57 protein-coding genes (2 of these 57 running past the window's edge) are annotated in these 55,964 nt (G+C 68.7%); 28 read left to right on the top strand and 29 right to left on the bottom strand.

Annotated elements, in window-relative coordinates; genetic code table 11:
- The 4 genes from AB0E69_RS14080 to AB0E69_RS14065 all read right to left on the bottom strand — a co-directional run.
- Positions 1 to 1,644 carry the 5' portion of a hypothetical protein gene (locus AB0E69_RS14080; protein ID WP_360144146.1) on the bottom strand. Its footprint begins 54 nt before the window's first position, so only the first 1,644 of its 1,698 coding nucleotides appear in the window; it begins with the start codon at positions 1,642 to 1,644; its stop codon lies off the left edge, out of view.
- A complete protein-coding gene (locus AB0E69_RS14075) occupies positions 1,637 to 2,458 on the bottom strand; it encodes a hypothetical protein (protein ID WP_360144143.1) in 822 nt (273 codons plus the stop codon). Before AB0E69_RS14075 ends, AB0E69_RS14080 begins: the two co-directional genes overlap by 8 nt.
- Positions 2,458 to 4,713 (bottom strand): glycosyltransferase, encoded by a 2,256-nt coding sequence (locus AB0E69_RS14070; protein WP_360145922.1) that lies wholly within the window; start codon positions 4,711 to 4,713, stop codon positions 2,458 to 2,460. The genes AB0E69_RS14075 and AB0E69_RS14070 overlap by 1 nt, the downstream gene beginning before the upstream one ends.
- A gap of 68 nt (positions 4,714 to 4,781) precedes the next feature.
- Positions 4,782 to 5,534, bottom strand: a complete 753-nt coding sequence (locus tag AB0E69_RS14065; RefSeq protein WP_360144140.1) for an N-acetyltransferase — start codon at positions 5,532 to 5,534, stop codon at positions 4,782 to 4,784.
- A gap of 119 nt (positions 5,535 to 5,653) precedes the next feature.
- On the opposite strand from AB0E69_RS14065, the gene AB0E69_RS14060 reads away from it, so the two are divergent.
- Positions 5,654 to 7,879 carry a hypothetical protein gene (locus AB0E69_RS14060; protein WP_360144137.1) on the top strand — a complete coding sequence of 742 codons (2,226 nt, stop codon included), beginning with the start codon at positions 5,654 to 5,656 and terminating at the stop codon, positions 7,877 to 7,879.
- Here the strand turns inward: AB0E69_RS14060 and AB0E69_RS14055 are convergent.
- Entirely contained in the window at positions 7,872 to 8,894 is a 1,023-nt protein-coding gene (locus AB0E69_RS14055) for a spore coat protein (protein WP_360144134.1), read from the bottom strand. The genes AB0E69_RS14060 and AB0E69_RS14055 overlap by 8 nt on opposite strands.
- Positions 8,895 to 9,069: 175 nt before the next feature.
- Between AB0E69_RS14055 and pseB the strand changes: the two genes are divergently transcribed.
- The 10 genes from pseB to AB0E69_RS14005 all read left to right on the top strand — a co-directional run bounded on the left by pseB (position 9,070) and on the right by AB0E69_RS14005 (position 21,865).
- Positions 9,070 to 10,053, top strand: coding sequence for a UDP-N-acetylglucosamine 4,6-dehydratase (inverting) (gene pseB, locus AB0E69_RS14050; protein ID WP_360144131.1), 984 nt, complete (start codon positions 9,070 to 9,072; stop codon positions 10,051 to 10,053).
- Between the two features lie 2 nt (positions 10,054 to 10,055).
- Positions 10,056 to 11,183, top strand: coding sequence for a UDP-4-amino-4,6-dideoxy-N-acetyl-beta-L-altrosamine transaminase (pseC, locus tag AB0E69_RS14045; protein WP_360144128.1), 1,128 nt, complete (start codon positions 10,056 to 10,058; stop codon positions 11,181 to 11,183).
- A gap of 172 nt (positions 11,184 to 11,355) precedes the next feature.
- On the top strand, positions 11,356 to 12,729 hold the full coding sequence (locus tag AB0E69_RS14040) for a hypothetical protein (RefSeq protein WP_360144125.1): 1,374 nt from the start codon (positions 11,356 to 11,358) through the stop codon (positions 12,727 to 12,729).
- A complete protein-coding gene (locus tag AB0E69_RS14035) occupies positions 12,729 to 13,544 on the top strand; it encodes a hypothetical protein (RefSeq protein ID WP_360144122.1) in 816 nt (271 codons plus the stop codon). Before AB0E69_RS14040 ends, AB0E69_RS14035 begins: the two co-directional genes overlap by 1 nt.
- Positions 13,532 to 14,269: a glycosyltransferase family protein gene (locus AB0E69_RS14030; protein WP_360144119.1), complete on the top strand. Its 738-nt coding sequence runs from the start codon at positions 13,532 to 13,534 to the stop codon at positions 14,267 to 14,269. The genes AB0E69_RS14035 and AB0E69_RS14030 overlap by 13 nt, the downstream gene beginning before the upstream one ends.
- Before the next feature lie 37 nt (positions 14,270 to 14,306).
- On the top strand, positions 14,307 to 15,125 hold the full coding sequence (locus AB0E69_RS14025) for a methyltransferase domain-containing protein (protein ID WP_360144116.1): 819 nt from the start codon (positions 14,307 to 14,309) through the stop codon (positions 15,123 to 15,125).
- A 95-nt stretch (positions 15,126 to 15,220) separates the two neighbouring features.
- Positions 15,221 to 15,562 (top strand): DUF485 domain-containing protein, encoded by a 342-nt coding sequence (locus tag AB0E69_RS14020; RefSeq protein ID WP_360144113.1) that lies wholly within the window; start codon positions 15,221 to 15,223, stop codon positions 15,560 to 15,562.
- A complete protein-coding gene (locus tag AB0E69_RS14015; RefSeq protein WP_360144110.1) occupies positions 15,562 to 17,199 on the top strand; it encodes a cation acetate symporter in 1,638 nt (545 codons plus the stop codon). Before AB0E69_RS14020 ends, AB0E69_RS14015 begins: the two co-directional genes overlap by 1 nt.
- Before the next feature lie 185 nt (positions 17,200 to 17,384).
- Positions 17,385 to 20,966, top strand: coding sequence for a discoidin domain-containing protein (locus AB0E69_RS14010; protein ID WP_360144107.1), 3,582 nt, complete (start codon positions 17,385 to 17,387; stop codon positions 20,964 to 20,966).
- Between the two features lie 383 nt (positions 20,967 to 21,349).
- Entirely contained in the window at positions 21,350 to 21,865 is a 516-nt protein-coding gene (locus tag AB0E69_RS14005) for a hypothetical protein (RefSeq protein ID WP_360144104.1), read from the top strand.
- A 147-nt stretch (positions 21,866 to 22,012) separates the two neighbouring features.
- On the opposite strand, the gene AB0E69_RS14000 is transcribed toward AB0E69_RS14005, so the two are convergent.
- The 5 genes from AB0E69_RS14000 to AB0E69_RS13980 all read right to left on the bottom strand — a co-directional run bounded on the left by AB0E69_RS14000 (position 22,013) and on the right by AB0E69_RS13980 (position 27,207).
- Positions 22,013 to 22,438: a MarR family transcriptional regulator gene (locus AB0E69_RS14000; RefSeq protein WP_360145919.1), complete on the bottom strand. Its 426-nt coding sequence runs from the start codon at positions 22,436 to 22,438 to the stop codon at positions 22,013 to 22,015.
- A gap of 115 nt (positions 22,439 to 22,553) precedes the next feature.
- Complete coding sequence (locus AB0E69_RS13995) at positions 22,554 to 22,994, bottom strand: hypothetical protein (protein WP_360144101.1); 441 nt, start codon at positions 22,992 to 22,994, stop codon at positions 22,554 to 22,556.
- Entirely contained in the window at positions 22,991 to 23,626 is a 636-nt protein-coding gene (locus AB0E69_RS13990) for a hypothetical protein (protein WP_360144098.1), read from the bottom strand. The genes AB0E69_RS13995 and AB0E69_RS13990 overlap by 4 nt, the downstream gene beginning before the upstream one ends.
- Before the next feature lie 829 nt (positions 23,627 to 24,455).
- The gene (acs, locus tag AB0E69_RS13985; RefSeq protein ID WP_360145916.1) at positions 24,456 to 26,390 is read right to left on the bottom strand and encodes an acetate--CoA ligase; all 1,935 of its coding nucleotides are present in this window, start codon (positions 26,388 to 26,390) and stop codon (positions 24,456 to 24,458) included.
- A 202-nt stretch (positions 26,391 to 26,592) separates the two neighbouring features.
- The gene (locus AB0E69_RS13980; RefSeq protein WP_360144095.1) at positions 26,593 to 27,207 is read right to left on the bottom strand and encodes a hypothetical protein; all 615 of its coding nucleotides are present in this window, start codon (positions 27,205 to 27,207) and stop codon (positions 26,593 to 26,595) included.
- Positions 27,208 to 27,286: 79 nt separating this feature from the next.
- Here AB0E69_RS13980 and AB0E69_RS13975 point away from each other — a divergent pair, with 79 nt between their 5' ends.
- Positions 27,287 to 27,445, top strand: coding sequence for a hypothetical protein (locus tag AB0E69_RS13975; RefSeq protein ID WP_360144092.1), 159 nt, complete (start codon positions 27,287 to 27,289; stop codon positions 27,443 to 27,445).
- Between the two features lie 4 nt (positions 27,446 to 27,449).
- Here AB0E69_RS13975 and AB0E69_RS13970 read toward each other — a convergent pair whose 3' ends face one another.
- Together AB0E69_RS13970 and AB0E69_RS13965 are read right to left on the bottom strand one after the other, a co-directional pair.
- Entirely contained in the window at positions 27,450 to 27,893 is a 444-nt protein-coding gene (locus AB0E69_RS13970) for a MarR family transcriptional regulator (protein WP_360144089.1), read from the bottom strand.
- A 99-nt stretch (positions 27,894 to 27,992) separates the two neighbouring features.
- Positions 27,993 to 28,346, bottom strand: a complete 354-nt coding sequence (locus AB0E69_RS13965) for a helix-turn-helix domain-containing protein (RefSeq protein WP_360144086.1) — start codon at positions 28,344 to 28,346, stop codon at positions 27,993 to 27,995.
- Between the two features lie 70 nt (positions 28,347 to 28,416).
- Here AB0E69_RS13965 and AB0E69_RS13960 point away from each other — a divergent pair, with 70 nt between their 5' ends.
- Complete coding sequence (locus tag AB0E69_RS13960; protein WP_360144083.1) at positions 28,417 to 29,076, top strand: NAD(P)H-binding protein; 660 nt, start codon at positions 28,417 to 28,419, stop codon at positions 29,074 to 29,076.
- A 45-nt stretch (positions 29,077 to 29,121) separates the two neighbouring features.
- Positions 29,122 to 29,796 carry an SIS domain-containing protein gene (locus AB0E69_RS13955; RefSeq protein ID WP_360144080.1) on the top strand — a complete coding sequence of 225 codons (675 nt, stop codon included), beginning with the start codon at positions 29,122 to 29,124 and terminating at the stop codon, positions 29,794 to 29,796.
- Here AB0E69_RS13955 and AB0E69_RS13950 read toward each other — a convergent pair.
- Positions 29,793 to 31,016 carry an MFS transporter gene (locus AB0E69_RS13950; RefSeq protein ID WP_360144077.1) on the bottom strand — a complete coding sequence of 408 codons (1,224 nt, stop codon included), beginning with the start codon at positions 31,014 to 31,016 and terminating at the stop codon, positions 29,793 to 29,795. The genes AB0E69_RS13955 and AB0E69_RS13950 overlap by 4 nt on opposite strands.
- Positions 31,016 to 32,443 carry an FAD-dependent oxidoreductase gene (locus tag AB0E69_RS13945; RefSeq protein ID WP_360144074.1) on the bottom strand — a complete coding sequence of 476 codons (1,428 nt, stop codon included), beginning with the start codon at positions 32,441 to 32,443 and terminating at the stop codon, positions 31,016 to 31,018. Before AB0E69_RS13945 ends, AB0E69_RS13950 begins: the two co-directional genes overlap by 1 nt.
- A 76-nt stretch (positions 32,444 to 32,519) precedes the next feature.
- Between AB0E69_RS13945 and AB0E69_RS13940 the strand changes: the two genes are divergently transcribed.
- The 4 genes from AB0E69_RS13940 to AB0E69_RS13925 are packed head-to-tail and all read left to right on the top strand — an operon-like array spanning position 32,520 to position 34,735.
- Complete coding sequence (locus tag AB0E69_RS13940; protein WP_360144071.1) at positions 32,520 to 32,882, top strand: metalloregulator ArsR/SmtB family transcription factor; 363 nt, start codon at positions 32,520 to 32,522, stop codon at positions 32,880 to 32,882.
- Positions 32,883 to 32,928: 46 nt separating this feature from the next.
- Positions 32,929 to 33,603 (top strand): helix-turn-helix domain-containing protein, encoded by a 675-nt coding sequence (locus AB0E69_RS13935; RefSeq protein ID WP_360144068.1) that lies wholly within the window; start codon positions 32,929 to 32,931, stop codon positions 33,601 to 33,603.
- On the top strand, positions 33,600 to 34,337 hold the full coding sequence (locus AB0E69_RS13930; RefSeq protein WP_360144064.1) for an MIP/aquaporin family protein: 738 nt from the start codon (positions 33,600 to 33,602) through the stop codon (positions 34,335 to 34,337). The genes AB0E69_RS13935 and AB0E69_RS13930 overlap by 4 nt, the downstream gene beginning before the upstream one ends.
- Complete coding sequence (locus tag AB0E69_RS13925) at positions 34,334 to 34,735, top strand: arsenate reductase ArsC (RefSeq protein ID WP_360144061.1); 402 nt, start codon at positions 34,334 to 34,336, stop codon at positions 34,733 to 34,735. Before AB0E69_RS13930 ends, AB0E69_RS13925 begins: the two co-directional genes overlap by 4 nt.
- A 20-nt stretch (positions 34,736 to 34,755) precedes the next feature.
- On the opposite strand, the gene AB0E69_RS13920 is transcribed toward AB0E69_RS13925, so the two are convergent.
- From AB0E69_RS13920 to AB0E69_RS13905, 4 genes are all read right to left on the bottom strand, one after another.
- Positions 34,756 to 35,100 carry a cupin domain-containing protein gene (locus AB0E69_RS13920; protein ID WP_360144058.1) on the bottom strand — a complete coding sequence of 115 codons (345 nt, stop codon included), beginning with the start codon at positions 35,098 to 35,100 and terminating at the stop codon, positions 34,756 to 34,758.
- Positions 35,101 to 35,209: 109 nt separating this feature from the next.
- Positions 35,210 to 35,851, bottom strand: coding sequence for a mobile mystery protein B (locus AB0E69_RS13915; RefSeq protein ID WP_360144055.1), 642 nt, complete (start codon positions 35,849 to 35,851; stop codon positions 35,210 to 35,212).
- A gap of 61 nt (positions 35,852 to 35,912) precedes the next feature.
- Positions 35,913 to 36,374: a hypothetical protein gene (locus tag AB0E69_RS13910; RefSeq protein WP_360144052.1), complete on the bottom strand. Its 462-nt coding sequence runs from the start codon at positions 36,372 to 36,374 to the stop codon at positions 35,913 to 35,915.
- A 232-nt stretch (positions 36,375 to 36,606) separates the two neighbouring features.
- The gene (locus AB0E69_RS13905) at positions 36,607 to 37,365 is read right to left on the bottom strand and encodes a GntR family transcriptional regulator (RefSeq protein ID WP_360144049.1); all 759 of its coding nucleotides are present in this window, start codon (positions 37,363 to 37,365) and stop codon (positions 36,607 to 36,609) included.
- 199 nt (positions 37,366 to 37,564) lie between these two features.
- On the opposite strand from AB0E69_RS13905, the gene AB0E69_RS13900 reads away from it, so the two are divergent.
- Positions 37,565 to 38,515 (top strand): glutathione S-transferase C-terminal domain-containing protein, encoded by a 951-nt coding sequence (locus AB0E69_RS13900; protein ID WP_360144046.1) that lies wholly within the window; start codon positions 37,565 to 37,567, stop codon positions 38,513 to 38,515.
- On the opposite strand, the gene AB0E69_RS13895 is transcribed toward AB0E69_RS13900, so the two are convergent.
- Positions 38,505 to 39,086, bottom strand: coding sequence for a TetR/AcrR family transcriptional regulator (locus tag AB0E69_RS13895; RefSeq protein WP_360144043.1), 582 nt, complete (start codon positions 39,084 to 39,086; stop codon positions 38,505 to 38,507). The genes AB0E69_RS13900 and AB0E69_RS13895 overlap by 11 nt on opposite strands.
- A gap of 47 nt (positions 39,087 to 39,133) precedes the next feature.
- On the opposite strand from AB0E69_RS13895, the gene AB0E69_RS13890 reads away from it, so the two are divergent.
- From AB0E69_RS13890 to AB0E69_RS13875, 4 genes are all read left to right on the top strand, one after another.
- Positions 39,134 to 39,796 (top strand): haloacid dehalogenase type II, encoded by a 663-nt coding sequence (locus AB0E69_RS13890; protein ID WP_360144040.1) that lies wholly within the window; start codon positions 39,134 to 39,136, stop codon positions 39,794 to 39,796.
- Positions 39,797 to 39,880: 84 nt separating this feature from the next.
- Positions 39,881 to 41,095: a Na+/H+ antiporter NhaA gene (gene nhaA / locus AB0E69_RS13885; RefSeq protein ID WP_360144037.1), complete on the top strand. Its 1,215-nt coding sequence runs from the start codon at positions 39,881 to 39,883 to the stop codon at positions 41,093 to 41,095.
- Positions 41,096 to 41,153: 58 nt separating this feature from the next.
- Entirely contained in the window at positions 41,154 to 41,594 is a 441-nt protein-coding gene (locus AB0E69_RS13880) for a phage holin family protein (RefSeq protein ID WP_360144034.1), read from the top strand.
- Positions 41,595 to 41,647: 53 nt separating this feature from the next.
- Positions 41,648 to 42,487, top strand: a complete 840-nt coding sequence (locus tag AB0E69_RS13875; RefSeq protein ID WP_360144031.1) for an alpha/beta hydrolase — start codon at positions 41,648 to 41,650, stop codon at positions 42,485 to 42,487.
- Here the strand turns inward: AB0E69_RS13875 and AB0E69_RS13870 are convergent.
- Genes AB0E69_RS13870 through nth form a run of 6 tightly spaced genes read right to left on the bottom strand, consistent with a single transcriptional unit; the run spans position 42,456 to position 46,980 of the window.
- Positions 42,456 to 43,166: a hypothetical protein gene (locus tag AB0E69_RS13870; protein WP_360144028.1), complete on the bottom strand. Its 711-nt coding sequence runs from the start codon at positions 43,164 to 43,166 to the stop codon at positions 42,456 to 42,458. The two genes, AB0E69_RS13875 and AB0E69_RS13870, sit on opposite strands and share 32 nt — an antisense overlap.
- 1 nt (position 43,167) lies before the next feature.
- Positions 43,168 to 43,662, bottom strand: coding sequence for a SigE family RNA polymerase sigma factor (locus AB0E69_RS13865; protein ID WP_360144024.1), 495 nt, complete (start codon positions 43,660 to 43,662; stop codon positions 43,168 to 43,170).
- A 42-nt stretch (positions 43,663 to 43,704) separates the two neighbouring features.
- On the bottom strand, positions 43,705 to 44,877 hold the full coding sequence (locus tag AB0E69_RS13860; protein ID WP_360144021.1) for a MarP family serine protease: 1,173 nt from the start codon (positions 44,875 to 44,877) through the stop codon (positions 43,705 to 43,707).
- Complete coding sequence (locus AB0E69_RS13855) at positions 44,874 to 45,623, bottom strand: CoA pyrophosphatase (RefSeq protein WP_360144018.1); 750 nt, start codon at positions 45,621 to 45,623, stop codon at positions 44,874 to 44,876. The genes AB0E69_RS13860 and AB0E69_RS13855 overlap by 4 nt, the downstream gene beginning before the upstream one ends.
- Entirely contained in the window at positions 45,623 to 46,204 is a 582-nt protein-coding gene (locus tag AB0E69_RS13850) for a TlpA disulfide reductase family protein (protein WP_360144015.1), read from the bottom strand. The genes AB0E69_RS13855 and AB0E69_RS13850 overlap by 1 nt, the downstream gene beginning before the upstream one ends.
- Entirely contained in the window at positions 46,201 to 46,980 is a 780-nt protein-coding gene (nth, locus tag AB0E69_RS13845; RefSeq protein WP_360144012.1) for an endonuclease III, read from the bottom strand. Before nth ends, AB0E69_RS13850 begins: the two co-directional genes overlap by 4 nt.
- A 134-nt stretch (positions 46,981 to 47,114) precedes the next feature.
- Between nth and AB0E69_RS13840 the strand changes: the two genes are divergently transcribed.
- Positions 47,115 to 47,792, top strand: coding sequence for a Crp/Fnr family transcriptional regulator (locus AB0E69_RS13840; RefSeq protein ID WP_360144009.1), 678 nt, complete (start codon positions 47,115 to 47,117; stop codon positions 47,790 to 47,792).
- Here AB0E69_RS13840 and AB0E69_RS13835 read toward each other — a convergent pair.
- The 4 genes from AB0E69_RS13835 to AB0E69_RS13820 are packed head-to-tail and all read right to left on the bottom strand — an operon-like array spanning position 47,789 to position 50,000.
- On the bottom strand, positions 47,789 to 48,550 hold the full coding sequence (locus AB0E69_RS13835) for an MBL fold metallo-hydrolase (protein ID WP_360144006.1): 762 nt from the start codon (positions 48,548 to 48,550) through the stop codon (positions 47,789 to 47,791). The genes AB0E69_RS13840 and AB0E69_RS13835 overlap by 4 nt on opposite strands.
- Complete coding sequence (locus AB0E69_RS13830; RefSeq protein ID WP_360144003.1) at positions 48,547 to 49,350, bottom strand: NUDIX hydrolase; 804 nt, start codon at positions 49,348 to 49,350, stop codon at positions 48,547 to 48,549. Before AB0E69_RS13830 ends, AB0E69_RS13835 begins: the two co-directional genes overlap by 4 nt.
- Before the next feature lie 30 nt (positions 49,351 to 49,380).
- Positions 49,381 to 49,842, bottom strand: a complete 462-nt coding sequence (locus AB0E69_RS13825) for a RidA family protein (protein WP_360144000.1) — start codon at positions 49,840 to 49,842, stop codon at positions 49,381 to 49,383.
- Entirely contained in the window at positions 49,839 to 50,000 is a 162-nt protein-coding gene (locus tag AB0E69_RS13820) for a hypothetical protein (protein ID WP_165553378.1), read from the bottom strand. The genes AB0E69_RS13825 and AB0E69_RS13820 overlap by 4 nt, the downstream gene beginning before the upstream one ends.
- Before the next feature lie 61 nt (positions 50,001 to 50,061).
- On the opposite strand from AB0E69_RS13820, the gene AB0E69_RS13815 reads away from it, so the two are divergent.
- The 4 genes from AB0E69_RS13815 to AB0E69_RS13800 form a co-directional block, all read left to right on the top strand.
- Positions 50,062 to 51,012 (top strand): ArsA-related P-loop ATPase, encoded by a 951-nt coding sequence (locus AB0E69_RS13815; protein WP_360143997.1) that lies wholly within the window; start codon positions 50,062 to 50,064, stop codon positions 51,010 to 51,012.
- Positions 51,009 to 52,136: an ArsA family ATPase gene (locus tag AB0E69_RS13810; RefSeq protein WP_360143994.1), complete on the top strand. Its 1,128-nt coding sequence runs from the start codon at positions 51,009 to 51,011 to the stop codon at positions 52,134 to 52,136. The genes AB0E69_RS13815 and AB0E69_RS13810 overlap by 4 nt, the downstream gene beginning before the upstream one ends.
- Positions 52,137 to 52,222: 86 nt before the next feature.
- Positions 52,223 to 54,574, top strand: coding sequence for an endopeptidase La (gene lon, locus AB0E69_RS13805; RefSeq protein WP_360143991.1), 2,352 nt, complete (start codon positions 52,223 to 52,225; stop codon positions 54,572 to 54,574).
- A 131-nt stretch (positions 54,575 to 54,705) separates the two neighbouring features.
- Positions 54,706 to 55,964 carry the 5' portion of a transglycosylase domain-containing protein gene (locus AB0E69_RS13800; RefSeq protein ID WP_360143988.1) on the top strand. 1,126 nt of this gene lie beyond the right edge of the window, so the window shows 1,259 of its 2,385 coding nt (coding positions 1-1,259); the start codon lies at positions 54,706 to 54,708; its stop codon lies beyond the right edge, outside the window.

Below are 55,964 nucleotides of genomic sequence, written 5' to 3'. Positions count from 1 at the left end.
GACCTGCGCGGCGTGGAAGATCACCCGGGAGACGGCGTACGTACGCGATCCGCGGATCCGGTCGTGGTCGACGGTCAGCCGTTGCAGCTGGGTGCGGAGCTCGCGAATGCGGTTCTCGCGGGTCTTCATGGCCTTGTTCCGGAATCCGAGAGTGCGTTCCAGGCCGTAGACGTGGCCCTTCAGCTCGAAGAGTTCGCGCTTGGCTTCCTCGGCGGCGGCGAGGGTGCTGCGGACGTCGACGCTCGCGTCGTGCGTTTCCAGTACGGCGGCCAGCGCGCCGGCCAGCTGCTTGCCGTAGGCAACTTGCTCGCCGGCGGCGGACTCGGCGCCGGGACCGGTCGCCTGGATCTGCTCAGGCGGCTCGACACCGGACATGCCGAGCCAGGCGGAGATCAGGTCGTCGCCCACCAGCCATGGCGGCCAGGGGTGGCGACGATGCTGACCGATCAGCCGGTCGTGGAAGCGTGACCAGGCAGCCGTCAGCAGGTCTTCTTTCGCGACTGGTACGTCGGTCACCCACGCCGAGACGCCACGCGCGAACGAGGTCCCGTCGAGGATGAGGTCGTCCCAGCTCAACACCACGTTCGATGCAGTCACCCACTCACCGAGGTCCGCCGCCAGCTTGCGGAAGGCGGGAACGTCCTCCGCGGCAGCAAGCCGGAAGAGCACCGTCTCGACCGAGACTCCCCCGGGAACCTCCGCCGGAACGACCGTCGGGTCGAACCGCAGCAAACCTCCTGCCGATGCCGACCGCTCGGCGGAGTCAGCCGAGCCCCCGGCGTCCGATCGGTTGGTGGTGGACCAGCCGGTGGGGGTTTGGTTGGCGGTGAGGACTGCTGGGCCGGTTTGCGCGTAGATGGCGTGCTGAACCTGGGTGCCGCAGACGGCCAGCCAGCCGGTGGGGATGGAGCCGAGGAGAGCGGCGCGGGACGCTGTCTCGACACCTTCGGCCGCTGGGGAGAGGAGTGGAGTGTCGACAGCCTCCAGGGCGCTCACCGCCAGGCGGGTCGGTAGCTCACCGGGCCGGGCGCGTTCCGCTACGTCAGCATGGATGAAGGTGCGGGAGCCGAAGTCGGCGTACACCTCCGCGGGCCACGGGAGGGCCGCCTTGAGTTGGTCGATGGACACCGGGCGGGTGGGGTCGTCGTGCAGCGGACGCCACTCGTCGTCACCGTGACGCTCGTCGGCCGGACGGCTGTCGAGCAGGTTAAGCAGCGAGAACTCATTCTCGAGACCCAGTACGACGACCGCGTCCGGAGCTGCCAGCGACGTCAACGCGGCAAGACGATCGCTCCACGAGAGGTCCGCGCTGTCATAGCCGAGGACCCGATCGAGCCCGTCCGCCGCAACGATCACTTCGTAGGGGTTCGACTGCAGGCCATCGAGGGCGCCGGTGACGACGTGGAGGTTGGGACCGAAGTCGTTGGCGAACTGCTCGGCATCGGTGACCGATCTCAGCAGGATGGTGACGTCGGCGGAGTGGGCCAGGACCGACTCGACCAGCTGGGGTGAGTGCGGGCCCAGGATGAGGGTTCGGCGGTTGGCGGGGAGGGTGTCGGCGAGGATGGCCGCCAGGGCCGGGTGTGGGGTGGTTGCGTCTGTCCACGGTTGCATCTCGCCGCGGACCACCTGGACCTCAGACACGCTCTCTCCAATCGAACAAACTGCGTAGTTCCGCGGGCGGCACCATCCACGGCTTGCCGAGCTCGAGGTCCGCGGTCGCGCGGGCCGCCTCGAGGTCGATGGACTTGCCGAGGAGCTCCGGCCACAGCCGCTCGATCCGGCCTTGGCCGCCGAAGAGGGGGTTTTCGCCGTCCATCTCCATCGGGTCGCCGTAGACGGCAGGCTCACAGCCGGCGGCGATGCCGTAGAAGATTGCCGTCGACAACCGGTTCGCGGCCACCCGCTTGTGCTTGCGCAGCTCGGCCAGCTGCTTGAACAGGAACCGCCGGTCGGTCCCCTCGTAGGAGAACCCGCGCTTCCCGAACGACACCACCCGGAACCCGGCCTCTTCGTAGAACCCGCGCACCTCAGGCCGCTCGTACTCCGTGTAGTACAGGCTGAACGTCACCGGCCCCGGCTCGGTCTCCCGGATCTCGTCGATCAACCGCCGGTGGTCACCGTGGATCTTGCCGCCCTCCCACCCGTGGAAGAGGAACCACAGCGTGCCCTCACGCTCCTCCTCCTCAACCAAGGGCTCCAGGTCCAGCAGGTAGAGGAAGGGCGCACCGATGCTGTGGTAGTTCCGTCGGCCCAGCGCGTGCCCGCGCCGCCGCGGCGCGTCGCTCCAGGTGAAGCGCCACGCACCGTCGTAGAACTCGTGCACCGGGTTCCAGCCGCAGCCGATGTTCCAGCCGTGCTGGAGGTACCCCCGCAACCGCGGCGGGTGGTCGAAGTCGAACCCGGCGTACCGCGACAGGATGTGCGCTTGGCCGTAGTAGTGGTTGTGATGATGCATCAGCGCACCTCCACGTGCAGAGTGCCGGCGTGCGGGCGGACAGCGAGCGCATGCGCCTCGCGGGAGATCGTCAACGGCAGTCGGCTGCACAGGAACGGTTCGCACTGGACGGCGTGCGCCGTACCGTCCGGGCGGGTGGCGAACAGGATCCAGTCGGCCAGCGCCGCCAGCGGATCCACCGAGGCCTTCACGACGGTCGCCGGGATCAGCAGGTCGACGTCGGCGGCCGCGGACCAGCCGTCAGCTGTCTCGGTACGGCGGCACGGTACGTCGAGGTGGTCGTCGGACTCGGCCAGGTACCGCCGCCAGCCGAAGGTGACGTCACCACCTTGCGACCCGCGCACGACCAACATGTTGCCCTCAGCAACGACAGACACCGCCGTCGTCCGAACCGGCGCCTCGTGCAGGTTCACGTACCCACCGGTCGACCGCGTCAGCGTCACCACCCGGCCGTCCTCGACCCGCGACACTGCTGCGTCACCGGCAGTCCACAACAGCACCCGCTGCTGCCCCTCGGCGTCGCGCACGCGGAACACCCGCGTTGTCCGCTGGCCGAACGGATCATCCGGCTGCGTCTGCCCGAGCACGTCCCGGACCATGATCCGCGCAGTGAAGTCGCGACCGGACACCTCCAGTGGGATCTCTTCCTCGCCGCCGACCACCGGCCGGGTCACGAACAGCGCAGGCTCGTCGAAGGAGGCGGTGCCATGGAGCACCAACGCGTCGTCGGTCTGTTCGACCGAGGTCAGCCGGCACGGGTCGGTCAGCCGCCGCAACGAGAACCACCCACGCGTCCCCGGACCCGGCTGGATCCAGTTGGTCGCGTCGATCCACGCACCAGGCGGCCACCCCGGGCTCCCCGGACCCTGCCCGCCGAGCATCGCACGGCGCACCCGCCGCCCCGACTTCATCTGCACCTCGAAGTGCGCCGGCGCACCGGTACACAGCATCAGCAACGAGGGATCGAGCCGGACCTCGAACCCGACCAGCGTCTGGTCTCCGTGCAGGTCGAGCGCGGGGTAGCGCCGTACCTCCAGCGGGTACGACGCCTCGCCCACGCACAGCGCGATCTGCACCGACGACGACCGATCGGTCGCCAGGTGCCGGATCTCAGCGGTCCCCTTGATCGACAACGAGCCGTCGACCCAGGCCACCTCGCGCACCGAGGTCGAGAGCGCCAGGTCCTTGTCCACCACGCGGTACAGCTCCCGCGGTACGACGGTCTCGCCCAGGCCGGGGTAGTTGTACTCCAGCTGCCGCCGCCGTGACACGACACGCGCGCCACCCCGCAGACCACCGGAGTTCCGGAAGATCGCCAGCCGCCGCAGCAACTCGACGTCGCCGGCCCGCAGCGCCGCGTGCTGAATCCGGTCGTACCGATGAGTCGCAGCCAGTACATCGTCGTCGAGCCGGTCGAGCAGCTCGCGCGACAGGTCGACCAGGTGCTGCTCCTCCTCGGGCGGCACCGTCCCGAACGCGGACATCAGCGTCAGCAGGTCGATCTGCGCGAGATGCGCGTGCGTCCGCCGGCGGACGACCGGTACGGCGTCCTCGACCAGGTCCATCACCATCCCGGCCGAGACCACCCGGTCGCGGATGTTGCCGAGCTGGAACTTCTGCTGGGTGATCGACTCTCCGGACTCGCGCTCGCGCCAGTAGTAGACCGCCTGGGTGATCGTGTCGACGGTCACCGCGTCCAGGTGCGCGTTGAGCGCGACCGGGTAGTCCTCGTAGCGGATCGCCGGGAAGGTGTAGCCGTACTCGGTCCAGAACGACCGCCGGTAGACCTTGTTCCAGAGCATCCGGTCGAGGACCAGGTCGGGGAACTCGGTCACGTGCGTCGCGTGCCGGACCCGGGCGAACGGCTGCCGGTGCAGCCACGACGGCCGCACCCCGAAGCTGTTGTTGAACCGCCGCGCGTTCCCGCCGGCGAGGTCCGAGCCGGTCCGGTCCAGCGTCCGGACGAGCGCGGCGAACCCGTACCGCGAGACGAGGTCGTCGCCGTCGACGAAGGCGAGGTACTCACCGACCGACTCGGCGATCCCGCGATTGCGCGCCGGTCCGGGACCGGCGTTCTCCTGCTGGACCAGCCGGAAGCGGGAGTCGCGGGCGCAGAACTCCTTCGCGACCACCGCGCTGTCGTCCGGGGAGCCGTCGTCGACCAGGATCGCCTCGAAATCGGTCCAGGCCTGTCCGGCGATCGACTCCAAGCACGCGCCGAGGTACTCGCCCACGCCGTAGAAAGGCACCACCACGCTCAACCGCGGCACCACTACGGTGTGTCTCCCCTCGAGGTCAGCGGTGCGTGGCCCCCAGCACACGCCTACGTAGCGGCAACGAGGTGAACCGTCAGAAGGTTATGCACGGGTTCGAACCCGTACCGCGCCCAGATCCGCTGGATTCCGGTCTGGTGCGCTTGCGTGGAGACCACCAGCCGCCTGGTTGTGCAGGCGTCCTCGATCGCGGCCAGCAGGTGCCCGTACCGGCCGCGGCCCTGCTCGGCGGGTACGACGCCGGCCAGCTGGATCTCGGTCCACGACCGCTGCTGGTCGATCGCGGCCAGGGCCAGCACGCGCCGGTCCGGACCACGCAGTACGACCGCACCGGCATCGGCGATCCGGCGGCGGGACCACTCCTGGCGGCCGGCCAGCGCCTGGGCCCGGTCGAACATCGGGTTCGAGCAGTAGTGGTTGCCCGAGTCGCCGAACACGTCCGCGACCAGGTCGTCCACGAGCTCGTCGTCGGCCTCGGGCTCGAGCTTGGCAGCGAAGCCGGCCAGCGGCGCGGGCCGGCGGCCCTTGCCGGCCGGGAGCGACCAGTAGACCACGGTGTCGGCCAACAGCGCCTGCCGCGGCCCGCTCGCCAGCGCGGCGAACCAGGTGGTCTCGCGGGCCGGGTAGCGCAGCACGATCACGTCGGCGGTCGACCGCTCGACAGCGGCCAGGACCTCGGCCAACGGCGTACCCGCGGAAGCGGACACCGACATCCGGTCGATGGAGACTCCGAACCGTTTGGCTGCCTCAACGGACGGCCGCACGGTCAACTCACCGGCTTCGAGCGCGTCGTACCAACTCATAGAGCGCTGAGCTTAGTCGGTCTCCCGCTGCTACGCCTCGTAACTCAACCATTGCGTGACGCGGCTCAACAAATACCTTCCCCGCCCCACCACCCCGGTCTTCCCATTAGGGTTGCCACATGCGCGCGAGAGCGAGGCGGCGGGGGCCGCGGGCTGCGGGGCCTTCTCTTTCCGGACTGGTGGCCGGTGCCACCACCGTGGTGCTGGCGTTGGTGCTGCTCGCACTGCACTCGACCTTCTTCGAGCTGGTCCGGTTCGTCGGCTTCACCGTGGTCGCGGTCGCACTGCCCGGGTTCGCGCTGTGGCGGCTGGTCGGCTCGTACGGGCGCAACCTGGTCGAGGACCTGGCTGCCGGCTTCGCAGTGGGGACTGCAGCCCAGGTGGTCGTCTACCTGGCCAGTTCGTCGATCGGTCTGCAGGCGTGGTCGTGGGTGTGGGCGCCGATCGTGCTGGTGGTCGCGTTCGTTGACCGGGACGCCCGGGAGCGGGTATGGCGCCGGGTAGAGCGACCGCTCCGCCCAGTGCAGGCCTGGCTGCTCACGGCATCGACGGCGGTGGTCGTGCTGCTTGTGTACCGGCGCGGGCCGGCCGAGTTCCTCCCGGCGTACACGGACCCGCTGCGCGCGTACCCCGATCTGGCGTTCCAGCAGGCGCTGGCGGCGAGTGCGAAGTACGACGTACCTATCTCCACGCTGTGGCTCGGTGGCGAGCCGATGAAGTACCACACGTTCTTCCACCAGGCGACGGCCGCGACGGCGTGGGGTACGCGGATCGACCTGACCGACCTGATCCACACGCTGAGCTGGCTGCCGCTGTTCTTCGCCGGCTGCGGACTGGTGTTCGCGCTGGCCTCCCGGTTCGTGCCGACCGCGGAGTCGGGCGCTACCTGGGCCGGGCCGCTCGCGGTGTTCATCGCCGGGCTCGGTGGGACCGTGCAGCCGCTGACCGACACCGGGCTGGGCGGGCTCGCGACATCGGTTGCGGCGTACCTCAGCCCGACGCAGAACCTCGGCGTACTGATCGCACTGTCGGTCTGTCTGGTGGCGGTCGACCTGCTGCGGTCCAGTACGCCGCGGAGCCGGTGGGTGCTGCTGATCCTGCTCATGCTGGTCGCGGCCGGCGCGAAGTCGACGATCCTGCCGCTGGTCGGGACCGGGTTCGCGTTCGCGTTCCTGCAGCTCGGGGTGAGCCGGGAGAAGAGCCGGACAGCGCTGATCGGCGGTGGGCTGTCGCTGGTGATCTTCGTCGCCGCGCTGATCACGATCTTCGGCGGCAGCACCTGGGGCACGGAGGTGGACCCGTTCCGGACCTTCGAACAGCTGGCGCCGTACGCGCTGGTCATCGACAATCCGCACGCCAAGTTGTTGTCAGGGGCAACCACCCTGCTGGCGTGGGCACTGGCCGCGTCGGGAGTGTTCTTCCTCGGACGGAAGTGGCGGGACGTCGGCGCGGTCTTCCTGCTCGGCGTCACGGTCGCGGGGTTGCTCGGGACGGTGCTGACCACGCAGTCGGGAGTCAGCCAGATGTACTTCCTGCGGACAGCCTTCCCGGTCATCGCCGTACTCGCGTCCGTCGGGCTCGCCAATCTGGTCGGTCGCCTCGGGGACCGGCGGGCGGTGGTGCTGGTTGGAGCGGCCGGAGCGCTTGGACTGGTTGGTCTGGCGGTGGCGCGGTCCCTGTCTTCTGACGCGCACGGACTCAAGCAGCCGTGGCTGTGGACAGTCGCAGCCGTTGTGGTGGTTGCTCTGGTCGTGGCGGTGGCGTGGAAGCTGCTACGCCGGCCTGGGAGCTTCTTCGTGGCGTTGCTAGGTGGTGCAGTGGCAGCCTGCATGATCGGTGCGGCTCTGGTTCCGCTGGAGGCGTTCGTGTCGGACAAGACGTCCAACCTGGTGTTCGGTCACCCGTTCCGCGGCGGCGCCACGGCTGCGGAGGCCGGTGCGGCGCGGTGGCTGCGACGGAACACGAAGCCGGGTGAGCTGGTCGCCACCAACGCGCACTGCATCATCCAGCGCGACGGCCTCTGCGACAGCCGGCACTTCTGGCTCGCTGCGCTGTCCGAACGACCAGTGATGATCGAGGGCTGGTCCTACTCGAACCAGGCCAACCGGGTCGCGGTCACGACCGGCGGCAACCCGAGCCTGATCCCGTACTGGAACCGTGACGAGCTGGCCGCCAACGACGCAGCCTTCAAGTCACCGAGCCCGGCAGCGATCGACCGGCTGCGCAAGGCCGGCGTGCGCTGGCTGTACGCCGACAACCGGGTCGGCAACGTGTCACCGGCCCTCCGCAACTACGTCGCGCTCCGGCACGCGACGCTGGACGCAACGATCTACGAGCTCAGATGAGGTCGAGGAGGGCGTCAGCTACCCGCTCGCGCCCTTTACCGTCGACCAGCTCCCACCCAGCGGCGGCTAGGCGAGCCCGCTCGGCCGGCTCGGTCAGGAGCTGCTTCAGTACGCCGGCTGCGCTCGACGGGTCCGCTTGCAGGTCAGACAGCACCCCTACGCCGGCCGCCGTACCAGTGGCGATCGCACGCTCGTAGCCCATCACCTGGTTGTCGACCACGCACACGAGTCCAGCGGTGGCGCCGAGGCACAGCAGCTCCCAGGTCGACGTACCCGAGGCGCTGATGGTCAGGTCGGACGAGCGCACCGCGGCAGCCAGCTGGTCCGTTGGCTCGATCACGTGGACTTGTTGGTGCGGTCTGAGGTCCACAGCCGCTATGCGGGTGGCCAGGTCCGGGGTTGCTGCGACGACGGTCGCTTCGAAGGGTGCTCCAGACGCCGCTAGGGCGCGGATCACGTGCGGAGCAGCACCGAAGGCATCCGTACCACCGAAGAACGCGAAGACCTTCGGTACGTCGACCGCTCGCGGCGCGGGTGGTTCGGCCGGGCGGTGCGCCAGGATCTCGTCGCGGATCATCACGTACTCCAGACCAGCCAGCCTATGGGAGCCCGGTGGCAGCGCCGGATGGTCCAGCTCGGCGGCCAGGTTCTGGTCGACCAGGACGTCGGCCGCGGCGCCACGGAAGTCGCCGTCGACGATCGCGAGCGTGGGGAGACCGGCCGCGCGCACAGCTGGGTACACGCTCGCGTCCAGGTCGTAGGAGTCGAACACGACCGCGTCCAGCTCGAGCCGGGCGAACAGCTCGACGTGGTCGGCGGCCGACCAGACCGCGGGTTCGACGGTGACGCCACGGGCGGCGATCTGCGCGGCGGCCCAGGGCACGGTGTGGGCATCACAGACGAACACGACCTCGAGCTCGCGCCGCCGAAGCTCCTCGGCCAGGGCCAGGCAGCGCATCACGTGCCCGATCCCCCGGGCCGGCCCGACATCACATCGCACCCCGACGCGCTTCACGCCCCAGACCGTATCGGCTGTCTACCCACTTCTTCGGTCCGGGCCGGGATCGTACGTTTGATCACACGGTCCTGAGATGGTGGATTGAGGGGGTCGCGCGCCGGGCAGCTATTGTTTCGAGGTCCGCACCGCGTGTGCACTACTCGGAACTGTCCGTCAGAAGGGTCCCGCTCGCGTGTCCATCCTCACCGGCTCCGACATCCTGGTCACCGGCGGTACCGGGTCGTTCGGCCGGGCGTTCGTACGGCACGCGCTGGACCAGCTGAACCCGCGGCGGATCATCGTCTTCAGCCGCGACGAGCTGAAGCAGTGGGAGGTCCGCCAGCTGTTCGGCGACGACCCGCGGCTGCGGTTCTTCCTCGGCGACGTCCGCGACCGGTCCAGGCTGCTGCGGGCCATGCACCGGGTCGACTACGTCGTCCACGCAGCCGCGCTCAAGCAGGTGGACAGCGGTGAGTACAACCCGTGGGAGTTCGTCCAGACCAACGTGATCGGCTCGCAGAACGTGATCGAGGCGTCGATCGACTCGGGCGTCAAGCGGGTCGTGGCGCTGTCCACGGACAAGGCGTCCAGCCCGATCAACCTGTACGGCGCGACCAAGCTGACCGCGGACAAGCTGTTCATCAACGGCAACCACTACGCGGCGGCGTACGACACCCGCTTCAGCGTGGTCCGGTACGGCAACGTGATGGGCAGCCGCGGCTCGATCATCCCGAAGTTCCGCGCGCTGCACGCGGCCGGGCAGTCGCTGCCGATCACCGACCTGCGCTGCACCCGGTTCCTGATCACGCTGCCGCAGGCGGTCGAGTTCGTGGTCGACTCGTTCGACCTGATGACCGGCGGCGAGCTGTACGTGCCGCGGATCCCGTCGATGAAGGTCACCGACCTGGCCGAGGCGATCGCGCCCGGCGCGAAGATGCACGACATGGGTCTGCGCCCGGGCGAGAAGCTGCACGAGGAAATGATCAGCCCGGAGGAAGGCCGCCGCGCGCTGACGCTGGGCAACCGCTTCGTCCTGCAGCCCGACCTCGCCAGCTGGGGCTACCTGCCGCCGGCCGACGGCCGCCCGGTGGCGGACGGCTTCCACTACGCCTCGGACACCAACGACCAGTGGTACTCGATCGAACAGATCCGCAAGATCCTCGAGAGCGACACCTGACCGTGTTGCCTTATGGACGGCAGTCGATTTCGGAAGCTGACATCGAGGCTGTCACCGCGGTACTGCGGAGTGACTGGCTGACCACCGGACCGACGGTGACTGCCTTCGAGCAGGCCGTTTCGGAGCTGGCCGGCGGACATCGCGCGGTGAGTTGTACGTCGGGGACCGCGGCCCTGCACATCGCGTACGCCGCCCTCGGCGTCGGCCCCGGCGACGAGGTCATCACCACCCCGATGACCTTCGTAGCCACGGCGTCCTGCGCGGCTCTCCTCGGCGCGCGCATCACCTTCGCCGACATCGACTACAACACTGGTCTGATCGACCCCGCCGCTGTGGAAGCCCTGCTTTCTGATCGATCCAGGGTCATCAGTGCAGTCGACTACGCCGGCCAATCCGCCGACTACGACGCACTGCAGCCCCTCGCAGACAGAGTCGGCGCGAAGACCTTGGCCGACGCCGCCCACTCAGTAGGTGGTTACGCCAACGATCGCCCGGTAGGCGACCTCGCCGACGTCACCACCATGTCCTTCTTCCCCACCAAGAACCTGACCACCGGCGAAGGCGGCGCGGTCGTCTGTAAGGACCCGGCAACCGCCCAGCGAGCCCACGAGTTCCATTTCATCGGTCTCGTCCGCGACCCGGAGCGCTTCGAGCTCAAGGACGAGGGTCCGTGGCACCAGGAGGTCCACGAGTACGGCGTGAACTACCGCCTGACCGATCTCGGCGCGGCGCTCGGGCTGTCCCAACTGCGGCGGCTCGCGGAGTTCAAGGCCCGGCGTACGGCGATCACAGCGCGCTACAACGAGGCCTTCGCCGGGGTGGACGGCCTGCGAACGCCGGTGCAGCGCGCCGGGGTCGATCCGATGTGGCACCTGTACCCGATCCGCGTCCTCGACGGCCGGCGCCGGGAGATCTTCGAGCGGATGCGAGCCGCGGGGATCGGCGTACAGGTCAACTACCTTCCGGTGTACTGGCACCCGGTGTTCGCGCACCAGGGCTACCAGCGCGGCCTGTGCCCGAACGCCGAGCGCTACTACGCCGAAGAACTGTCCTTACCGCTCTACCCCGGACTCACCGACAGTGACGTCAACCGGGTGATCGAGACTCTTATCGAACTGGTTGGCCAGTGACCCCTGGATGGCGTGGATCGAACGATGGGGTCGTCCAGGTGCGTGCATCGCAAGGCGGAGGAGCGTCCTCGATGCGGGTTTCATCGTGGACGCTCCTCCAACGCAGCGAGGCGCGTGCCTGGGCGGGCCCAGCGTCGATCCACGCCATCCAGGGGGCACTAAAGTGACTGATGTGACCCGATCGAATCTGATCGGCGGAGAGATGCTCAACTGGTCGGATCTGCATCCGGGCGACGCGCGGCCGGCCGCAGGTGGTGCAGCCGCTGGTGCACTCCTCGCCGCCACTCTCCAGCCGTCCGACAACGTCCTGATCGCCGGCCCGCACGCCGCAGAGCTGGTCCGGCTGGTCACGTCCCGGGCGGCGTCGGTTGACCTGCTGGTGCGGTCGGCGCCTGACGCCGAAGAGCTGGCTGAAGAACTACCCAAGGGTCAGATCTTCTGCGGATCTCTCGATCGCTTCGCCGCGGATGACACGTACGACGTGGTCGTGGCACTGGACGGGCTCGAGCGCGTGGTTGGTCCGGATACTGCTCGGTTTACCTGGGCTTCGGCGTTGGAACGGCTGACCGGGCGGCTCGCACCGGGTGGGCGGTTCTTGCTGGGGGCCGAGAATGCGTTCGGCTTTGAGCGGCTGGTCCAGCCCGACATCACGGCCGCGCTCCCCCGGGACGAGGACTGGGGCCGAGACGTCACCGACACCGCGCCGGCCGGCCTCAAGCCCCTCCAGGCCGCCCTGCAAACAGCCGGCCTGGCAGCCACCCAGACCTACGCTGCCTTTCCATCACTTGTCGAGGCAGACGTCGCCTTCACGCAGGTGGAGGGATTCGCAGCCGTCGTCGGAGCGAGATCCTTTGCCTCCCGCAACGAAGGTCCAGTACTGATGGATCCCTATCGTCTGGTGCTGGATTCGGCGAGGGCTGGGCTGGGTCTGGAGCTGGCACCGGCTTGGTACTTCGTGTGTGGTGTGGAGACCCCTGAGGTGCTACCCGAGGGAGCTGTGCCGGGCGGGACGGGCGTACTGCTCGAGGAACACCTGATGACGGCCCTGCGCTGTGATGATCAAGCGGAGCTTCGGCGGGTGATTCCTGAGTATGCGGCCTGGGGTGGAGCGGGGGCGCCTGACAACGTGATTGTTGATGGGGCGTCGTACCGCTTGTTCGGGGAGGCGCAGGAAGGCGACATCGTCCAGCATCTGGTGCGGTTCGCACGGCGCGTGCTGGAAAGTGGCTCTCGGCAACCATGGCCGGCCGCCGCGGATCCGCACACGTTGACCGCGCGGCTCGCGGCGATGGCCGGCATCACGGTGCCGGAGAGAGAGTTCACCGCCGACGAGGTCGTCCGGCCGCGAGGTAGTGCGGAGCAGTTGCAGACCGTGGCGCGGTTGGCGGACGAGTTGGCGCATGCGAGCGCGCGGGCGATCCTGTTCGAGGGGACCGTCAGCGGGATCCGGCGATCGCGCCCGTACCGCGTCGGGCACGCGGTGATGAATCCGGCCCGCGTGATCCGCCGCCGGCTGAAACGCGTCTTGCGGAAGGTACGGCGCTGATGCACCACGCCAACCACTTCTACGGGCACGCCGACATCATGGCGTCGTACGCGGGGCTCCCGAAGCCGCCGCGGATCTGGGGGTACCTGCAGCACGGGTGGAACATCCTCGACGGATTCGCGCACGGGACGAACTTCGCGCCGGGGATGCCGAAGTTCGTCTGGTCCGACAGCGTCCGCCGCCGCGGCCACTCGATGGGCCTGCGCAACTACTCGGTGATCGGCTCGGTCTGGCTGTACCTGCTCAAGGTGCACCCGGAGCTCGCCACCCAGGCAAAAGGTGCCCAGGGCACCATCTTCTACCCGTTCCACGGCTGGGAGGGCCAGCACGTGCTTGGCGACCACGGCCGGATCGTTGCCTCGATCAACGAGCATGAGACCGGCCCGGTGACCGCCTGCCTGTACTGGAACGAGTACCAGCAGCCCGCCATCCGCAAGGTATACGAGGACGCCGGCTTCCGCGTCATCACCCACGGTTACCGCGGTCTGCACTGGCGGAAGACCGACGCGAAGTTCCTGGTCAAGCAGCTGCGCGAGCTGCGCAGACACACCCGGGTCGCCTCCAACCGGCTCAGCTCCGCTGTTCTGTACGGCGCCTCGCTCGGCCTGCAGCCGGGGGTCTACGGTGATCCCATGGTGCTGGAGAACGAGCACCCGTCCTTCGGCGGCCAGGCGCGGATCAAGCGGCTCTGGCCGGAGCTGGACCAGCCGTTCGTTCCGCCGGCGATCGCCCGTGAGTTCACCGACACCGAGCTGGGCGTCGAGCACGTCGCCGGCCCGGCCGAGATCCGGGAGTTGTTCCGATGGAACCCCTGAACATTGGCGTCATCACCCAGGTGCGGGTGACCAGCACCCGGCTGCCGGCCAAGGTCCTGCTCAGCGTGGGCGGCCGGACGTACCTCGAGCACCACCTGGACCGGCTCGGCCGGACCGGGCTGCCGGTGATCGTTGCCACCACCACCAACTTCAACGACGACCTCGTGGTGCAGGTGTGCCAGGAGGCCGGGATCCCGGTGTTCCGCGGCAGCGAGGACGACGTGCTGAGCCGGTTCGCCGGCGCGTCCCGCGCGCACGACCTGGACGGGATCGTCCGGGTGACGTCGGACTGCCCGCTGATCGACCCGGAGATCGTTGCCGCGGGCGTCGATCGCTGGCGGGCCGAGCAGGACCTCGACCTGTACATCTCGAACTGCCTGGAGCGGACCTACCCGCGCGGCATGGACTACGAGATCTTCTCCGCGGCCCGGCTGTACGACGCGGAGGCGAAAGCCACGCTCAAGGCGGACCGCGAGCACGTCACGCCGTACCTGCATCAGAACCGGTCCGGCGAGATGCGGCTGCTGAACCTGCCGTGGGCCGGCGGAGGCTCGCAGTACCGGCTCACGCTGGACACCGCGGACGACTGGAAGTTGCTCGACGCCCTGATCGAGGACTACGACGCGCCGCGGCTCAGCTGCGCCGAACTGGTCGCGATCCTGGACGCCCACCCCGAGCTGGCCGCCCTCAACGCACACATCGAGCAGAAGAAGCTCGGCGAGTAACAGCGCACAGAGCGCTCACTACGGCATCATTTACGTGATGAGCACCGACGACTCCGAGAGCAGCCCCGGCGTGGATGCCGCGCGGGCGAAGTCGTTCGGCGCTGTCGCTGCGGCGTACGACGCGGGGCGGCCGACGTTCCCGGCCGAGGCGCTGAGCTGGATTCTCGGCCCCGGACGCGGGCTGCAGGTGCTCGACCTGGGTGCCGGCACCGGCAAGCTGGCCGCGGTCGCGGCCGGGCTCGGCCACGACGTGATCGCGGTCGACCCGTCACCGGAGATGCTCGAGGTCTGCCGCCGGCGGTCCGGGATCGACACCATGGTCGGCGCGGCCGAGTCGATCCCGCTCGCGCACGCCTCGGTCGACGCCGTAGTCGTCGGGCAGGCCTTTCATTGGTTCGACCACGCCCGGGCGCTGCCGGAGATCGCTCGAGTCCTGCGGCCGAACGGCGTCCTCGGGCTGCTCTGGAACAACCCGGACACCGTCGTTCCGTGGGTCCGCCGGATGTTCCGGGTGCTGCAGGGCGACGACTTCCGCGGTACCGACCGGTTCGACCCGGTGCCGGTGATCGACCAGTCGAACCTGTTCACGATGCTCGAGTCGGCCCGCTTCCGGCACTGGCACGACCTCGACCGCAACGGCCTCCGCCAGCTGGCTCAGTCGCACTCGCGGGTCGCCGTACTCAAGGAGTCCCGCCGGGACAGCGTGCTGGAGCAGGTCGACCTGATCTACGACCACACCGCCCGGCCTCCGGAGCCGCTACGGATGCCGTACTTCACCGACTGCTACCGCGCCCACCCCAGCGACCTGGCCAACTACCGCCGTACCCTCGACGCCCCGGTGGCCCCGCACCTCTAGTTCCGGCGCCAGGTGAAACGTTTTGGTTGCAATGGGTCACAAATGCGCGACTTGCGGCTAACGTGCACGTGTTCGGGTCCAGTGAAGGGGAACTCATGGACGATCAAGCGGTGCGCGAGCGGGATGCCCGCGCCTACGAGGCCGTGTACGAGGCGGACGACTTCCAGACGCTGAAACGGCGCTACAAGAACTTCGTGGTGCCGTGGACCATCGCGTTCATGGCGTGGTACCTGGCGTACGTCGCCTGCAACAACTGGGCGCGCGGGTTCATGAGCCACCGGGTGGTCGGGCACGTCAACGTCGCGCTGATCTTCGGCCTGCTGCAGTTCGTGTCGACCTTCGTGATCGCGGCGCTCTACGGCCGGTTCGCGAACCGCAAGCTCGACCCGCTGGCCCACGGCCTGAACGCCAAGTTCAAGAGGGAGCGCCGCCGGTGATGATTCCCGCCCTGATTCCGATGGCCACCGAGCCCGGCAACCGCTGGCTGACGATCTCGCTGTTCACCGCGGTCGTCGCCGTGACGCTGTACATCACCTGGTGGGCGTCCCGGCAGAACAAGACCGCCGCCGACTACTACGCCGGCGGCCGCTCGTTCAGCGGTGCGCAGAACGGCCTGGCCGTCGCCGGTGACTACATGTCGGCAGCCTCGTTCCTCGGGATCTCCGGCCAGATCGCCCTCTACGGGTACGACGGCTTCCTGTACTCGATCGGCTTCCTCGTCGCCTGGCTGGTCGCGCTGCTCCTGGTCGCCGAACTCCTGCGGAACTCGGGCCGCTTCACGATGGCGGACCAGCTGGCCTTCCGGATGAAACAGCGGCCGGTCCGGACCGCCGCCGCCAGCTCGACGATCGTGGTCTCGATCTTCTACCTGCTGGCCCAGATGGTCGGCGCCGGTTCGCTGGTCGGGCTGCTGCTCGGCGTGAAGAGCGAAGGCCTGAAGGCGGCCGTGATCGTCCTGGTCGGCGCGCTGATGATCGTCTACGTGACGATCGGCGGCATGAAGGGCACCACCTGGGTGCAGATCGTGAAGGCCGTGCTGCTGATGGCCGGCACGATCCTGATCACCTTCCTGGTGCTGGTGAAGTTCCACTTCAACATCTCCGAGCTGCTCGGCTCGGCCGCGGCGAAGTCCGGCAAGGGCGAGTCGTTCCTGCAACCCGGTCTGCTCTACGGCAAGGACCTGACCGGCCAGATCGACTTCCTGTCGCTCGGCCTGGCCCTCGTCCTGGGTACGGCGGGTCTGCCGCACATCCTGATCCGCTTCTACACCGTGCCGGACTCGCGGTCCGCGCGACGCTCGGTGCAGTGGGCGATCGGCCTGATCGGTTTCTTCTACCTGATGACGCTGGCCCTGGGATTCGGCGCGGCGGCCCTGCTGGACACCGGCAAGGGCTCAGCAGTGGCGGAGTCGAAGGGCAATGTCGCGTCGCCCACGCTGGCCGGCGTACTCGGTGGTGGGCTGGACTCGATCGGTGGGTCGATCCTGCTCGCGCTGATCGCGGCGGTGGCCTTCGCGACGATTCTCGCGGTCGTTGCGGGTCTGACGCTGACGTCGGCGTCGTCGTTCGCGCACGACCTGTACGCGAACGTCATCGCGAAGACGAAGCCATCGGAGAAGAGCGAGCTGCGGGTCGCGCGGTTCGCGGCGATCGGGATCGGTGCGATCGCGATCGCGCTGGCGATCCCGGCGCAGAAGCTGAACATCGCGTTCCTGGTCGCGCTGGCGTTCGCGGTCGCGGCCTCGGCGAACCTGCCGGCGCTGCTGTTCAACCTGTTCTGGCGGCGGTTCAACACCTCCGGCGCGGCCTGGAGCATCTATGGCGGCCTGGTCTCCGCGGTCGTGCTGGTGGTCTTCTCGCCGGTGGTGTCCGGCAAGCCGACGTCGATGATCACCGGCGCCGACTTTGCCTGGTTCCCGCTGTCGAACCCGGGCATCGTGTCGATCCCGCTGGGCTTCCTGTTCGGCGTCCTGGGCACGTTCCTCGGCAAGGACAAGTCGAGCGAGCTCCGGTACCACGAACTGTCGGTCCGCGCGCTCACCGGCGCCGGCGCCGAGGGAGTCGCCAAGCACTGATCCGCTGCTTCGAGGGCCGGTCCGCATGCCGCGGGCCGGCCCTTTCGTTGGTCATGAGCCGTTGACGCTCGCGTAGCCGTGCCGTAACAATGAGCCAACGCTGCGCAAGAAATGAGCAAAGTAGAGAAACTTCTGGACTCTCGCGCGGCGGAACCGCGTCTCACCCCCGCCCACCTGGAGAGGCCATGCGAATCCGTACGTGGCGGCTGCCTGCCGCCTTGCTCGCCGCGGCCCTGGCGCTCGCCGCCAGTCCGCTCACCCATCCCGCACCGGCCGGCGCGGCCGTCCTCGCCGGGCCCAACCTGGCCGCCGGCAAGTCCGCGTCGGCGAGCAGCGTGACCCAGAACTACCTCGCATCGAACGTGACCGACGGCAACCAGAGCAGCTACTGGGAGAGCGCGAACAATGCGTTTCCGCAGTGGGTCCAGGTCGACCTCGGCGCGTCGGTCGCGACCAACCAGGTCGTGCTCAAGCTCCCGACCTCCGGATGGGGTGCCCGCACCGAGACCCTCGCGGTCCAGGGCAGTACCGACGGCAACAACTTCACCGACCTGTCCGCCTCCGCGGCGCGGGCGTTCGACCCGCCGGGCAACACCGTGACGATCGACTACGGTACGGCGACCACCCGGTACGTCCGGATCCGGATCACCGCGAACACCGGCTGGCCGGCCGGACAGCTGTCCGAGCTCGAGGTCTACGGGCCGGCGACCGGCGACACCCAGGCTCCCACCGCCCCGGGCAACCTGGCCTTCACCGAGCCCGGCGCCGGGCAGATCAGGCTGACTTGGAACGCGTCGACCGACAACGTCGGCGTCACCGGGTACGACGTGTACGCGAACGGGCAGCTGCGCACGAGCGTGGCCGGCAACGTGCTGACGTACACGGACAACCAGCCGGCGAACGTGTCGATCTCGTACTACGTCCGCGCAAAAGATGCTGCGGGCAACCAATCGGCCAACAGCAACACGGTCACCCGTGGCGGCAGTGGCGGTCCGGGGAGCAACCTCGCGCTGCACAAACCGATCACCGCGTCCGGGTCGGTGTTCACGTTCGTCGCGACGAACGCCAACGACGACGACGCGACGACGTACTGGGAGGGCAACGCCAACCCGGCCACGCTGACCACGCAGCTCGGTGCCAACGCCGATCTCAGCTCGATCGTCATCCGGCTGAATCCGGACCCGGTCTGGGGTCCGCGGACGCAGACGTTCTCGATCCTCGGGCGCGAGCAGAGCTCTTCGTCGTTCACCACGATCGTGGGCAGCGCGGCGTACAACTTCAGTCCGTCGTCAGGGAACAGCGTCACGATCCCGGTCAGCGCACGCGTAGCCGACGTACGGCTCAACTTCACCGGGAACACGGGCGCGCCGGCTGGTCAGGTCGCGGAACTGCAGGTGATGGGCGTCCCGGCGCCCAACCCCGACCTGACCGTTTCCGGGGTGTCCTGGACGCCGACCTCGCCGGTCGAGACCGACTCGATCACGGTGCGGGCCACGGTGAACAACGGCGGTACGGCTGGGTCGCCGGCCACCTCAGTGAACTTCTACCTTGGCTCTGTGAAGGTCGGTACGGCAGCTGTCGGCGCGCTCGCGGCAGGTGCTTCGACGACCGTCAGCGCGTCGATCGGGGCGCGTGACGCGGGGTCGTATGCGTTGAGCGCCAAGGTCGACGAGGACAACACGGTCATCGAGCAGAACGACGGGAACAACAGCGCTGCTGCCTCCGGGCCGCTCGTGGTCACACCCGTCGCCAGCTCGGACCTGATCGCCGCAGCGGTGAACTGGACGCCGGGCAACCCGTCGGCCGGGAACTCAGTGGCCTTCTCCGTCTCGGTCAAGAACCAAGGCAGTGTGGCCTCGGCGTCCGGTGCGCACGGAATCACGTTGACCGTGCTGAACGGGTCGACCGTGGTTGCCACCCTGACCGGCAGCTACAACGGCGCGATCGCCGCCGGTGCGACGACGCCGGCCGTTGCGCTGGGCAACTGGACGGCGGCGAACGGCCGCTACACGGTGCGCGTCGTACTGGCGGACGACGCGAATGAGCTGCCGGTGAAGCGGACGAACAACACCAGCGAGCGGCCGCTGTTCGTCGGTCGCGGTGCGAACATGCCGTACGACCCCCTGGAGGCCGAGGACGCCTCGGTCGGTGGTGGCGCCAACGTCATCGGCCCGAACCGGACCATCGGCGACCTCGCCGGTGAGGCGTCCGGCCGGCGCGCGGTGACGCTCAACTCGAACGGCTCGTACGTCGAGTTCACCACGCGGGCTTCGACGAACACGCTGGTGACGCGTTTCTCGATCCCGGACTCGTCGGGCGGCGGCGGACAGTCGTCGTCGCTGAGTGTCTACGTGAACGGCAGCTTCGCGAAGTCGTTGCCGCTGACCTCGAAGTACAGCTGGTTGTACGGCGCCGAGTCGTCGCCGAACAACTCGCCCGGATCCGGCCCGGCGCGGCACATCTACGACGAGGCGAACCTGATGTTCGACCAGACCTACCCGGCCGGGACGAAGATCCGGCTGCAGAAGGATCCGGCGAACTCGACGACGTACTCGATCGACTTCATCGACACCGAGGCCGTTTCCGCCATTGGTAACCCAGGTGCGGGCTACGTGACGCCGGCCGGCTTCTCGCAGCAGGATGTGCAGGCGGCGCTGGACCGGGTCCGGCAGGACACGACGTTGCAGGGCGTGTACCTACCGGCGGGTGACTACCAGACGTCGTCGAAGTTCAACGTGTACGGACGCGCGATCCGCGTGGTCGGGGCCGGGCCGTGGTTCACCCGGTTCGTCGCACCGCAGAACCAGTCGAACACCGACGTCGGGTTCGACGCGCAGTCGTCGGCGAACGGGTCGACGTTCAGCGGGTTCGCGTACTTCGGCAACTACGACAGCCGCAACGACGGTCCGGGCAAGGTGTTCAACTTCGCCGGGACATCGAACATGACCATCGACAGCATCTGGGCCGAGCACCAGATGTGCCTGTACTGGGGCGCGAACACCGACAACTCGGTGATCAGGAACTCGCGGATCCGGGACACGTTTGCCGACGGCATCAACATGACGAACGGGTCGGCCGGCAACACGGTCAGCAACAACGACGCACGGTCGACCGGCGACGACAGCTTCGCCCTCTTCAACGCCACCGACAACGGCGGCGGCGAGGTCCGCGACAACGTCTTCGAGAACCTGTCGGCGTCGCTGACCTGGCGGGCCGCCGGATTCGCGGTCTACGGCGGGACGAACAACATCTTCCGCAACCTGTACGCCGCGGACATGCTGACCTACCCGGGCATCACGATCAGCTCGCTGGACTTCGGCATCCCGATGAACGGCTTCGGCGCCACCCCGCCGACGCAGTTCCAGAACGCGTCGGTGGTCCGCTCCGGCGGCCACTTCTGGGGCAACCAGGCGTTCCCCGGGGTGTGGGTGTTCTCGGCGTCGAAGATCTTCCAGGGCATCCGGGTCAGCGATCTGGACGTCGTCGACCCGACGTACTCCGGCATCATGTTCCAGACCAACTACGTCGGCGGCAGCCCACAGTTCCCGGTCGCCGACACCGTCTTCACCAACACCACCATCTCCGGCGCCCACAAGTCCGGCGACGCCTTCGACGCCAAGTCCGGCATCGGCATCTGGGCCAACGAACTCCCCGAACCAAACCAAGGCCCAGCCGTCGGCTCCGTCACCTTCAACAACCTAACCCTGACCAACAACACCGAAAACATCCGCAACACCACCACAACCTTCACCATCACCCGCAACTAACCCACCAAGAGCCCGCCGGAGGCCCAGCCCTCCGGCGGCTCTTGCGTGCGCAGACCTACCGGATGGTGCAGAACACGCGGATTCCTGATGCGGTGGCCTGGTGCTGGATCCGGGGCGGCGCATGGAGGACGGCTGTCGCACGCCCTACCAACTACAGGCGCCTGACAGCGCGAAACCCGGCTCGTCCACCGTCCGGAGGGCTGCCGGGTCCACTTCCGGGGGACTCCTGTCCCTCGGCAACAACAACTGTAGCGCGCGATGCCGGCCTTGGAAGCAGGTTCTCGCGATCTGCCCCGAGCTGCCCCGGGTTGCCCTGGTGTCACGACCGTGCAGCCATCGCACCACGTGTGATCGTCAAGCCTTGCCACTTCAGAGGCGGGAAGATGCCGATCCACGTATTCGTCGACGAAACCAAGTCACGCGGCTTGCTGATGGCTGCGGCGTACTGCCCGGCCGACGATGTAGCGGTGAACCGCAAGGCCCTCCGAGCGCTGCTGCTGCCAGGCCAGGAACGCCTCCACTTCAACCACGAGAAGCCTGCACGCCGCAAGCGGATCCTTGACCTGATTGCCGAGTTCCATCTGCTCGTCAGCCTTTACCAGGCAGAGCGTGAAACCCTGATGGACAGGCAACGCTGTCTCGACGCGATCGTCAGAGACTGCGCGGGATCGGCTGAGCGGCTTGTCGTCGAACTGGAAGAGTCCACCTATCAGCATGACCTCCGGTGCCTGCGGGAAGCTGCCCGCCGACATGGGTGCTACGAGACGCTGCGGTGGGACGTGTTGGTCTCCAAGGCAGATCCGCTGCTCTGGGTCCCTGACGCCGTCGCCTGGAGTTGGATGCGTGGCGGTATCTGGAGACAGGCAGTGGCTGGGTTCTGCCAGGTCAAACAGCTCTGAACGCGCGAAACCCGGCTCGTCCACCGTCCGGTGAGCTGCCGGGTTCACTTCTGGAGACTCCTGTCCCCAGCAAAGAAACCATACCGCGCGGACCGCGGAACAGCAGGGGCTTTCGCGATCTGCCCCGACCTGCCCCGGGTTGCCTGGTTACAGTTCGTCGGCGATGCGGGAGAGGGGTGGGCCGGCTTGGAGGACGAGGGCCTGGTCCTCCGGGGAGAGGCGGCGGATCAGTTTGCCGAGTTCTTCGGCGGCTTCCTGGCCGGACGCGGAGACGGTGGCGGCGCCGGCTTCGGTGAGGACTACCGCGGTGGCGCGGCCGTCGACCGGGTCGGGCTCGCGGCGGACCAGGCCGGCCTCCTCCAGGGCGGCGACTGTCGTGGTTGCGGTGGGTTGAGAGCACGGAACGCGGCTCGCGATCTCGCCGATCCGGATCGGTTGCTCGTCGGCGATCAGCATCAGCGCCAGGAACTGCGTCGGGTGCAGGACCGCGGTGGACCGGTTCCGGCGCAGATGCCTGACGATTCGGTGCATGCTGACCAGAAGTTGCAGGGTCTCCTGCGCCAAGGCGATCACCTCCGTCGGGAAGCGCCATCCTGGCACAGGCCACCAAACTTCTCCTACGGCTGACGGGTTAACGCACGTTCACCTCGTGGCCACTACTCCCAGCTGTGAGGTCCGTCGAAGCGTGTCAGAGATGTACGGCGAGAACGCCGAGCGCGAAGGCGGTGCCGGCGAGCGCCAGCATGGTGGTGGCCAGGACCATCAGGCGCCGCTGCAGTGCCGGAAGCTCAGCCGCTGTCGCGAAGACGCGCTGCGGCCAGTGCCGCCAAGAGACGTACCAGAAGATTCCTGTTGCTGTAAGCAACAAGATGCCCTTGATTGCATGGATCCACCAATGATCGTCGCGGATCGCGAGCAGCCCGCCGCCGGAGACCGCGATCGCCGCGATCAGACCGACAACCTTCCATCGGTTGCCTGAAGCAATCACTGCCGTCAGTGCTTCCCGGCCGTCCCGATCCTCACCGAAATACCTCTTCAACTTCGGCTGTACGACGAACAGCGAGTAGGCCATCCCACCGACCCAGGCCGCGGCCAGTCCGGCGTGGATGATCGCCAGTACTGCGGTCATCGCCAGACCTGAAACGGCAGCATGCCGACCAACTGCTGCAACTTGCCAAGCGTCTCGAGAATCTCATCGGGCTTCGTCCGCCCGAATATCGGATGCTCCATGAACAGGAGATCATCACCAACGACGGCCCAGGTATGCAGCTTCACCTCCCGCATGAACTGCATAAGCTGCGGGTGAAGGAAATACGCGGCAACGTTCGGATCGGTACCGATCAGCTTGTACCACCGGTTGAACTTGGGGTCCGGGGTTTGCGGCTCGGGATAGGCGTCCACCTCGAAGGCCGGCTCAATACTGGACGCAATCTGAAAGAACGGCAGCTGCGCAGGCAGTTTCATCGCCCAGACTGTGTCGATGACAATGGTGTCCAGGGAGCTCAGCTCTCGATCAGTCCAGGCATCGCGATAATGCGTCACCTTCGGCCGCCGATGAAAGTCGAAGGTGAGAAAAGGTATCCCGTTGAACTGCCCGGTGACGACCCCGAAAGCCAGCCGCTGATCCCCGTTCTCGGTAAAGGGAAGCACCCGCCAGGCATCAACAAACTCAGGCGCATCAGGCCGAAACTGCCAGCCGTATTGCTGCGCCAGCTGAGCCCGCTCTTCGTTGGTCTTGGCAATCCGCCTAGCTTCACTCACACCCCGACACTAGGCGCCAAGGAGGTCCTCACCGGCCCTCGCTGGGTGGTCGAGCGCATGGCCGGGTATGCGAGCCGGGCCCGACGCGACCACTTCAGTCGATCGTGGCGAGCGACGAGGTGCAACTGCGGCAGGACGCGTGGATCTACCACCAGCACCACTCATCACCAGTCCGTCTAGTCGCAGACGTCCACCGGTGCAGTCACGCGCGAGCGCAGCGAGCACGCGTGGGGCTATCACCAGCACCCCTCACCACCAGTCCGTGTACTCATGGGCGTCCACCTATGCAGTCACCCGCGAGCGCCAGCGAGCAACCTGCGGCGCCAGCCGCAACCCGCGAGCGCCAGCGAGCAACCTGCGGCGCCAGCCGCAACCCGCGAGCGCAGCGAGCAACCCCGGCGCCAGCCGGACGCACCCGGGCGCCAGCCCCGGAAACCACGGGGCGGGTGGGAGCGCGCGAAGCAGCCGCGAACGAGGAGCGCAGCGACGACGTGCGACTGCGAAGCACGCGTGGGATTTACCACCAGCACCACTCACCATCAGCCCGTCTGCTCACGGGCGTCCACCTACGTAGTCACCCCGCGAGCGCAGCGAGCAGCACGCGGCGCCAGCCGCAAAACCGCGAGCGCAGCGAGCAACCCCGGCGGCAGCCGGAAGCACCCGGGCGGGCAGCCCGGAAACCACGGGCGGGTGGGAGCGCGCGAAGCAGCCGCGAACGAGGAGCGCAGCGACGACGTGCGGTTGCGTAGCGGGCGTGGGGTCGACCACCTGCATACGTGGGTGGACCCCGGAGTTGCCCCCGGGGTCCACGGAGTTTCAGCGCAGTACGTCAGTCCTCGTCGGACTTGCCGGATTCCAGGTTGGACTTGATGAGGTCCATGACGGTGGAGTCGGCGAGGGTGGTGACGTCGCCTACCTCGCGGTTTTCGGCTACGTCGCGGAGCAACCGTCGCATGATCTTGCCGGAGCGCGTCTTGGGGAGCTCAGCGACGACCATGATCTGTCGCGGCTTGGCGATCGGGCCGATCTCCTTGGCGACGTGGTTGCGCAGCTCCTGCACCACATCCGGGCCCCCGTCGCCCGCCTCGGATCGGAGGATGACGAAGGCGGCGATCGCCTGACCGGTGGTCGGGTCGGACGCACCGACGACGGCGGCTTCCGCGACCTTCGGGTGCGAGACCAGTGCCGACTCGATCTCGGTGGTCGACAACCGGTGACCGGACACGTTCATCACGTCGTCGACCCGGCCGAGCAGCCAGATGTCGCCGTCCTCGTCCTTCTTCGCACCGTCGCCCGCGAAGTAAACCCCGGGGAAGCGCGACCAGTACGTGTCCTTGAACCGCTGGTCGTCACCCCACAGCGTCCGCAGCATCGAGGGCCACGGCTTGTCGATGATCAGGTACCCGCCCGACCCGTTCGGCACGGACTTGCCCGCATCGTCCACGACATCAACCGACACGCCGGGGATCGCCTTCATCGCGGCCCCGGGCTTGCCCGCGGTCACACCAGGCAACGGCGAGATCATGTGCATACCCGTCTCGGTCTGCCACCAGGTGTCGACGACCGGCGCCTTGTTCCCGCCGATGTGCTCGCGGTACCAGACGTACGCCTCCGGGTTGATCGGCTCGCCCACGGACCCGATCACCCGCAGCGACGACAGGTCGAATTTCGCCGGGATGTCCGCACCCCACTTCATGAAGGTCCGGATCGCGGTCGGAGCGCAGTACAGGATCGACACCTTGTACTTCGCGATGATCTCCCACCACCGCCCCTGGTGCGGCGTGTCCGGCGTACCTTCGTACAGCACGGACGTGGTCGCGTTCGCGAGGGCGCCGTACACGATGTAGCTGTGCCCGGTCACCCACCCGATGTCGGCGGCCGTCCAGTACACGTCGGTCTCCGGCTTGAGGTCGAAGACGCCCCACTGCGTGTACGACGTCCCGACGAGGTACCCGCCGGTCGTGTGCAGGATGCCCTTCGGCTTGCCCGTGCTGCCGGACGTGTACATCACGTACAGCGGGTGCTCGGCGTCGAACGCTTCGGGGGTGTGGTCCACGGACTGCTTGCCGACCACGTCCTCCCACCACAGGTCGCGGCCCTCGACCATGGACGTCTCCTGGCCGGTCCGCTTCACGACGACCACGTTGCGTACGTCGGGGCACTCCTCGAGCGCTGCGTCGACCGCGGGCTTCAGCGCCGCCGGAGCCCCGCGGCGGTACCCACCGTCGGAGGTGATCACGACGCGCGCGTCGCAGTCGAGGATCCGGTCCTTCAGCGCCTCGGACGAGAAACCGCCGAAGACGACCGTGTGCGGGGCGCCGATCCGGGCGCAGGCGAGCATCGCGACCACGGTCTCGGGGATCATCGGCATGTAGATGGCGACGAGCTCGCCGGCCTGGACGTTCAGCTCGAGCAGCGCGTTCGCCGCCTGGCTGACCTGGTCCTTGAGCTGCGCGTAGGTGATCTCCCGGGTGTCGCCGGGCTCACCCTCGAAGTAGTAGGCGACCTTGTCGCCGAGCCCGTTCTCGACGTGCCGGTCGACGCAGTTGTACGCCGCGTTCAGCTTGCCGTCGGCGTACCACTTGGCGAACGGCGGGTTGCTCCAGTCCAGCACCTCGGTCGGCTCGGTGGCCCAGGTCAGCCGCTTGGCCTGCTCGGCCCAGAATGCCTCCGGGTCGGCGGCGGCGCGGTCGTACGCCTCGGCCTTGAGGTTCGCGTTCGCGGCCAGCTCGGCGGGCGGCTCGAACCGGCGCTCCTCGTGCATCAGGTTCGAGAGTGCCTCGGATGGGGCTCCGGACTGGGGTGACTCTGCATTCGTCACGTCGACGACTCCTCCTCGCTGGCTTCGGCGCGCCGGCGCGCCCGTCTACCTTTCTACCAACGCAGACCCCGCCACGGAACCGGTGTATCGACGAGTCGTTTCGAATCTGCGCCGAAGAGGACCAGTTCCGGGCCGGACGGCAGCCTCAGCGGGTGAGCAGCGTCTGGTCGGCCGCGGTCGCGGCGGTCATCAGCAGCCGGGTCCGCGTCCCGGACGGCACCTCGTACTCCGAGGTGCCACGGCAACAATCAGTCGCGGTCAGCTTGACCGTGACGACAGCGTTCGATCGCCGGAACTCGAGCACACCGGTGCTGGCCCCCTCGGCCGTGAAGACGGTCTGGAACGCGCTCTCACCGATCCCGGTCACCGGCGTGATGGCCGCGCCGTTCTTGCGGTCGTCCTCCCGGTCCCCGTCGAACCGTGTCCCAGCCGCCGGCGCGCCGCCCTTCTTCGCCGAGACGACCTGCAGCTCGATCGTCACCCGGCGCTCGACAGGTCCGCGGCGGTACGCCGACCAGAAGTGCTTACGGTCCTGCTTGTAGGCCCATTCGCAGTACTTGTACGGGATCAGGACATGCGATTCCTTCGCCTGCGCGGGGCCGATCTTGGCCCCGACGTCGGTCGCGCGGACCGCGGCCGGTCGAGGCAGGAGCTCGCAGGGCCCGAGGCCGGCGGAATATCTCGCTTCCGGTTGGGCGTGGCAGCCCGGCAGCAGAAGGAGTACGGCGGACAGGGCAACAACCGGCCTCAACGACGGCATCGGCGCAGACTAGGCCAGGCGGCGGGTCAGTTCGCCGTACGACGGAACCGATCGGACTGCTCGCGCATCGGAACTGGTTGTGAACGCCCAGCCCAACCCGCAGACGCCCGAGCCGACCGTCTTCACCGGGGAGCGCCGGAAGATCTCCCGGGCCGCCCGGCGCCGCGTCCACGCCCGCGAGCACCGCGTCCGTCGTACCCAGAAGCAGGCCCGCGCCCAGCTCCCGACCGCCTGGTAGGGCGCTACCGCTCCTGGTGGTAGGCCAGCAGCTTGCCCAGGATCGACGCCAGCCGGGTCCGGTCGGTCGCCGACAGCGGCGCGAAGATCTCGTCCTGCGCGTCGGTGACCAGCGCCGCGAGCCGCTTGTAGTGCCGGCGGCCGGCCGCGGTGATCTTGATGATGTTGCGGCGCCCGTCGGCGGGGTCGGGGCTGCGCCCGACGTACCCGTCCTCCTCCAGCTCGTTGAGCGCGGCAACCACATCGCTGCGGTCGATGAAGCTGCGCCGGCCCAGCTCCGCCTGGCTGGCCGGGCCGAACTCCACCAGCGTGGCGAGCAACCGGAAGTGGTACGCCCGCGCACCCCCAGCGGTGAACGTCTCGGTGATCGTCCGGTGCACCTGGGCCGCACTCTGCGTCAGCAGCCAACTCGGCAACCGGGTCAGCGCGCTCGGGGTCTGCTCGTCCACGGGCGCAGTCTAGACATTGACAGGACCTACAACGGGCGCGCTGCTGCGGATTCACGAGGCTGAGACAATCCAGTTGCTCCCGGCCACGAGCCTGGGTGGCTAGGACTCGCGGGCGTCGAGTAACTCGTCCCAGTGTTTCTCGGTCCATGCGCAGACTGCATCGAGGGGGCCGAGGAGGCTGCGGCCGAGGTCGGTGAGCTGGTACGTGACTCGCCGGGAGGGCTCGTCGTACGCCGTCCGCAGCACGAACCCGTCGCGCTCGAGCGTGCGGAGCGACTGGGTCAGCACCTTCGGGCTCACTCGGTGCAAGGGCACGCGCAGCTCGGAGTACCGCCGCGGGCCACCCTCGAGGCACCGGATCACCAGCCCGGCCCACTTGTCGCCGCCCACCCGGAAGGGCAGCAACGACGACGGACAGATCTCCTCGAACATGTCCGCCCGCAATGCCTCCACCTCACCAAGGTATCCGATCGGTAACCACCCCACCTCCTACCGTTTCCAGCCCCGACACCAGGAGGTTGCAGTGAGCAAGATTCTCGTCATCGGCGCCCGCGGCCGAGCCGGCCGCGCCGCCATCGAGGAGGCCCGCCGCCGAGGCCACGAGGTCACGGGCGTCGCCCGTCGAAGCCCCGAGCTCACCGGCGTCACCGGCGTCACCGGTTCGGAGGGAGGAGCGGGCGACGGTGAGCTCGCCGACAGGATCCGCACCGGAGACGTGACCGACGCTGCCGGCATGGCGATCCTTGCGACCGGACACGACGCGGTGGTCGCAGCCGTGTACGACGGCAGTTCCGACCCGTCCACGTTCTTCCCAGCGGCCGCGCGCGCCCTGGTCTCGGCTCTGGAGAAGGCTGCCGTACCTCGGCTGATCTGGGTCGGACTGGCCTCGATCCTCCCGACCGCGAACGGCGTACTGCTGATGGATCGGCCCGGGTATCCCCAGGAGTACCGACCGTTCTATCTGGCGCACCAGACCGTTCTGGACATCTTCCGGTCCTCCGGTCTGGACTGGGTCTCCATCGCTCCCGCCGGCGACTTCGACCACACCGAGGCACCCCGCGGCAGCTACCAAGTCGCCCCTGCTGACGCCACCGCCCAGATCACCTACGCCGACCTGGCCGTCGCGCTGATCGACGAGATCGACCACCCCACTCACCACGCCACCGCCATCGGAGTGGTCTAACTTGCCTACTCGCTCGCCGGCCTGTCCGCCGGTTAGGTTCGGCGCATGCCTGGCGCCGAGGAATACCTGACCAAAGCCCTGCAACTGGCTCACCAAGCAGCAGATTCCCAGCTGGGTGCGATCCGCGTCGCCGCCAACCTGGTCGCCGACGCCTTGTCCGCCGGCCACACCTTCTGGGTCTTCGGCACCGGCCACAGCCACGCGCTGGCCGAAGAACTCTACGGCCGAGCCGGCGGCCTGGCCGACGTACGAGCCATCCTCGAACCAAGCCTCATGCTCCACGAAGGCCTCCAGAAAAGCTCCCTCCTGGAACGCCTCCCAGGCCTGGCCGAAGCCCTGCTGCAAACCCACCCGGTAGCAGCCGACGACGTCGTCCTCATAGCCTCGAACTCCGGCCGAAACGCCGTCCCCGTCGAATTCGCCCTAGGATCCCGCGACCGCGGCGCCAAAGTCATCGCCCTGACCTCGATGGACCACTCGACAGCAACCACCTCGCGTGCCCCCAGCGGCCTGCACCTCTACGAAACCGCCGACGTAGTAATAGACAACTGCGGTCTCCCCGGCGACGCGATCATCACCGTCCCCACCGTTCCCGAACCAACCGGGCCCACCAGCACCATGATCGGCGCCCTACTGCTCCAGGCCCTGACAGTAGAGGTAGTCACCACCCTCGCAACCCGCAACCAACCCCCCAACATCCTCCGCAGCCTCAACATCTAGCGCCCTGTGGCCGGTGGTGGGAGGTAGCGGGCGGCGGTGAGGGCCAAGGCGGCGAGGATGCAGGTGGCAGCCGCTGTCCGGATCAGTGGGGTGTAGCCGAGGGTGGTGGCGAGAGCGGCGGCGGCAAGGGGCGCGGTTGCGGTAGCGATGGTGATTGGCGTGCCGAGGATGCCGGCGATCGTGGCGTAGTCGTGGTCGCCGTACCGGTCGAGGACGATGGCTGGTTTTGCGAGGGAGGCGACTCCGAAGCCGAGGCCGAAGGCGGTCAGACAGGCGGCGGCGCCGGCGATGCTGTGGCCGGCGGCGGGCAGGAGTACGAGGGCGGCGCCTTGCACGCACACGATGACGGCGGTAATCGAGGTGATGGACAACCATCGGCGCAGGATCGTGACCGTGACGCGGCCGGTCACCGACAGCAGGCCGAGGAGACCGGTCAGTCTTGCGGCGGTCGTGGGCGTGTGTCCGAGCCAGGTCAGGTAACTGACGAGGTGTACGCCGATGACCGCGAGCGCCGAGCTGTGCAGGACGAACGCGACTGCGAGCAGCCAGAAGCCCGCGTCGCGCAGTACTCGGCCGGGGCGAGCCGTGGGTGATTGGCGCGGTGCAGGTGGCGGCGCGGAACGCAGTACGAACGCATGCAGGGGGATGGTCGCGACAGCGACTACGGCGGCCAGGACGACCAGGGCATGCCGCCAGCCGTAAGCGTGGATGAGCTGGCCCGTGAGCGGGATGAAGATCGAGCTCGCGAATCCAGCCACGAGCGTCACGCCGAGGAGAGCCGTCGTACGGCGTTCCGGTGCTGTGACGGCGACGATGACCGCGAACGCCGGCGGATAGAGCACCATCGCCGACGCGACACCGAGGGCAACGAATACGACGTACAGCTGGCCCGGCGACTGCACCCGCGACCACCCCAGCAACGATGCGGCAGCGATAGCCGCGCCAACAGTCATCAGCGCGTGACCGCCGTGCCGGTCGAGCCAGCGCCCGACCGGGACGCCAAGGACCGCGCTGACGAGCGATGCCGTCGTCAGGGCACCGGTTGCGACAGTCGTCGAGATCCCCAGCGCGGTGCGCATCGGATCGAGCAAGGCGCTGAACGCGTAGTACAGCGTGCCGTAGCTGATGGTCGTGGTGATCGCGAGTGCTGCCACCACGTCACGCCGGATACCTCCGCGACCGCTGGTCGTGCGGGCGGTCGCGGAGGTTGCCGGAGGCATCAGCCGCAGCAGCCCGAGGACTTGGTGGTGTCGTCCTCGATGACCGTCAGCAGGCCGCCGCTGATGCCGGTGGCGAGTCCGCGGGCGGCGGGGGTGGCGACCGCTTGCGGCGCCGGGCCGCAGCAGCCGCCGGTCTCGTCGGACGTAGCGCCGTACGCGAGGTTGGAGGAACAGACTCCGGTCTCAGGCAGGTTGAGCTGGACGTCGCGCGCGGCTTCCCAGTCCCCGGCCAGGGCGGCGACGACCGACCGCGCCTGCTCGTAGCCCGTTGCCAGTAGGAACGTCGGCGCGCGGCCGTAGGACTTCGCGCCGATTGCGTAGTACCCGGGCTCGGGGTGCGCCAGCTCGTCGACACCGTGCGGAGGCACGGTGCCGCAGGAGTGCTTGTTGGGGTCGATCAGCGGCGCGAGGGCGCGGGTGGAGCCGAGGATCGGGTCGAGGTCCAGGCGCAACTCGGACACCATGTCGTGGTCGGGCCGGAAGCCGGTGGAGTTGACCACCGTGTCGGCGACGACCCGGCGCTCACCCGCGGCCAGCTCGACCCGTCCATCGGCCGTACGGTCGACGGCTTCGATGCGGAACGAGCTCACCAACTCGACGCGGCCGGACTGCACCAGCCTCTTCAGTCGGCTGCCCAAGGCACCGCGCGCGGGGAGCTCGTCGGCCTCGCCACCGCCGTACGTCCGGGCCTGGTCCGTGCCGCGCACGACCCACACCACTTCTGTCCCGGGCACCTCCTGCGCCAGCTCGCCGAGGTCCAGCAGCGTCGTCGCGGCCGAGTGTCCGGCGCCGACGACCGCGGTACGGCGACCTGCGTAGCGCTCCCGGTCCGCGCCGAGTACGTCGGGGAGCGCGTGCGCGATGCCGCCGTACGCCGCCACCTCGCCGCCGTAGGCCTCGCCGCCGTACGCCGCCTCGCCGCGGGCCGGGATGCCGGAGGCGCCGAGGACGTTCGGCTTGCGCCAGGTGCCGGCGGCGTCGACCACGGACGACGCGAGCAGTTCGGTCCCGTCGGCCAGCCGGATCAGGAACGGCGCGGCCTCCCGCCCAGCACTGCGGACTCGATCGAAGCCGACCCTCGTCACCGCGACCACGCGGGCGTTGTAGCGGATCCGGTCGTTCAACGCCGGCGTCTTCGTCAGCGGCTCCAGATACGCGTCGATGAGGTCACCACCGGCGGGCAGCACGCCAAGGTCGGGCTCGGTCCAGCCCGCTTGCTCCAGCAGTCGCCGGGCCGCGCTGTCGATGTCGTAGCGCCACGGGCTGAAGAGCTTCACGTGCCGCCATTCCTCGATCGCCGCCGCGACCCCCGGACCGGATTCCAGTACGACGAAGTCCAGGTCCCGCTCCGCGAGGTGCGCGGCGGCGGCCAGGCCGATCGGCCCCGCACCGATGACGACCACCGGCGCCGCTGTTCGTTCGCCCACGATCCAACCCCTATCTAGAAGATCATCGAAACAACAGCAGCTTGCCTGCTGATTAGACAGGAGTCAAGATAGATCCATGTCGAAACAGGAGATTGCCCTGACGCCCGTCGCCGGCGGCGGTTGCTGCGCGCCGATCTCCGATGCGGCGCTGGATGCGGCCGGAGCCACGGAGGGCGCGGCGGTCTTCAAGGCGCTCGCCGATCCGATCCGGCTGCGACTGTTCTCGATCATCACGTCCGCGGGGGACGAGGTGTGCGTGTGTGATCTGACGCCGCAGTTCGACGTCAGTGGTCCGACGATCTCGCACCACCTCAAGGTCCTCCGCGAGGCCGGCCTCGTCGACTGCGAGCGACGCGGGACCTGGGTCTACTACTGGCCGGTGCCCGAACGCCTGAAGTGGATCTCCACCCTGCTGACCGCCCCGGAGCTCGCGCACTGACCTGTCGGCTTGACCCAGCTCTAATACCTCAGTAAATATTGAGTCAATGAACACTGATCTGACATCGCGAGCTCGCGTCCACGCGGCCCTCGGCGACCCGGCACGCCTGGCGATCGTTGACACGTTGGTAGCCGGCGATGTCGCGCCCGGCGAGCTGGGTACTGCGCTGGACCTGCCGACCAACCTGGTTGCGCACCATCTGAAGGTGCTGGAGGAGGCCGGCCTGATCACGCGGACACGATCCGAGGGCGATCGTCGGCGTACCTATGTGCGACTGTTGCCTGAGGCACTGTCCGTCATCGCCTCCCCCGCCCTGATCGCAGCGAAGCGAGTCGTCTTCGTCTGCACGCAGAACTCGGCTCGCTCGCAACTCGCCGCGGCGATCTGGTCTCGGCGCAGCCACGTACCCGGCGTCTCCGCAGGCACCCAGCCGGCCGAGCGAGTCCACCCGCGCGCACTGAAGGTCGCGCGTCGCCACCGACTGGACTCCACTGGCTGGCGTACGGCGCACCTCGACGACGTCGTACGGCGTGACGACCTCCTCGTCGCGGTCTGCGACAACGCCTACGAGCACCTGCCACCCGAACAGCGTCCGCGGCTGCACTGGTCGGTGCCCGATCCCGCGCCCATCGACACCGACGCAGCCTTCGAAGCGGCGTACAACGAACTCTCCGGCCGCATCGACCGCCTGTCAGCGGCCATCTCAACGAGCCACAGATGACGGCACCTCTCTGGCGGCGCGCGCTCGCCGAAGGACTCGGCACCGGCCTCCTCGTCACCGTCGTGGTCGGCTCGGGGATCGCCGCTGCATCCCTGTCCCGCAACGACCTCGGCCTCCAACTCCTGGAGAACGCCTTCGCAACCGCGCTCGGACTGGCGGTCCTGATCCTGATGCTCGGCCCGGTGTCCGGCGCGCACTTCAACCCGGTCGTGTCCGCGGCCGACTGGTGGCTCGGACTCCGTACGGGCAACGGCCTGCCCCTGCAGGAACTGCTGGCCTACATCCCCGCGCAGATCGCCGGTGGAGTCGTGGGAGCGATCCTGGCCAACCTCATGTACGGCGGCGCCGCGGTGTCCTGGTCGACGACGCATCGCGGGGCCGGCCACCTGTACCTCGGTGAGGTTGTCGCCACCGCGGGACTGATCCTGCTCATCTTCGCGCTCGCCGCAACGAACCGCGCTTCGCTGGCACCCGTTGCCGTGGGCGCCTACATCGGGTCGGCGTACTGGTTCACGTCGTCCACCTCGTTCGCGAACCCGGCAGTCACCATCGGGCGAGCGTTCAGCAATACCTTCGCCGGCATCGCACCCAGCTCGGTCCCCGGCTTCGTCGCCTTCCAGATCCTTGGTGCCGTCGTCGGGCTCGGGCTGCTCGCGTTGCTCTATCCCCACGCCGGCCGCGCCGCCGGCGACGCCGTGACTTCACACACCGAAACCGTGGGAGCAGCTTCGTGAGCAAGCCGAGTGTTCTCTTCGTTTGCGTCCACAACGCCGGCCGTTCGCAGATGGCCGCGGGCTGGCTGCGCCACCTGGCCGGCGACCGCGTCCAGGTCCGGTCCGCCGGTTCCGAGCCCGCTCGTCAGATCAACCCTGTAGCAGTCGAGGCAATGCGCGAGGTAGGCATCGACATCACTGAGGCCGTCCCGCAACTCCTCAAGGCCGAAACCGTCCAAGACAGCGACGTCGTAGTCACCATGGGCTGCGGAGACGCCTGCCCCTTCTACCCCGGCAAACGCTACGAAGACTGGGTGCTCACCGACCCAGCCGGCCAACCAATCGAGACAGTCCGCCAAGTCCGCGACGAAATCCGCACGCACATCGAAAATCTCCTGGCGGACCTACTGCCGTCCTGACCTACACACCCGGCAAATCGCTAGGCCGAGCGAACGATATCGATCGAAACCTCCACGGCCCGAACAGCCCCTCTGTTCTCGAGCCAGTGCACTGTCCGACGATCCTCAGGCCACCCAGGCCCAGGCCCGTAGTCGGTCGCGATGCCGTCCCGATGGTCAGTAATGGTCCCCTCGAGCACATAAACAGACCCCGGCCGCCCCACATGATCATGAACCGGCCCAAAAACCGCCCCCGCCGCAAACGTAAACCGCCGCGTCCGAAGCTGATACCCCTCCATCCCCGCCACCTCGCCCCCAAGCTCAACCACCGAAAGCAACTCCACCGAAACACCCGTTGTCTCCGGCACCACCTGCTCATCACTCATCGCGCTGTCCTCCCCGTAAAAACCTCGCCCAACCAGGCCGGCGATCCATCGTGATCCCACCCCCGACAAATCCACAACCCACCTCGCCGACCTCGCAGCTCGGGGTGTTTCAGGTCCAGGTGTTGTCGGCCTGCGGGTCCACGGCAAACTGCATAAGTGGTCCGATGTCGTCTGGATTTCTGTCGAGCCGCCGCAGCGAGTCGAGGTACGCCGCCCGCTGCTCCTCGAGGCCTACCTGCAGATGTGCTCCCCAGGAGAAGCAGTCCTCCCCCAGACCCAGGCCAAGCGCAAGTTCTTCGGCGATGATGCGCGCGTGCCGTCCATTGCCGTTCTGGAACGGGTGGATCTGAACCGTTCGGTGATGCAGCCGCAGGATCACCTCGGCTGGGCTGAAGGTCTGATTCTCGACCCAGTACGCCGCGTCGCCAATTGCAGCAGGCCAGTCCTCCCGGATTCGATAGGGCTCGATCCCAACGCTGAGCTCACGGGTGCGAACGCGCCCGGCCCAAGCCCACACCTGGTCGAACATCCGCCGATGAATCTCGCATTGCCCAGGAACTGACAGCAGGTCAGGCACATCGAGTGCCTCGTCCCGAATCCAGAACCGGGCATCGGCGATGTTGCGGCTTTCGATGTCGTTGAGCTCAGCCATCGTTTCGATGCCCTGATGAGGCGCCAGAAGGTACTGCCGGTCCTCCTCCTCAACCGGCGTGGCTCCGTATGGCTGGTTGAGCGGGTCGAACACGCTCACAGGCAGCACACCTTCACGGTCGGCGCCTCCACCACAGCACGCCCACAACCGACCGCGCCTCTCACAGGGTCTCGAGCAGGCGTTCCGTGGCCTCATTGACGGAGCGCTCAGCAGCCGCTTCGCTGACCAACTGCGCCTCGAGCGCCATGTGCCGGTTGACACGGCCAACCATTCGTTCAGCCGTCTGACGAGCGATCTGATGCGTCTCCTCGTCGCTCAACACCCCGCGCCGATGCGCGTCTCGCACCTTCGCCCAGGCAGAGTGCGGCCGCTTGTCCGGATTCACGTAGGCGAGCTTGACCTTGGTCAGTTGCGCAAGCAGCTCTGGCACCGAGATGTCATCGACCAGCTTGCGGCTCATCAGCTCGTCGACAGTGACTGCCAGCGACCGAGGACGGGCAACTGCATCCGCCAACCATCGCGAAATCTGCGCTTGTGAGGTCCCCAACGCCTCAGCGACAGCGTCCTGGCTACAGCCGGCCCCCACCTGCTCAACCGCAAACCGCCGCTGATCCAGCTCCACCAGCTCTCGCCGCGCCCGAACCCGCGCAGCCTCATGCGCGGCGCGCGCACTCAGCACAGACTTCCGAACAGGCATCAGCCACCCCTTCTCATTCAATTTGAATGATAACAGGCCCTTGAGTTCTCATGCACAGGCTTAGGTGACATGCACACGGCCTGGACCACCATCCGCGGAACGGGCGGGCAGCTTTATTGACCAGGGTGGCGCGAGGTAGTCGCGGGCGTGGGGTTGTCTAGGTGGCTCGGTAGGCGACGGTTATGTCGTAGCGGTCTGAGCGGTAGACGGAGCGGCCGAATTCTATGACTTCGCCGTTGGCGGTGCGGGGGGCCGAGGTGATGATCAGGCAGGGGGTGGTGGTGCCGATTTCGAGGAGTTCGGCGTCTACCGGGTCGGGTGGGGCGGCGACGATGGAGGCGGAGACCATGCCGAGCGTCACGGCGTACCGGCTGGAGAGTTCGTTGTAGAGGGACTTCTCGGCGAAGTCGGTCTCGTCCAGGCCGGGGTAACGGTGCAGGGAGAGGGCCGTGCGTTCGATCGCCATCGGCTCGCCGTCGGCGGTGCGGAGGCGGACGAGGTGCAGGACCGGGGTGCCGACGGGTTCCTCGAGCTCCCGGGCGAGGTCCTCGTCGGCGGCACCGACGCGGTGCTCCAGGACCTTGGCGCCGGGCTGGATGCCGCGGTTGATCATGTCCTGGCTGAAGGACGAGGCGAGCATCCGGGACGGGCGCGGCTCGGCGACGAAGGTGCCGCCGCCGGGGCGGCGGGCGGCCAGGCCCTCGGCGACCACGCGGTCCACCTCCTGCCGGACGGTCATCCGGGCGACGCCGAAGCGCTCGGCCAGGACGCGCTCGGACGGCAGCACGGTGCCGACGGCCAGCGATCGGGTGAGGTTCTCCAGAATCTCGCGGATCTGGTCACCCTTCGGCCGATCGGTGCGCAGCTCCGTCGGGAGTTCGGCGAGGTCGCCTGGGTTGTTCCTTGGGCGGGCCATGAGGTCAGTATCCCTGGGAATCTGCCCGGCAAACCGGTTGCCGGGGGACGCGTGCCGCGGTGCTTCGTACCGCGTAAAGCCGCCCGGACCACACTGTCCCGGACGATCTTGTCAGCCCGACTGTAACGTCCAGTGCCACCTCACGGCCAGTGACGATCCACCGCACTCAGCCAATTCCAAGCAAGGTACTTTTAGCGCTATGACCCCGGGACAGTTCGTGCAGGAGACCTCGTCCGCCGGCGAGTGGAAGCGCCAGGGGAACAGATTCACCGGCCGGATCAGCAAAGACTCCACCGCCGCCCCCGGCGCAGGCCCCGACGACCAGGGTCGCTGGCCGGTCGAGCCGGGTCGGTACCGGCTGATCGTCAGCCTCGCGTGCCCTTGGGCGCACCGCTCGATCATCGTACGGCGGCTGCTCGGCCTCGAGGACGCGATCAGTCTCGCCGTCGTCGACCCGGTCCGCGACGAACGCGGCTGGCGGTTCACGCTCGACCCTGACGGCCGCGACCCGGTGCTCGGCATCGCGTTCCTCGCCGAGGCGTACCAGCGCTCGGACCCGGCGTACGACGGACGCGTGACGGTGCCCGCGATCGTCGACACGTTGACCGGCGAGGTGGTCACGAACGACTACCCGCAGATCACGCTCGACCTCTCCACCGAGTGGACGGAGTACCACCGCCCCGACGCACCGCGGCTGATCCCCGAGGACCGCGCGGAGATGGACCAGCTGATCGACGAGATCTACCGCGACGTGAACAACGGCGTGTACCGCGCCGGCTTCGCGACCAGCCAGGAGGCGTACGAGGCGGCGTACGACGCCCTCTTCGCGCGGCTCGACGCGCTCGAGGAGCGGCTGGGCGACCGCGACTACCTGCTGGGCGACACGCTCCGGGAGGTCGACATCCGGCTCTTCACCACGCTGGTCCGGTTCGACGCGGTGTACCACGGTCACTTCAAGTGCAACCGGCAGAAGCTCACCGAGTTCCCCAACCTCTGGGCGTACGCGCGCCGCCTCTACCGGCTCCCGAACTTCGGCGAGACCGTCGACTTCGACCAGATCAAGCGGCACTACTACGTGACGCACCACAACATCAACCCGACCGGCATCATCCCCAAGGGCCCGGACCCGGCGGTGTGGGTCACACCTTGAGCGCGGACACCGCCCCGTCGACGCCGGCCCGTAGCTGCGCCCGCGTCGCCCCGGACCGCGACCGCAGGTTCACCGCGTAGGCGAGCAACGTCAGCATCTCCGCCGCATCCCGGACCGACACCCCGGCATGCAACTCACCGTTGCGCTCAGCAACAGTCAACGCGTTGGCAAAGGCATGCCGCAGTACGGCGTGATGCTCGGCCAGCAACGCCTGTACGGCGGACCGCGGGCTCTCGGTGTGCGCATTCGCCACCAGGCAGCCCCACCCGGCGAACTCGCCCGTGCACCGCAGCCGCAGCAACCGGTCGAAGAACGCGCTCACCGCCACCAGACCTCGATCGTCGGACGCCAGCCGCTCGAACATCGGCCGCGACCGCTGATCCAGGTACCGCTGGACCGCCGCCGCGTACAGCTCGTCCTTGCCGCCGAACGCGTTGTACAGGCTCGACCGGCTCAGCCCCGTCGCCGCGACCACGTCCTGGATCCCGGTCGACGCGACCCCGCGCCGCCAGAACAGCAGCTCGGCCGCGGTCAGCGCCGCCGCCTCGTCGAAGTGTTTGACATCCGCCACGTCGACGAGTCTATCTTGGAACGACCGATCCAAGATAGGGAGTCGCCGTGGACATCGACGTACTGGTGCTGGACGTCAACGAGACGCTGACCGACCTGGAGCCGCTCCGGGACCGGTTCGCCCAGGCCGGGCTACCCAGGGAGAGTCTCGACGTGTGGTTCGCGGCGACGTTGCGGGACGGTTTCGCGCTGACGGCGGCCGGGGCGTACGCAGAGTTCCGGACGATCGGCGCGGACATCCTCACGGAGCTGCTGGGTGTCAGCGACGAGGAAGTGGTCAACGAGGTGCTGAAAGGATTCACCACCCTTCCCTTGCATCCGGATGTGGCGCCGGGTCTGACCAGGATCCACGAGGCCGGCATCCGGATCATCACCCTGACCAACGGTTCCGCGGCGATGTCGCAGCAGGTGTTCGCCGACGGCGGCATCCTCGACCTGCTCGAGCACCGCCTGGACGTCGGCGTGCCGCAGCGCTGGAAGCCGCACCCCGACTCCTACCGGCACGCCGCCGACGTCTGCGGGGTTCCCGTCGAACGCATGGGCCTGGCCGCCGTCCACCCCTGGGACATCGACGGCGCCCAGCGCGCCGGTCTCACCGGCATCCACATCGACCGCCGGAAGACGCCGTACCCCAAAGCCTTCCGCACGCCGGACGTCACGGTGCCGGACTTCCAGGCCCTCGCCGAGGCCCTTCCGGCGAAGGAGAGCTAGCGCGCCCTTCCGGTAAAGTGGTTCGTGGTGCGCCGGGAAGTCTGGTCGGCTCCGTCCGACCGACCCCGAAACGAAGGGCTGATCATGAGCCAGCACCCTCGGATCCGGCAGAAGAAGCGCGCATTTCCCCGCATCCTGGGCCGCGAGCGAGCATTCCTCGCCAACACGCTGCGGGCCGAGACGACCGGTGGCCTCCTGCTACTCGCTGCCGCCGCGGTTGCGCTCGCCTGGGCCAACTCGCCATGGCAGGATACCTACCACCACCTCCGCGACACCCAGCTCGGCCCGCTCACCGTCGAGGCCTGGACCTCCGACGGCGCCCTCGCGCTGTTCTTCTACCTGGCCGGCGTCGAGCTGAAGCGCGAGCTCGTGGTCGGCACGCTCTCGAAGTTCGGCGAGGCGGTCGTCCCGGTGGTCGCCGCCATCGCCGGGATGGTGCTGCCGGCAATCATCTACCTCGGCATAAATCTTGCTGCCAGCAACGGAAAGCCGAAGGGCTGGGCGGTGCCGACGGCAACGGACATCGCCTTCGCCCTCGCCGTCCTCGCCATCGTCGGATCCTCCCTGCCGAGCGCGCTCAGAGCGTTCCTGCTCACCCTCGCCGTGGTCGACGACTTCGGCGCGATCCTGGTGATCGCCGTGTTCTTCTCGCACGGCTTCCACCTGCTCTCCCTCCTGATAGCCCTGGCGCTGATCGCCGTCTGCTACCTGCTCCAGAAACGCAGGATCCGTACGCCGTTCCTCTACATCCCGATCGCCGTCGCCGCCTGGTGGTTCATGCACGAGTCCGGCATCCATGCCACGATCGCCGGCGTCGCACTCGGCCTGGTCACGCGGGTCGTCGCCGACAAGGACGAGGAGCACGCCCCCGCCGAGCGCGTCGAGCACCGGCTCCGGCCCTGGTCGGCGGGCATCGCCGTACCCCTGTTCGCCCTCTTCGCTGCCGGGGTGACGCTGAGCGGGCACGCGGTTCGGACCATGCTCACCGACCCGGTCGCGATCGGGATCGCGGCCGCCCTCCTGATCGGCAAGGCCGTCGGTGTCTTCGGCGGATCGTGGCTGACCGCCCGCTTCACGAAGGCCGAGCTGAACTCCGACCTCGCCTGGCGGGACGTCGGCGCGGTCTCGGTGCTCGCCGGCATCGGGTTCACCGTCGCGCTGCTGATCGCGCAGCTCGCGTTCGGTCACGACCTCGCCCAGGTCGAGCGGGCGAAGGCGGCCGTTCTGGTCGGCTCGGTGCTCGCCGCGCTGATCGCCGTACTGCTTCTCACCCGGCGCAACCGCGCGTACGCCGACTGACCGCCCGGCACAAAAGGTAGTGTCGGAGCACGGACGCCCGGGAAGGAGTGCCATGTCGATGGGGCAGAACGGGGACGAGCCCACGGTCGGCCAGCTCGTCGCGAACGCCAGCAAGGACCTGTCCGACCTGGTGCGCAGCGAGCTCGAGCTCGCCAAGACCGAGCTGAAGAAGACCGCGGTCGCGGCCGGGACGGGTGCCGGGATGTTCGCGGCGGCCGCCTTTCTGGCGCTGCTCGCGGTGATCCTGCTCTGCATCGCGGCGGCCTACGGGCTGACCGCGGCCGGGCTGCACCCGGCGATCGCGTTCCTGATCGTGGCCGGGGCGTTCCTGGTGATCGGTGGCGTGCTGGTGCTGATCGGGATGCGCGCGCTGAAGGGCGCGAAGGCACCCGAGCGGACAATCAAGAGCGCGCAGGAGTCGGTCGAGGCGCTGAAGGCGATCGGCAAGGGCGACGACGACAAGCGCGCCGCGCTCCCCGAGTCGGGCGTACGGCGCTGAGTCCGGCGGGTGTCGTCGACCTGCTGGTCGACGGCCCCTGGTCGCACTCGCTGGTGGCGGCCAACGGGGCACGGTTCCACGTGGCCGAGTGCGGTGCTGCGGACGACCCGCTCGTGCTGTTCCTGCACGGGTTCCCTGAGTTCTGGTGGGCCTGGCGGCACCAGCTGCCCGTGGTGGCCGCTGCTGGGTACCGCGCGGTCGCGATGGACCTGCGCGGCTACGGCGCCAGCGACAAGACGCCACGCGGGTACGACCCGTACACCGCGGCCTCAGACGTCTCCGGGGTGATCCGGTCGCTCGGTGCGACGGACGCGATCATCGTCGGGCACGGGTGGGGTGGCTTCATCGGCTGGTCGGCCGCCGTGCTGACACCGCGGCAGGTGCGTGGGCTCGCGGCGGTGTCAGCGCCGCATCCGTTGCTGCTGGCGCGGTCCGGGCTGAGGCAGGCGCTGACCCGCAATGCCTGGTTCCAGCTGCCGATCCTGCCCGAGCGGCGACTGCTGGCTCAGGACGGGATTCACATCGAGCGTCTACTGCGTGCCTGGGCTGCGCCCGGCGGGACCTTCCCCGACGCTGAGGCGTCGAGAAGGTACCGCGCCGCGCTGCAGGTGTGGCCGGCTCCGCACTGTGCGCTCGAGTATCACCGGTGGTTCGCGCGGTCACGGCTGCGGCCGGACGGGCGCAAGTACTCCGCCCAGATGCGTACGCCGGTCGCCGTACCGGTCCTGCAGCTGCACGGCGCTCAGGACTCGGCCATCTCCCCTACCGCGACCACGCCACCGGAGCTGGTCACGGCTCCGCTCCGCCACGAACTCATCACCCCAGCCGGCCACTTCCCCCACGAGGAAGCACCGGAGCTGTTCAACAGGCTTCTGGTGGACTGGTTGCGATAGCGCATGGCATGGTCCCGGCCTCCAGACCGACTCCAGTCGCGACCGTCCAGACACCGCTAGCCTGCTGCAGGACGTAGTGCGCGACCCGGGCCAAGCCGCAACCGTCGTGCAGGGTGAGCTGGACCTGTTGCCGATCGCCCTTGGGGACGACCGGGCCGACGATGACGATCGCGGCACGCTGGGGACGGCAGGACTGGACCCGCGTGCCGCCGGCGGCGACATCCCAGCGCACCGGGGCGACCTTCGTCACCGCCTGCTCGATCCCTGCCTTGTCTGCGTCGCTGAAGGTCACCGGGGTGGCCCTCGACTGGGGTGTGGCCCCCTGGTAGGTGGTGGCCAGCGGCTGTGAGGAGGGCCAGGCGTTCCGCGAGATCACCTCGACCTCCGTCCAGCCTCCGGACGGCTGGTACCGGCTCGCCAGCGTTGCGATCGCCACACCCCAGACGTCACCGAGTTCGCTGTGCGCGGGGGTAGCTGCCGGCGGCGCCGGGTGGGACGGGCGGTCGGCGCCGTACAGGACGCCGGCGAGGACCGCGAGTACGGCGGCCGCCGCGAGCAGGACCGGCACCGGCGACCGCCGGCGTTTGGTTGCCTCAGGCAAGTGATCGAGCAGGCGCTCCTGCTCCGTGAAGGTTTCCCGGAGGAGGTCGCCGAGCTCGGCGTCGGTCAGGTCGGGCATGTCAGGAGTCCTCTGTGGGGAGGCTGGTGCGGAGGGTGGCCAGGGCGCGGGCGGCGTTGGAGCGGACGGTGCCCGCGGAGACGCCGAGCAGCTCGGCGATCTCGGCGTCGGGCAGGTCCTCGTAGTACCGCAGCACCAGGACCGCGCGTTGCTTGCGGGGCAGGACGGACAGCAAGCGCCAGGCGGCGTCGCGCTGGGCCTGACGGGCGCTGATGTCCTCGGTGGTCGGATGCTCGATCGGCTCCGCGAGCGGTACTTCGCCGTTCTTGAGCAGGCGGCGCCAGCTGAGGAACTCGTTGACCAGCATGGTCCGCAGGTACGCCTCGGGATGGTCCAGCGTGCCGATCCGCTCCCACTTGCGATGGGCGCGGGCGAACACGGTCTGGACCAGGTCCTCGGCGGTGTGCACGCTTCCGCTCAGCATCAGCCCGAGACGCAGCAGCGGCCGCTCGCTCGACCGCACCAGGGCGTCGTATGAGAGCGGATCCGTCGTCACCGTCACACCCCTTGAATGCGGCGGCCGGTCAGGTTTGCTGCATCACGTACACGATTGGGTTGAGACTTCCTGGGTTGCCGTGGTGCCGTCGCGGGCGTCGTCGGAGACCTGCTCGGCGGTGAGCACGTAGCCGGTGCGGTTGTCCTCGACCGAGGCGGCGAAGACCACGCCATACACGGTGCCCTTGGGCGAGAGCAGCGGGCCGCCGGAGTTGCCGGGGCGGACCGAGGCCCAGATCGAGAACGCTTCGCGGGTGACCGTCTTGTCGCCGTAGATGTCGGGGCCGCGGAGGCGTTCCTCGGACCGGATCCGGGCCGGCTCGGAGTCGAACGGGCCGTTCTCCGGGTAGCCGAGCACGACCGCCGAGTCGTCGCCCTTGCCGGTGTAGTCGAAGGCCAGCGGCTTCTCGGTCAGCTTCGGCACGTACAGGATCGCGATGTCGACCTCGGGATCGAACACGACGACCCGGCCGTCGTACTTCTTCCCGTTCACCTCCACCTGCGGCGAGGTCACGCCGGCGACCACGTGTGCGTTCGTCATCACCCGCTGCGGTGCGTAGACGAAGCCGCTGCCCTCGAGCCCACGCGAGCAGCTCGCCACACCAGTCACCTTGGCGATCCGCGAGTACGCCGTACGCACCAGCGGCTGCCGCGCGATCGCGCTGTCCGGCGGCTGGGTATCGCGGATGCGCTCCGGGACGAACGGATCGAGGAACCGCGGGAACAGGTCCGTGTTGACCACGTCGTTGAACGACTGCAGCGCCCGGTCCGCACTGTCCGGCAGTACTTCGTCGACCTTGGCGAGCACCTGGGAACCGCGGACGGCCGACGTCACGCTGGGGATCCGCGCGCCGCTCACCGCGACCCCGAGGACCCACGACACGATCAGCACCGACGCCGCAGCCAGGGCCGCACCGCCCAGCGCATCGAGGAACCGGATCGGTTTCCAGGACAGCCTGTTCCGGACCTTGGACCCGATGAGCGCACCGAGCGTTCGCCCGATCGACGCCAGCACCACCACGAGCACCAGCGCGACGAACGAGACCGTCACGCTCGGTGAGAAGTTGTCCAGGATCTTCGGCACGCCCCACACGCCGATCGCGGCGCCGCCGAGCAGGCCGAGCGTGGCGCACGCCCCCAGCACGAAGCCTTCGATGTACCCGGAGATCGCTACCAGCGCGGTCACGATCAGCAACGCCCAGTCGAGCTTGCTCACTCCACACCTTCCGGCTCGTCGCCTGCCAGCGGGCCCAGGTCGTGCTCGATGGCGGTCATCCGCCGCACGTCCTCCGGCCGTCGGCCCTCGCTCCGCCAGGCCGCCTCGACCAGTCGGTCGGGCAACGGTACGACGACCGAGGGGTCCCAGTCTTGCTGCCACCCACCGAGCAGCAGCAATTTGTCCAGCAGGCCGGCGGTGAAGCCCCAGATGTAGAGGTCACCGACGGTGAACGCCGGTCCGGTGAAGCCGGACGGGTGCAGGCAGCTGATCCGGTTGGCCGGGTCGGCCAGCGCGGCGATCGGCACCCGGTGCACCGAGGCGACCTCGGCCGGGTCGACGACCGCGACCGGTGACGGCTCCCGCCACCAGGCCAGCACGGGCGTCACGCCGAAGTTGCTGACCGGCACCCACAGCGCCGGCCAGAGCGCGAACGGTACGACGCCGGCGGGATCGAGGCCGGTCTCCTCCTCGGCCTCCCGTAGCGCGGTCCGGACCGGGGTGCCGTCGGTCGGGTCGACACCGCCACCGGGGAAGGCCATCTGCCCGGCATGCTTGCGAAGCGTCCAGGCGCGCTCGGTGAGCAGTACGTCGGGACCGTCGTTGCCTTCAGCAAGCAAGATCAGGACGGCGGACTGGCGGACCGAGGGATCGTTCGGCGGCAGGAACCGGGACAGCAGGTTCGGGTCGACATCGGCCGAGGCCTTCGCCAACGGGCGCAGCCAGTCCGGGATCTCGACGTCCATCACGGGGTCACTCCGAGGTGGTCCTTCACCAGCTGGTCGAGCTGCGCCTGCGAGGTGAGTACGCCGTGGTGCACGAAGGCGACCGCGCCGTCCTTGTCGATGAACGCGGTCAGCGGCGGACCGGCGACGCGGAGGGGCTGCTTGATCGCCTTGTCCTGGTCGAACAGGTGCGGGTAGGCCAGCCCGTGCTCGGTGGCGAACTTCACCGCGAGCTCCGGGCGCGGGTCGTCGTAGTCGATGCCGAGCATCTTCACCTTGCCCGACTTGGCGAGCTGGGCGAGGTACGGCGCCTCGGCGCGGCACGGCGTACACCACTGGGCCCAGACGTTGACGACGAGCGGACCGCGGAGGTCGGCCAGACGGGTATCCGGCCCGCTGCCGAGACACGGCAGGCTGACGTCGGGGAGCCCCTTCGTGGCCGGAGGCTTGGACGGCGTCGACGGGCAGTCGACCAACTGGTCGGCACCAGCGATCGACCGCTGACCACTCGACGAGGACGCAGCACCAGGCTGGTCGGTGCCGCACGCCACCAGCGCAACCAGCAACACAACCCCAGCCGCAGCACGAACGGGGAGGTTCACGCTGTGGGGACCTTCACCAGCTTCGCGGCGACCTCGGGGTCGGTCGGGCCGGTGCCGTACGACGGGCACCACTGGGCGATCGGGCAGGCGCCGCAGGCCGGCTTCTTCGCGTGGCAGCGGCGGCGGCCGTGGAAGATCAGCCGGTGCGAGAGCATGGTCCAGTCCTTCTTCGGGAACAGCGCGCCGATCAGGTGCTCGACCTTGACCGGGTCCTCCTCGGTGGTCCAGCCGAACCGGCGGACCAGCCGCCCGAAGTGCGTGTCCACGGTGATCCCCGGGACGCCGAACGCGTTGCCGAGCACCACGTTGGCCGTCTTCCGGCCGGTGCCGGGCAGCTTCACCAGCTCGGCCAGCGTGCCCGGCACTACCCCGTCGTAGTCGTCGACGAGGGCCTGGCCGAGCTTCATCACGCTGTTGGTCTTGGCCCGGAAGAACCCGGTCGGCTTGAGGATCGTCTCCATTTCGTCCCGGTCGGCCTCGGCGTACGCCTGCGCCGTCGGGTACTTCGCGAACAGCGTCGGGGTCACCTTGTTCACCATCACGTCGGTCGTCTGCGCCGACAGGATGGTCGCGACCAGCAGCTCGAGCGGGTTGGTGAAGTCCAGCTCGCAGTGCGCGTCCGGGTACGTGTCGGTGAGCACCTTGTGCATCTTCCGGGCCCGGCGGACCAGCTGGGTGGGGGTCTCGTCGGTATAGACCGGCGCCTTGCGAGGGAGCTTCAGCAGGACCACCGGAAGGGCACCCGGAAGTGGCTCTGCGACACGCGGGGATGGCATGGAGGACAGCCTACGTGGCGGGGCCGACACTGGAGGGGCTACGGTTTTGGGGCGACCGGGTGTACACATACCGGTCGACGGACGTGGCGGATCCCACGTCCGGAGTCGTGGTCGAAGGTCCTAGGAGGCCCAAAGTGGATGCCGCAGTGCTCCGACAGGCACCGCTGTTCAGTCAGCTCGACGACGAGGCGGCCGACGCCCTGGCCGCGTCGATGACCGAGAGCCGGCTGCGCCGCGGTCAGGTGCTGTTCCACGAGGGCGACTCGGGCGACCGGCTGTTCATCGTCACCGAGGGCAAGGTCAAGCTCGGGCGGACGTCGGCCGACGGCCGGGAGAACCTGATCGCCGTGCTCGGCCCGGGCCAGATGTTCGGTGAGCTGTCGCTGTTCGACCCGGGACCGCGGTCCGCGACCGTCACGGCTGTGACCGACGCCACGATGATGTCCCTGACCCACGACGAGCTGCTGCGCTGGCTGGACGGCCGCCCGGCCGTCGCGCGCGGTCTGCTCCTCCAGCTGGCCTCGCGGCTCCGCAAGGTCTCCGACGTGGTCGCCGACCTGGTCTTCTCCGACGTACCGGGCCGCGTCGCCAAGGCGCTGCTGGACCTGGCCAGCCGGTTCGGCCGTACTGCGGACGACGGCGTCCACGTCCACCACGACCTCACGCAGGAGGAGCTCGCCCAGCTGGTCGGCGCCTCCCGCGAGACGGTCAACAAGGCCCTGGCCGACTTCGCCTCCCGTGGCTGGGTCCGCCTCGAGCCGCGCTCGGTCGTGCTCCTCGACGTCGACCGCCTGCAGCGGCGCGCCCGCTAAGCGTTCAGGTAGTCCAGCTGGGCCCGCACCGAGCGTTCGGCGGCGGGCCAGAGGTTGCGGTCGACGTCGGCGTACACCTGCTCGACGACGGCCTCTGGGGTGGTGTGACCGGCGGCTACCGCCTGCCGGACCTGCTCCAGGCGTTCCTGACGGTGGTTGAGGTAGTAGTTGAGGACCGAGGCCGGGTTGTCGATGACCGGGCCGTGGCCGGGAAGTAAGCGGTCTACACCGGCCGGTGAGTTGGCGAAGGCGCGGAGCTTCTCGAGCGACTCGAGATAGGGGCCCAAGGCACCGTCCGGGTGCGCGACGACCGACGTACCGCGGCCGAGGACCGTGTCGCCGGTGAGCAGCGAGCCGTCCTGCGGGAGCCAGAAGCAGACGGAGTCCAGGGTGTGGCCGGGCGTCGGCAGGACCTCGATGCGGAGCCCGCCGGCGGTAATCACGTCGCCCTCGGCGAGGCCGTGCGCATGGTCGGTGGGGATGCGGAAGGCGGGATCTACCGCTCGTACGCCACAGCCCGCCTGGTTGGCGAACCAGGCCGCGCCCTCGGAGTGGTCCGGGTGCTTGTGGGTGAGCAGTACGACGCCGACCTTGCCTGCGGCGTCGAGCACCGCGCGGAGGTGGTCCTCGAGCATCGGGCCAGGGTCGACGACCACCGAGACGTCCGAGCCCGGCGCCCGGAGGATCCAGGTGTTGGTGCCGTCCAGCGTCATCAGGCCGGGGTTGTCCGCGCGCACAAGGGTCGCGTAGTCAGTCATGTGGTCTCCAGATAGGCCTGGTCGCCGTCGATCCGTACGGTCGGCATGATCGTGCGGATCTCCCGGTCGCCCGCTCCGGCCAGTACCCCGGCGACGTCGTCGTACTGCGCGAGGTCGCGGCAGCAGAGGTACGTCGGGGGCAGCATCAGCGTCTCGCCCGCGTCGACGGCCGCCACCGCGTCTCCGGGGCGGATCCAGGTGACCTGGTCGGACTCGCTGGTCACGTCGCGGGTCAGCTGACCGGCCGGGAGCGCGGCGACGAAGAAGGCGGTGTCGTAGCGCTTCGGCTCGAACTCCGGGGTGATCCAGTGCGCCCACGGTCCGAGCAGGTCGGCGCGGAGTACGAGCCGTCGCCGGTGCAGGAACTCGGAGAAACCCAGCCCGCGGTTCTCCAGTGCGACGCGGTCGTTCTCCCAGTCGTCACCCGTGGTGTCGCCGACGATCGCGGTACCCGAGGGGCCGGCCAGCAGTACCCCGGACTCCTCGAAGGTCTCGCGCACAGCGGCCGCGACGTACGCCGAGGCCGTCGCCTCGTCGCACCCCAGCCGAGCGGCGAACCACGCCGGCGACGGGCCGGACCACGAATCCGCCACGCTCGAGTCGGTGGCGTCCACCCGTCCGCCGGGAAACACCGTCATCCCGGCCGCAAACGCCATGGTCCGCTGCCGTCGCAACAAGTACACCTCGAGTCCCGCCGGAGCGTCACGAAGCAGGATGACCGTGGCGGCCGGCCGCGCCTCGACCGGCGTACGCCCACTGCGCACGTGGTCGAGGGCGGTGTCGGCCATCCGACCGCTCATCAGCTGCGACCTGAGGTCACGCACGCGCGGTCAGCCGACCTCGACGATCAGTTCGACCTCTACCGGGGCGTCGAGGGGGAGGACGGGGACACCGACGGCGCTGCGGGCGTGCTGGCCGGCTTCGGCGAAGAGCTGGCCGAAGAGTTCCGAGGCGCCGTTGGCGACCTGCGGCTGGCCGGTGAAGTCGGGGGTGGAGGCGATGAAGGCGACCGCCTTGACGATCCGCTTCACGTTCGCCAGGTCGCCGATCTCCGCCTTGACCGCGGCCAGCGCGTTCAGCGCGCACTGCTGGGCGCACTCGCTCGCCACCTCGGCGGAGACCTCGCCGCCGACCTTCCCGGTGGCGATCAGCGCGCCCTCGCGGAGCGGCAGCTGGCCGGACGTGTAGACGAGATCACCGGTCCGCACGGCCGGGACGTAGGCGGCGACCGGCTTGGCCACCTCGGGCAGCTTCAAGCCGAGCTCGGCCAGCTTCTCTTCCGGGTGGCTCACTTGTCCTCGATCTCCCGCTTGAAGTAGGCGACCAGGTTCTCCGGGTTCAGGCCCGGGACGACCTGGACCAGCTCCCAGCCGTCCTGGCCGAAGTTGTCCAGGATCTCCTTGGTCGAGTGGACCAGCAGCGGCGCGGTGAAGTACTCGAACTTCTTCATGAAGGGGACTCTAACGGGCGCCCGACCCGGTGTGCTGTGGGCCACGTCCTACCCTGGGAGCATGGCGCGACTGCACGTGGTCACCGGGAAGGGTGGCACCGGGAAGACGACTGTCGCGGCCGCAATGGCGCTCTCGCTGGCCGACGAGGGCAAGCGGGTGCTCCTGGTCGAGGTCGAGGGTCGCCAGGGGCTGGCGCAGCTGTTCGACGTACCGCCGCTGCCGTACGTCGAGACGCGGATCGCCCAGGGCCCCGGTGGCGGCGAGGTGTTCGCGCTCGCCGTGGACGCCGAGGCGGCCCTGCTCGAATACCTCGACATGTACTACCACCTCGGCCGCGCCGGGAAGGCGCTGGAGAAGGTCGGCGCGATCGACTTCGTCACCACCATCGCCCCGGGGCTCCGCGACGTACTGCTCACCGGCAAGGTCTACGAGGCGACCCGCCGCAAGGCGCACGGCAAGCTGGCGTACGACGCGGTCGTGCTGGACGCACCGCCGACCGGGCGGATCGGGCGGTTCCTCAACGTCAACCACGAGGTCGCCGGCCTGGCCAAGGTGGGTCCGATCCGTAACCAGGCGGACGCGATCACGGGCATGCTCCGCTCGGACGTGACCCGGATCCATCTGGTCACGCTGCTCGAGGAGATGCCGGTCCAGGAGACCCTCGACGCGGTCGAGCAGCTGGAGAAGCTCGACCTGCGGATCGGCTCGGTCGTGGTGAACATGGTCCGCAACAGCCCGCTCGACGACGACGCGCTGGCCCTTGCGGTGAAGGAGAAACTGCCCACCGCCGAGCTGACCCGAGGCCTGAAGGCGGCCGGGATCACCATCGGCGACGACCTGGTGAAGACGCTCGCCGCCGAGGCCCGCGACCACGCGGTCCGGGTCGGTCTGGAGGGCGAGAACCGCGACCGAATCGATGCCCTGGGCAAGAAAGTCGTCGAGCTGGAGGTGCAGCCCGAGGGGATCGACCACGGCGCCCTGTTCGACCTGGCCGAGGAGCTGAAGGCATGAGCGAGCAGCAGCGCGCGGCCCTTGACCTCGATGCGCTCATCGACGACCCCGAGACCCGGATCATCGTCACGTGTGGCGCCGGCGGCGTGGGGAAGACGACTACCGCGGCAGCACTGGGGTTGCGGGCGGCGGAGCGCGGGCGGAAGGTCGTCGTCCTGACGATCGACCCGGCCCGGCGGCTCGCGCAGTCGCTCGGGCTGACCGAGCTCGACAACACCCCCCGCGCGGTCACCGGCGTCGACGGCGGCCGGCTGGACGCGATGATGCTGGACATGAAGCGGACGTTCGACGACGTCGTCCTGCAGCACGCGACGCCGGAGAAGGCCGAGCAGATCCTCGCGAACCCGTTCTACGTGGCGCTGTCCTCGTCGTTCGCCGGCACGCAGGAGTACATGGCGATGGAAAAGCTCGGCCAGCTGCACAAGCAGGCAGAGCGCACCGGCGACTGGGACCTGATCGTCGTCGACACCCCGCCGTCACGCTCTGCGCTCGACTTCCTGGACGCGCCCGAGCGTCTCGCCTCGCTGCTCGAGGGACGCTTCCTCAGGCTCCTGCTGGCGCCCGCGCGCGGACCGTTCAAGCTGATGTCGGCCGGCGTGAGCATGGCGATGTCGGTGCTCAACAAGGTGCTCGGCACGCAGGTGCTGACCGACGTACAGACGTTCGTCGCGGCCTTCGACACCTTGTTCGGCGGCTTCCGGCAGCGGGCCGAGCAGACCGTTGCGCTGCTGCGCGAGCCGCACACCGCGTTCCTGGTCGTGGCCTCGCCGCAGAACGACGCGCTGCGCGAGGCGTCGTACTTCGCCGAGCGCCTGCGCGCCGAGGGAATGCCCCTGGCCGGTGTCGTGCTGAACAGGGTGACGACGACGGAAGCCCCGGAGCTGTCGGCCCAGCGGTCCCTGGCCGCCGCCGAGAAGCTCGACGAGGCGGACAAGTCGCCACTGACGGCCGCAGTACTGCGGTTGCACGCCGACAAGATGCACCAGGTGGTGGGCGACGAGAAGCGGGCAGACCGGTTCCGCCGGTCACACCGCGCGATCGCGACCATCGAAGTACCCGCGCTCGCCGACGACGTGCACGACCTGACCGGCCTGCGTCGCATCGGCGACCTGCTGACCGCCTGAGTTTCACCCTCAGCGAACGGGGAATGCCCTGCTCGCGCCCTTGGTTGAGCCTGTCAGACTCAATCTTGAGATAAGGGTGTGACAGCGTGACCGATACGTTGAATCTTCCTGTTCTGCCGTTGGACGACGCGGTCGTCCTGCCGGGAATGGTGGTGCCGGTCCGCCTGGCCGACAGCGAGGCCCGGGCGGCGATCGATGCCGCGCAGGCGTCGGGGCAGGACCAGGTGCTGCTGGTACCGCGGCTGGACGGAAAATATGCCAAGGCCGGGACGCTCGGTGAGATCGAGCAGATCGGCCGGCTGCCGGGCGGCGCCCAGGCGGCTGTGATCCGCGGGACCTCGCGGGTCCTGATCGGCGCCGGGACCACCGGTCCGGGTGCCGCCCTCTGGGTGGGCGCGACCGTCCTGCACGAGATCACCGACTCCCGGTCGGCCGAGCTCGCGCGGGAGTACAAGACGCTGGTCACCTCGGTGCTGCAGCGGCGCGGCGCCTACCAGGTGATCGACTCGATGAAGCAGGTGAGCGACCCCGCGGAGCTGGCCGACCTGGCCGGTTACGCGTCGTACCTGACCAACGAGCAGAAGTCCTGGCTGGTGGAGAACGCCAACGTCACCGAGCGGCTGGAGAAGCTGATCGGCTGGGTCAAGGACCACCTCGCCGAGCTCGAGGTCTCCGAGACGATCCAGAAGGACGTCCAGGAGGGTATGGAGAAGCAGCAGCGGGAGTTCCTGCTGCGCCAGCAGATGGCCGCGATCCGCAAGGAGCTGGCCGAGCTGGACGGCAAGGCCGAGACCGAGGAAGAGGACTACCGCGCCCGCGTCGAGGCCGCCGACCTGCCCGAGCACGTCCGCAAGGCCGCGCTCGCCGAGGTCGACAAGCTGGAGCGGACCGCCGAGCAGTCCCCTGAGGTCGGCTGGATCCGGACCTGGCTGGACACCGTGCTCGAGCTGCCGTGGAACGACCGGACCGAGGACAGCTACGACATCCGCGAGGCGCGGGCCGTGCTGGACGCGGACCACGCCGGTCTGGACGACGTGAAGCAGCGCATCACGGAGTACCTGGCCGTACGGCGTCGCCGCGCGGACCGTGGGCTCGGTGTGGTCGGTGGGCGTCGTAGTGGCGCCGTACTGGCCCTGGTCGGGCCTCCCGGTGTGGGTAAGACCTCGCTGGGTGAGTCCGTGGCTCGTGCGATGGGCCGGAAGTTCGTCCGGGTCGCCCTGGGTGGCGTCCGGGACGAGGCCGAGATCCGTGGTCACCGGCGGACGTACGTCGGTGCATTGCCGGGCCGCATCGTCCGGGCGATCACCGAGGCGGGTTCGATGAACCCGGTCGTCCTGCTGGACGAGATCGACAAGGTCGGTGCGGACTACCGGGGCGACCCGACGGCCGCCCTGCTGGAGGTCCTCGACCCGGCGCAGAACCACACCTTCCGGGACCACTACCTGGAGGTCGAGCTGGACTTGTCCGACGTGGTCTTCCTGGCCACGGCGAACGTGCTGGACTCCATCCCGGCGCCGCTGCTGGACCGGATGGAGCTGGTGCAGCTCGACGGCTACACCGAGGACGAGAAGGTCACGATCGCCCGTGACCACCTGCTCCCGCGTCAGCTGGAGCGGGCGGGCCTGACCGCGGACGAAGTGACCATCGACGACTCGGCGCTGCGGTTGCTGGCCGGCGAGTACACGCGGGAAGCCGGCGTACGGCAGCTGGAGCGGTCGATCTCCCGCGTACTGCGGAAGGTGACGGCCAAGCTCGCGCTGGGCGAAGACCTCGGTGTGCTGGCGATCGGTGGAGGTGACCTGAAGGAGTACCTGGGGTCGCCGAAGTTCACGCCGGAGTCGGCGGAGCGTACGGCGCTGCCGGGTGTGGCCACTGGCCTCGCGGTGACCGGCGCGGGTGGTGACGTGCTCTTCGTCGAGGCGTCGCTGGCCGACAAGGAGACCGGTCCGACCGGAGTCACGCTGACCGGGCAGCTGGGCGACGTGATGAAGGAGTCGGCGCAGATCGCCCTGTCGTACCTGCGCTCGCACGGCGCGGAGCTGGGCCTGCCCGTGGGCGACCTGGCCGAGCGGAACGCACACATCCACGTGCCGGCCGGTGCTGTCCCGAAGGACGGACCGTCGGCGGGTGTGACGATGACGACGGCGCTGGCGTCGCTGCTGTCCGGGCGGCCGGTCCGCTCGGAGGTCGCGATGACCGGTGAGGTGTCGCTGACCGGACGGGTGCTCCCGATCGGTGGGGTGAAGCAGAAGCTGCTCGCCGCGCACCGGGCCGGGCTGACCACGATCCTGATCCCGAAGCGGAACGAGCCGGACCTGGAGGACGTCCCCGCGTCCGTGCTCGCGGAGCTGACCGTTCACCCGGTGAGCGACGTCCGCGAGGTGCTCGAGCTGGCCCTGGAGCCGGCCGAGGTGCAAGCGCACCAGTACGCCGCGTAACGCAGTACCGAACGAGGGCCCGGGCACCTGCCCGGGCCCTCGTCCTTTTGGATGAACTTTGTCCAGAGTCAGTGACGCAATTCACACTCGCAGCGGTAACCCAAAATGCCGATCCCGTAGTCTCTATAACCATGCGCGTCAGGGAAAAGGGCGACCGGGGAGTCGTCCAATCGGTGGTTCTGTTCCTCGGGGTGAGCGTGCTGTCGGGGGCCCTGGCCGCCGGTCTCGCCATCCCGCTGGCCGGCCTGGCCGGCTTCACGACCGAGCAGACCTCCGAGACCCTGCAGGACCTGCCGCAGCAGTTCGACGAGGTCCCGCTGAAGCAGAAGAGCCAGATCCTGGACTCCAAAGGCCACCTGATCGCCACCCTGGCCGAGCAGAACCGGGTGCCGGTCAAGCTCGCCGCCGTCGCGCCGATCATGCAGAAGGCGATCGTCGCGATCGAGGACGACCGGTTCTACGAGCACGGCGCCCTGGACCTGAAGGGCACGCTCCGCGCGCTGCTGCAGAACCAGTCCTCCGGATCGGTGCAGCAGGGTGGGTCGAGCATCACCCAGCAGTTCGTGAAGATCAGCCTGGTCGAGAAGGCGAAGACGCCGGAGGAGGTCGCCGCCGCGACCGCCGACAGCTACCAGCGCAAGCTCGCCGAGCTCCGGTACGCGATCGCGGTCGAGAAGGAGTACTCGAAGAACGAGATCCTGGAGAAGTACCTCAACCTGGCGAACTTCGGCGACGGTGCCTGGGGTATCCAGGCCGCGGCCCAGCACTACTTCTCCGTCGACGCCGCGCGGCTCACGCTGCCGCAGGCCGCGATGCTGGCCGGTCTGGTGAAGAACCCGACCGGCTACGACCCGACGAACAACATGAAGCGCGCCAAGGACCGCCGCGACGTGGTCATCAAGCGGATGCTCCAGCTGCACGTGATCTCGGTGGCCCAGGCCAACTCGGCCCTCAAGGCCCCGGTCATCGACCCGGCCAAGGTCCGCCCGAACAAACTCGGCTGCGCCAACGGCGCCTACCCGTTCTACTGCGAGTTCGTGCTCTCCCAGCTCGAGGCCAACCCGGCCTTCGGCAAGTCCAAGCAGGAGCGGTCGGACTTCATCAAGACCGCCGGCCTGACCATCAGGACCTCGCTCGACCCGAAGATCCAGGCGGCCGCGCAGCACTCGATCAACGTCCACTCGAAGCCGACCGACCAGGCGATCGCCGCGGTGACGATCGTCGAACCGGGCACCGGGCTGGTGAAGGGGATGGCGCAGAGCCAGCCGTACGGGCAGAAGCGCGGCCAGACGTCGTACAACTACAACGTGCCGAAGTCCTACCCGGGCGGGTACGGCGGGTTCCAGAACGGTTCGACGATGAAGGCGTTCACCATCGCCGCCGCGATCCA

It is taken from the genome of Kribbella sp. NPDC026611, from assembly GCF_040638345.1.
In the GTDB taxonomy this organism is placed as follows: domain Bacteria; phylum Actinomycetota; class Actinomycetes; order Propionibacteriales; family Kribbellaceae; genus Kribbella.
This window is presented reverse-complemented; position numbering and strand designations above follow the sequence as displayed.

What these genes read in the sequence shown, in the direction of transcription:
- AB0E69_RS14075 (WP_360144143.1), bottom strand. Translation starts at nt 2,458, where the DNA reads ATGCATCATCACAACCACTACTACGGCCAAGCGCACATCCTGTCGCGG.
- AB0E69_RS14065 (WP_360144140.1), bottom strand. Translation starts at nt 5,534, where the DNA reads ATGAGTTGGTACGACGCGCTCGAAGCCGGTGAGTTGACCGTGCGGCCG.
- AB0E69_RS14060 (WP_360144137.1), top strand. Translation starts at nt 5,654, where the DNA reads ATGCGCGCGAGAGCGAGGCGGCGGGGGCCGCGGGCTGCGGGGCCTTCT.
- AB0E69_RS14035 (WP_360144122.1), top strand. Translation starts at nt 12,729, where the DNA reads ATGCACCACGCCAACCACTTCTACGGGCACGCCGACATCATGGCGTCG.
- AB0E69_RS14030 (WP_360144119.1), top strand. Translation starts at nt 13,532, where the DNA reads ATGGAACCCCTGAACATTGGCGTCATCACCCAGGTGCGGGTGACCAGC.
- AB0E69_RS14025 (WP_360144116.1), top strand. Translation starts at nt 14,307, where the DNA reads ATGAGCACCGACGACTCCGAGAGCAGCCCCGGCGTGGATGCCGCGCGG.
- AB0E69_RS14020 (WP_360144113.1), top strand. Translation starts at nt 15,221, where the DNA reads ATGGACGATCAAGCGGTGCGCGAGCGGGATGCCCGCGCCTACGAGGCC.
- AB0E69_RS14015 (WP_360144110.1), top strand. Translation starts at nt 15,562, where the DNA reads ATGATTCCCGCCCTGATTCCGATGGCCACCGAGCCCGGCAACCGCTGG.
- AB0E69_RS14010 (WP_360144107.1), top strand. Translation starts at nt 17,385, where the DNA reads ATGCGAATCCGTACGTGGCGGCTGCCTGCCGCCTTGCTCGCCGCGGCC.
- AB0E69_RS14005 (WP_360144104.1), top strand. Translation starts at nt 21,350, where the DNA reads ATGCCGATCCACGTATTCGTCGACGAAACCAAGTCACGCGGCTTGCTG.
- AB0E69_RS13995 (WP_360144101.1), bottom strand. Translation starts at nt 22,994, where the DNA reads ATGACCGCAGTACTGGCGATCATCCACGCCGGACTGGCCGCGGCCTGG.
- acs (WP_360145916.1), bottom strand. Translation starts at nt 26,390, where the DNA reads ATGCACGAGGAGCGCCGGTTCGAGCCGCCCGCCGAGCTGGCCGCGAAC.
- AB0E69_RS13980 (WP_360144095.1), bottom strand. Translation starts at nt 27,207, where the DNA reads ATGCCGTCGTTGAGGCCGGTTGTTGCCCTGTCCGCCGTACTCCTTCTG.
- AB0E69_RS13955 (WP_360144080.1), top strand. Translation starts at nt 29,122, where the DNA reads ATGCCTGGCGCCGAGGAATACCTGACCAAAGCCCTGCAACTGGCTCAC.
- AB0E69_RS13950 (WP_360144077.1), bottom strand. Translation starts at nt 31,016, where the DNA reads ATGCCTCCGGCAACCTCCGCGACCGCCCGCACGACCAGCGGTCGCGGA.
- AB0E69_RS13940 (WP_360144071.1), top strand. Translation starts at nt 32,520, where the DNA reads ATGTCGAAACAGGAGATTGCCCTGACGCCCGTCGCCGGCGGCGGTTGC.
- AB0E69_RS13935 (WP_360144068.1), top strand. Translation starts at nt 32,929, where the DNA reads ATGAACACTGATCTGACATCGCGAGCTCGCGTCCACGCGGCCCTCGGC.
- AB0E69_RS13930 (WP_360144064.1), top strand. Translation starts at nt 33,600, where the DNA reads ATGACGGCACCTCTCTGGCGGCGCGCGCTCGCCGAAGGACTCGGCACC.
- AB0E69_RS13920 (WP_360144058.1), bottom strand. Translation starts at nt 35,100, where the DNA reads ATGAGTGATGAGCAGGTGGTGCCGGAGACAACGGGTGTTTCGGTGGAG.
- AB0E69_RS13905 (WP_360144049.1), bottom strand. Translation starts at nt 37,365, where the DNA reads ATGGCCCGCCCAAGGAACAACCCAGGCGACCTCGCCGAACTCCCGACG.
- AB0E69_RS13900 (WP_360144046.1), top strand. Translation starts at nt 37,565, where the DNA reads ATGACCCCGGGACAGTTCGTGCAGGAGACCTCGTCCGCCGGCGAGTGG.
- nhaA (WP_360144037.1), top strand. Translation starts at nt 39,881, where the DNA reads ATGAGCCAGCACCCTCGGATCCGGCAGAAGAAGCGCGCATTTCCCCGC.
- AB0E69_RS13880 (WP_360144034.1), top strand. Translation starts at nt 41,154, where the DNA reads ATGGGGCAGAACGGGGACGAGCCCACGGTCGGCCAGCTCGTCGCGAAC.
- AB0E69_RS13870 (WP_360144028.1), bottom strand. Translation starts at nt 43,166, where the DNA reads ATGCCCGACCTGACCGACGCCGAGCTCGGCGACCTCCTCCGGGAAACC.
- AB0E69_RS13855 (WP_360144018.1), bottom strand. Translation starts at nt 45,623, where the DNA reads ATGGACGTCGAGATCCCGGACTGGCTGCGCCCGTTGGCGAAGGCCTCG.
- nth (WP_360144012.1), bottom strand. Translation starts at nt 46,980, where the DNA reads ATGCCATCCCCGCGTGTCGCAGAGCCACTTCCGGGTGCCCTTCCGGTG.
- AB0E69_RS13835 (WP_360144006.1), bottom strand. Translation starts at nt 48,550, where the DNA reads ATGACTGACTACGCGACCCTTGTGCGCGCGGACAACCCCGGCCTGATG.
- AB0E69_RS13830 (WP_360144003.1), bottom strand. Translation starts at nt 49,350, where the DNA reads ATGAGCGGTCGGATGGCCGACACCGCCCTCGACCACGTGCGCAGTGGG.
- AB0E69_RS13820 (WP_165553378.1), bottom strand. Translation starts at nt 50,000, where the DNA reads ATGAAGAAGTTCGAGTACTTCACCGCGCCGCTGCTGGTCCACTCGACC.
- AB0E69_RS13815 (WP_360143997.1), top strand. Translation starts at nt 50,062, where the DNA reads ATGGCGCGACTGCACGTGGTCACCGGGAAGGGTGGCACCGGGAAGACG.
- AB0E69_RS13810 (WP_360143994.1), top strand. Translation starts at nt 51,009, where the DNA reads ATGAGCGAGCAGCAGCGCGCGGCCCTTGACCTCGATGCGCTCATCGAC.